This is a genomic window from Gelidibacter salicanalis (assembly GCF_007997285.1).
In the GTDB taxonomy this organism is placed as follows: Bacteria; Bacteroidota; Bacteroidia; order Flavobacteriales; family Flavobacteriaceae; genus Gelidibacter; species Gelidibacter salicanalis.
In genome coordinates this window covers 57,672-115,342 of sequence record NZ_VORX01000009.1, presented here as the reverse complement: position 1 = coordinate 115,342, position 57,671 = coordinate 57,672, and the positions used below count along the sequence as shown (strand labels likewise).

44 protein-coding genes (2 of these 44 cut by a window edge) are annotated in these 57,671 nt (G+C 38.3%); 11 read left to right on the top strand and 33 right to left on the bottom strand.

The features are described 5' to 3' along the window. The 29 genes from ES711_RS16640 to ES711_RS14800 all read right to left on the bottom strand — a co-directional run. Positions 1-75, bottom strand: the 5' portion of a protein-coding gene (locus ES711_RS16640; RefSeq protein ID WP_146894106.1) for a GtrA family protein. The gene continues 324 nt to the left of window position 1, outside the view; 75 of the gene's 399 nt are visible here — the first part of the coding sequence; the start codon lies at positions 73-75; the stop codon falls past the left edge of the window. A gap of 43 nt (positions 76-118) precedes the next feature. Further along, on the bottom strand, positions 119-751 hold the full coding sequence (locus tag ES711_RS14935; RefSeq protein ID WP_146894105.1) for a class I SAM-dependent methyltransferase: 633 nt from the start codon (positions 749-751) through the stop codon (positions 119-121). Then, the gene (locus ES711_RS14930; RefSeq protein ID WP_170245280.1) at positions 738-1,670 is read right to left on the bottom strand and encodes a glycosyltransferase family 2 protein; all 933 of its coding nucleotides are present in this window, start codon (positions 1,668-1,670) and stop codon (positions 738-740) included. The genes ES711_RS14935 and ES711_RS14930 overlap by 14 nt, the downstream gene beginning before the upstream one ends. 77 nt (positions 1,671-1,747) lie before the next feature. Further along, positions 1,748-2,914 carry a hypothetical protein gene (locus ES711_RS14925; RefSeq protein ID WP_146894103.1) on the bottom strand — a complete coding sequence of 389 codons (1,167 nt, stop codon included), beginning with the start codon at positions 2,912-2,914 and terminating at the stop codon, positions 1,748-1,750. A gap of 1 nt (position 2,915) precedes the next feature. Next, entirely contained in the window at positions 2,916-4,436 is a 1,521-nt protein-coding gene (locus ES711_RS14920) for a glycosyltransferase family 2 protein (RefSeq protein WP_146894102.1), read from the bottom strand. Further along, positions 4,433-5,572: a glycosyltransferase family 4 protein gene (locus ES711_RS14915; protein ID WP_146894101.1), complete on the bottom strand. Its 1,140-nt coding sequence runs from the start codon at positions 5,570-5,572 to the stop codon at positions 4,433-4,435. Before ES711_RS14915 ends, ES711_RS14920 begins: the two co-directional genes overlap by 4 nt. 17 nt (positions 5,573-5,589) lie before the next feature. After that, on the bottom strand, positions 5,590-6,993 hold the full coding sequence (locus ES711_RS14910) for a UDP-glycosyltransferase (protein WP_146894100.1): 1,404 nt from the start codon (positions 6,991-6,993) through the stop codon (positions 5,590-5,592). A gap of 1 nt (position 6,994) precedes the next feature. After that, complete coding sequence (gene asnB, locus ES711_RS14905) at positions 6,995-8,719, bottom strand: asparagine synthase (glutamine-hydrolyzing) (RefSeq protein WP_146894099.1); 1,725 nt, start codon at positions 8,717-8,719, stop codon at positions 6,995-6,997. Further along, positions 8,719-9,417 carry an acylneuraminate cytidylyltransferase family protein gene (locus ES711_RS14900; RefSeq protein WP_146894124.1) on the bottom strand — a complete coding sequence of 233 codons (699 nt, stop codon included), beginning with the start codon at positions 9,415-9,417 and terminating at the stop codon, positions 8,719-8,721. Before ES711_RS14900 ends, asnB begins: the two co-directional genes overlap by 1 nt. Continuing rightward, a complete protein-coding gene (gene neuC, locus ES711_RS14895) occupies positions 9,417-10,577 on the bottom strand; it encodes a UDP-N-acetylglucosamine 2-epimerase (RefSeq protein ID WP_146894098.1) in 1,161 nt (386 codons plus the stop codon). The genes ES711_RS14900 and neuC overlap by 1 nt, the downstream gene beginning before the upstream one ends. Beyond that, positions 10,578-11,582 (bottom strand): N-acetylneuraminate synthase family protein, encoded by a 1,005-nt coding sequence (locus ES711_RS14890; RefSeq protein ID WP_146894097.1) that lies wholly within the window; start codon positions 11,580-11,582, stop codon positions 10,578-10,580. Between the two features lie 62 nt (positions 11,583-11,644). Beyond that, complete coding sequence (locus ES711_RS14885; protein ID WP_146894096.1) at positions 11,645-12,781, bottom strand: glycosyltransferase family 4 protein; 1,137 nt, start codon at positions 12,779-12,781, stop codon at positions 11,645-11,647. A 16-nt stretch (positions 12,782-12,797) separates the two neighbouring features. Continuing rightward, positions 12,798-13,619, bottom strand: coding sequence for a polysaccharide pyruvyl transferase family protein (locus ES711_RS14880; RefSeq protein ID WP_246139214.1), 822 nt, complete (start codon positions 13,617-13,619; stop codon positions 12,798-12,800). Beyond that, a complete protein-coding gene (locus tag ES711_RS14875; RefSeq protein ID WP_246139213.1) occupies positions 13,606-14,715 on the bottom strand; it encodes a glycosyltransferase family 2 protein in 1,110 nt (369 codons plus the stop codon). Before ES711_RS14875 ends, ES711_RS14880 begins: the two co-directional genes overlap by 14 nt. A 252-nt stretch (positions 14,716-14,967) precedes the next feature. Further along, the gene (locus ES711_RS14870; protein ID WP_146894095.1) at positions 14,968-15,963 is read right to left on the bottom strand and encodes a glycosyltransferase family 2 protein; all 996 of its coding nucleotides are present in this window, start codon (positions 15,961-15,963) and stop codon (positions 14,968-14,970) included. Further along, on the bottom strand, positions 15,947-17,206 hold the full coding sequence (locus tag ES711_RS14865; protein WP_146894094.1) for a glycosyltransferase family protein: 1,260 nt from the start codon (positions 17,204-17,206) through the stop codon (positions 15,947-15,949). The genes ES711_RS14870 and ES711_RS14865 overlap by 17 nt, the downstream gene beginning before the upstream one ends. Further along, entirely contained in the window at positions 17,203-18,321 is a 1,119-nt protein-coding gene (gene wecB / locus ES711_RS14860) for a non-hydrolyzing UDP-N-acetylglucosamine 2-epimerase (RefSeq protein WP_262713429.1), read from the bottom strand. The genes ES711_RS14865 and wecB overlap by 4 nt, the downstream gene beginning before the upstream one ends. A gap of 421 nt (positions 18,322-18,742) precedes the next feature. Then, positions 18,743-19,690, bottom strand: coding sequence for a glycosyltransferase family 2 protein (locus ES711_RS14855; RefSeq protein WP_146894093.1), 948 nt, complete (start codon positions 19,688-19,690; stop codon positions 18,743-18,745). A 2-nt stretch (positions 19,691-19,692) separates the two neighbouring features. Beyond that, positions 19,693-20,640 (bottom strand): glycosyltransferase family 2 protein, encoded by a 948-nt coding sequence (locus ES711_RS14850; RefSeq protein ID WP_146894092.1) that lies wholly within the window; start codon positions 20,638-20,640, stop codon positions 19,693-19,695. A 47-nt stretch (positions 20,641-20,687) separates the two neighbouring features. Further along, complete coding sequence (locus ES711_RS14845) at positions 20,688-21,410, bottom strand: class I SAM-dependent methyltransferase (protein ID WP_146894091.1); 723 nt, start codon at positions 21,408-21,410, stop codon at positions 20,688-20,690. Then, on the bottom strand, positions 21,407-22,666 hold the full coding sequence (locus ES711_RS14840; RefSeq protein ID WP_146894090.1) for an ABC transporter ATP-binding protein: 1,260 nt from the start codon (positions 22,664-22,666) through the stop codon (positions 21,407-21,409). The genes ES711_RS14845 and ES711_RS14840 overlap by 4 nt, the downstream gene beginning before the upstream one ends. Before the next feature lie 402 nt (positions 22,667-23,068). Further along, complete coding sequence (locus ES711_RS14835; RefSeq protein WP_146894089.1) at positions 23,069-23,929, bottom strand: ABC transporter permease; 861 nt, start codon at positions 23,927-23,929, stop codon at positions 23,069-23,071. A gap of 63 nt (positions 23,930-23,992) precedes the next feature. After that, positions 23,993-24,913, bottom strand: a complete 921-nt coding sequence (locus tag ES711_RS14830; RefSeq protein ID WP_146894088.1) for an NAD-dependent epimerase/dehydratase family protein — start codon at positions 24,911-24,913, stop codon at positions 23,993-23,995. Between the two features lie 824 nt (positions 24,914-25,737). Continuing rightward, complete coding sequence (locus ES711_RS14825; protein ID WP_146894087.1) at positions 25,738-26,055, bottom strand: GIY-YIG nuclease family protein; 318 nt, start codon at positions 26,053-26,055, stop codon at positions 25,738-25,740. Between the two features lie 123 nt (positions 26,056-26,178). Further along, positions 26,179-27,159, bottom strand: coding sequence for an SDR family oxidoreductase (locus ES711_RS14820; RefSeq protein WP_146894120.1), 981 nt, complete (start codon positions 27,157-27,159; stop codon positions 26,179-26,181). Positions 27,160-27,162: 3 nt separating this feature from the next. Then, complete coding sequence (locus ES711_RS14815) at positions 27,163-28,455, bottom strand: nucleotide sugar dehydrogenase (protein ID WP_146894086.1); 1,293 nt, start codon at positions 28,453-28,455, stop codon at positions 27,163-27,165. After that, the gene (locus tag ES711_RS14810) at positions 28,455-29,045 is read right to left on the bottom strand and encodes a sugar transferase (protein ID WP_146894085.1); all 591 of its coding nucleotides are present in this window, start codon (positions 29,043-29,045) and stop codon (positions 28,455-28,457) included. Before ES711_RS14810 ends, ES711_RS14815 begins: the two co-directional genes overlap by 1 nt. Before the next feature lie 10 nt (positions 29,046-29,055). Then, positions 29,056-31,539, bottom strand: coding sequence for an exopolysaccharide transport family protein (locus ES711_RS14805; protein ID WP_146894084.1), 2,484 nt, complete (start codon positions 31,537-31,539; stop codon positions 29,056-29,058). 9 nt (positions 31,540-31,548) lie between these two features. Further along, positions 31,549-32,340, bottom strand: coding sequence for a polysaccharide biosynthesis/export family protein (locus ES711_RS14800; protein WP_146894083.1), 792 nt, complete (start codon positions 32,338-32,340; stop codon positions 31,549-31,551). Positions 32,341-33,382: 1,042 nt separating this feature from the next. On the opposite strand from ES711_RS14800, the gene ES711_RS14795 reads away from it, so the two are divergent. From ES711_RS14795 to secA, 6 genes are all read left to right on the top strand, one after another. Beyond that, complete coding sequence (locus ES711_RS14795) at positions 33,383-35,242, top strand: ABC-F family ATP-binding cassette domain-containing protein (protein ID WP_146894082.1); 1,860 nt, start codon at positions 33,383-33,385, stop codon at positions 35,240-35,242. Between the two features lie 880 nt (positions 35,243-36,122). Then, a complete protein-coding gene (locus ES711_RS14790) occupies positions 36,123-36,893 on the top strand; it encodes an O-methyltransferase (protein WP_146894081.1) in 771 nt (256 codons plus the stop codon). Between the two features lie 97 nt (positions 36,894-36,990). Next, positions 36,991-37,674 (top strand): ABC transporter ATP-binding protein, encoded by a 684-nt coding sequence (locus ES711_RS14785; protein WP_146894080.1) that lies wholly within the window; start codon positions 36,991-36,993, stop codon positions 37,672-37,674. Positions 37,675-38,015: 341 nt separating this feature from the next. Next, a complete protein-coding gene (locus ES711_RS14780) occupies positions 38,016-38,591 on the top strand; it encodes a cob(I)yrinic acid a,c-diamide adenosyltransferase (protein WP_146894079.1) in 576 nt (191 codons plus the stop codon). A 388-nt stretch (positions 38,592-38,979) separates the two neighbouring features. Next, positions 38,980-39,201: a DUF2795 domain-containing protein gene (locus ES711_RS14775; RefSeq protein ID WP_010177336.1), complete on the top strand. Its 222-nt coding sequence runs from the start codon at positions 38,980-38,982 to the stop codon at positions 39,199-39,201. 174 nt (positions 39,202-39,375) lie between these two features. Further along, positions 39,376-42,735 carry a preprotein translocase subunit SecA gene (gene secA, locus ES711_RS14770; RefSeq protein WP_146894078.1) on the top strand — a complete coding sequence of 1,120 codons (3,360 nt, stop codon included), beginning with the start codon at positions 39,376-39,378 and terminating at the stop codon, positions 42,733-42,735. On the opposite strand, the gene ES711_RS14765 is transcribed toward secA, so the two are convergent. After that, on the bottom strand, positions 42,736-43,077 hold the full coding sequence (locus ES711_RS14765; protein WP_146894077.1) for a hypothetical protein: 342 nt from the start codon (positions 43,075-43,077) through the stop codon (positions 42,736-42,738). A gap of 62 nt (positions 43,078-43,139) precedes the next feature. Further along, positions 43,140-44,345: a C40 family peptidase gene (locus tag ES711_RS14760; protein ID WP_146894076.1), complete on the bottom strand. Its 1,206-nt coding sequence runs from the start codon at positions 44,343-44,345 to the stop codon at positions 43,140-43,142. A gap of 300 nt (positions 44,346-44,645) precedes the next feature. On the opposite strand from ES711_RS14760, the gene ES711_RS14755 reads away from it, so the two are divergent. Then, positions 44,646-48,608 carry an AsmA family protein gene (locus ES711_RS14755; protein ID WP_146894075.1) on the top strand — a complete coding sequence of 1,321 codons (3,963 nt, stop codon included), beginning with the start codon at positions 44,646-44,648 and terminating at the stop codon, positions 48,606-48,608. A 123-nt stretch (positions 48,609-48,731) separates the two neighbouring features. Next, complete coding sequence (locus tag ES711_RS14750; protein ID WP_211363101.1) at positions 48,732-49,763, top strand: c-type cytochrome; 1,032 nt, start codon at positions 48,732-48,734, stop codon at positions 49,761-49,763. Between the two features lie 87 nt (positions 49,764-49,850). Here ES711_RS14750 and pncA read toward each other — a convergent pair whose 3' ends face one another. Continuing rightward, on the bottom strand, positions 49,851-50,459 hold the full coding sequence (gene pncA / locus ES711_RS14745; RefSeq protein ID WP_146894074.1) for a bifunctional nicotinamidase/pyrazinamidase: 609 nt from the start codon (positions 50,457-50,459) through the stop codon (positions 49,851-49,853). Between the two features lie 6 nt (positions 50,460-50,465). After that, complete coding sequence (locus tag ES711_RS14740; protein ID WP_246139212.1) at positions 50,466-51,863, bottom strand: nicotinate phosphoribosyltransferase; 1,398 nt, start codon at positions 51,861-51,863, stop codon at positions 50,466-50,468. A 552-nt stretch (positions 51,864-52,415) separates the two neighbouring features. Here ES711_RS14740 and nrfH point away from each other — a divergent pair. The 3 genes from nrfH to ccsA form a co-directional block, all read left to right on the top strand. Next, positions 52,416-53,015 carry a cytochrome c nitrite reductase small subunit gene (gene nrfH, locus ES711_RS14735; protein ID WP_146894073.1) on the top strand — a complete coding sequence of 200 codons (600 nt, stop codon included), beginning with the start codon at positions 52,416-52,418 and terminating at the stop codon, positions 53,013-53,015. A gap of 12 nt (positions 53,016-53,027) precedes the next feature. Beyond that, entirely contained in the window at positions 53,028-54,527 is a 1,500-nt protein-coding gene (nrfA, locus tag ES711_RS14730; protein WP_146894072.1) for an ammonia-forming cytochrome c nitrite reductase, read from the top strand. A 61-nt stretch (positions 54,528-54,588) separates the two neighbouring features. Continuing rightward, on the top strand, positions 54,589-57,671 hold the 5' portion of the coding sequence (gene ccsA / locus ES711_RS14725; RefSeq protein ID WP_246139211.1) for a cytochrome c biogenesis protein. The gene runs 70 nt beyond the window's last position; only the first 3,083 of its 3,153 coding nucleotides appear in the window; it begins with the start codon at positions 54,589-54,591; its stop codon lies beyond the right edge, outside the window.

Genomic DNA, 57,671 nt, shown 5'->3' with positions numbered 1-57,671 from the left:
AAAAACACTTAGTACAGTATATTTCTTTACTAATTTATAGTTTTCTGATATTAATATGCTCTTTATCTTCTCCATTCAAAATAAATTTTAAAATTTAATCTGGGATTTTTTACCATAATTAAATCTTACGTTTTTCTGCCAAAACAATTGTCCATGGAATAGGAGATTCAACAGCAATGACTTTTCCGAATTTATTTTCAATCAATTTAATTAAGGATGACTTCGACCAATGATTTAGATGTCCCGGCGTATTGCCTAAATTTTTTAAATACTTCAACCTACTCATGTTCAAAAGACGCCATAATGGCTCCCTAGGCACACCCAAAATCAAATAACGCTTGGAAATTCTTTTCAATTCTTCTAAAGCTATTTCAGGATGGTCTAAATGTTCAAGCACTTCTAAAAGGAATACAAGATCTACGCTATCTTTTTCATATTTTAGTTGGTACACATTCTCCTGAAAAACATTCAAATTAGGGTTATTAACCTTTGCCAATACTACTTGTTGTGCTACAAACTCTGATGCAGTAAGATTTGGCACCATTTTCCCTAAACGCATGGTCGATCTTCCTTCACCAGCACCTATCTCGTGTGCGTAAGTAACTTCATATGTTTTAGACAATAATTTTTTAACGGATTTAAAATAGTTACTCACCAAATATTCTGAAATAAAACTTGTGTCTTCATATTTTCCAGAAAAATCTTCTAATTCCGGACGAGCCTTTAGCTTTGAAATCTCAATCTTTTTCATAAGTCTGTCCCTTTATTAATGCTAATATTTTTTCCTGATTATGCCTTATTCGTCCAAGCATATCCGCAAGAAGGGCCAATACTAGAAAGAGGATCGACACCAAAAACAAGATCAGACTAATAATACCAAAAGATTTATAGGGTGTAATACTCTCCGTAAAAATCCAATGAGCGGCTACAAAAGCTCCTAAAAAAAACGAGACTAAAAAAAAACCGAGCGCAACAATCCCAAAAAAGTAAAAAGGCTTATAGTCTCTTAAACATTTTAAACTGATTTTAGAAGTCTTAACGGCATAACTAATTAAATTACTAGCTACCCTTGATTCTCTATCCTCAAAATAGGTGACATTTACTGGAACCTGACTTACACTATAACCTTTATTTAATAAATCTAAAATTACTTCATGGGTATAAGTAAAACTACCATGTAAATTTAAGTTCATTAATGCCTCTCTGGAATAAGCTCTGAAGCCACAGGACGCATCTTGTATCTTTTCTTCTGAGATAAATCCAACAAGTTTATTTACTTGCTTGTTGCCCCAGTATTTTATTAAAGGCATATTTTCTGGCCGTCTATCAAGAAACCTATTGCCGATACAAAAATCGGCTTTACTTTCATTTATTGGAGCAATCATTTCTGCAATTTGATTGACATCAAATTGACCGTCAGCATCAATACTGACCAATATATCAGCCTTTGTTTTTAATGCGTAATCTACGGCCGTAACAAATGCGCTTCCAACGCCTTTATTATGTTTATGACTTAAAACCGTCGCATTTGCCCGCATCGCCTCTCGTTCAGTATGATCTGAACTGCCGTCATCAACCACTAACAAACTAATCTTATCAAAACCAAAAAATTCTTTCGGAATGGAACTTAGAACATTATAAATGGTCTTTGCTTCATTTAAAGCAGGCATGTATATTAATAAATGAGACATAGGATTATTGGTTGGTTAATTGAAATTAGGTAAATGAATCAAAATAAAATACACAGTCAAAGATATTTCCCGATAATTAAATAATCTAATCGTATTTCGTTAATAACATAAACGATGGCAATAATTTTTGAAATTCTCAAAAACCAGGCATCATTAAATTTAAAATCTTTATAAACATAGTAGTATCCTAAATAGAAACACGGTAATAGGACAAGCCAATAACGACTAAAACCAGTTCCTGCAAAAACCAACCCCAGCATTACTAGAATGGTCGCATAAAACATAAACTTTATTCCCTCTGGCTTTTGAGTCTTTATATAACCTAATAAAAATAATCCAATTAGTATAAGACTGGACAGATAATGTCGAAATCCCGTAATAGGCACAAACAAAGAAACAAAAGCAGGAATGCCATTAATCCTACTCACCTCTGGATGTTTTTCCAAGCCTAATCCAGATAAAATATTGGTCATCAATCCTGAATCTTCTTTAAACCGATCAAAATAACTGATCTCACTTAAATTATTTTGCTCAATCAAATACACATATTTAAACCAAAATAGCACTGGCAAGGCGTAAATAACACTATAAAATAAAATCTTTTTTATATGGTTCTTAGTGAAATCATCCGATTTAAAGCAACGGTAATAATAAACAATTACAGCGACTCCCAATACAGTATACAAATAACGTGTCATGGTCAGCAAAAGAAAGAACAATAGCATCCTTTTAAAATTTGACACAGAAATGGCTTTACAATAATAATAGACGAATCCCCAAAAACTAAAAAACAATATGGACTCTGGATACAAACTCGAAAACCATGCAATGCTATGGGTATTCGTTAGGGTCAAAAGCAATATAGATAAAACAATAGATATATTGAGATTTTGTTCTTTTAAAAAAAGATACAAAAATCGAAAGCCTAAAAAAGCCAATAAAATATTTGTACACTTCATTAAGATAAAACCCAATACAGGGTTAGCGAATGTATAGAAAAGAGCAACCATAAAAGGTAAAACTGGAGTTACTGTTGAAGGGTGTTCAAATAGATAATATCTCCCTTCTAAAATATGTTCTCCTATTTTAACATAAGTCAATTCATCGCCATATAAAGGGACTACCAGCGACCTTAATAAAGAAAAAAGGCTTAATAAAACAAACACAATAAGAACTTTGTCCTTTTTGAGCACTTCTAAAAGTTGAATTTCTCTTATATTCATTTCACTTATTTAAAACATTTGCCCAATAGATACTCCGGTCCCACTGCTTATTGAATTTCTTAAAATAAAGCAATGGGTTTTTAACCTCTTGAACAAAGTAATAATTAATGCACAATTGTGTTTTATAACCTAATATTTGCCATTTTGTTTTATTCATTATATTGTTAAGCATCACTGTAGGCGCTGGTTTTGGCCGATCAGCATCATCTATCCAAGGTTGTTTAAAGGTGCTCCTAAATCCGCCTATGGGCGCTTTTAAATGTAAAATTGGTATATGCGGTAAATAAATAATATCCGCACCATTATTTCTTAACTGCATCCCAAAATCGACATCTTCACCGTAACCAAACTCCAGAGCCATATTAAAAGAAACACTTTCTAAATAAGAAGATTTCATAATACTGCATCCTGCACCAAAAGTAGGCCATTGCATAGGCTGCCTTAAATGTTCCACCTCATTTTTCTGTAAATAAGACATTGAAACAACTTCTAAATTAAAAGCAAGCATCTGATTTAGTGTTTGCTCAATGATATGTGCGCCAAATTTATTGTCATCGTCAGCTAAATAAACATAGTCGGAAACCACGTGTTTTAACGCTAAATTCCGGGCATTACAAGCCCCTGTCTGGTGTATAAAATGATGGTCAATCTTAAAAGGCCACGATTCGGAATAAATAAAGTCTAACGCGGTTTTGCTGCCTTCTTCTAGATTTTGCTCCACAATAATGACTTGATGAGGCAGATGGGTTTGTTGAGCTAAATCTTTCAAAACGTCATGCACATAGTTGGCACGTCCAATAGTAGGAATAATGACGTCAATAGATGGTAATCTGGTTATTGCACCTGTCGTTAATGTTTCCAGTAGAATACTGCCTCCGAACTTCCGATTTCTACAAAACAGGCTATACAGAAGGGGCAGCAATGTCAACGTCCGTTCATGCCACAAAAAATTCAAGCTGAGCAACAACACCCAACGGGTTCTGTAATGCTGTTTAACAAAACGAAATAGGGCAAACAGTCCTGCTGGTTTTTCTGTAAACGCAATGGGCTTCCATAACAATTTAGGTTCAGAATAACAAAAGAGGCCATTGGCCATCCCTAGTTTCGCAATAGAATTTAGATCATAATTAAAGTCGCTCGTGAAATTAACATTCTTGAATTTTAAGAGCGTGGATCCAAATATCGCTCCCACAGCTGAATGCATTAGCCATGATGGATATTTTACAGAAGTATTGACATTTATAAATGGGGAATTTTCAACATAGCCAATAGCATCAGGTAAATAAAATCCATTACCGTAGGAGATCATGGTGTTTTTTATTTTAAAGCTATCCGAAATTTCTTCATAATTTACTAATGCTTTACATTCTATCCTGCACCAAACCAAAATCCTGTCGCTATGTCTAGACGAAAGATGCATCAAGGTTTTCAAGATATGATTTTCTTTTACCAAAATGTTCTCTTGACGTTGATGATCAAAAATGGAATCCACTTTCTTATTATCATGGTAAACAATAATCATAGGTTGATCATGCTTTTGTAGAATTCTATATTCTGTTGTACTATAATCGTTGTTGAAAAATTATTGATGACATGCTGTCGTCCTGCTTTTCCAAACGATTCGCATAAGTTAGAATTTTTTAATAATTCACTAATTTTTTCAGCATACAACTCATGCTCCTTAGGGTCTACTGAATATCCTGTTACACCATCAATCATTAACTCATTTGCCCAACCTATGTTCGAACTTATGAGTGCTTTTCCCATGGCCAAGGTTTCCAGCCACGTCATGGGGAAGGCCTCAGCAAAACTTGGCAATACCACTACTTGAGAACTTGCAATATACTCTTGAACCTCAGCATACGGCACTTCCTCCAAATGTCGCACTCTTTTTTTGGCTTCATCAGATAACAAACTCATAAAAAGTGATAGGGTCGAAACCTTTTCAAAAACATCAATGGCATCTTTCCCAACCAGCAAGAGTGTACATTCTGGAACTTTTTTAACCACCTTATTGAATATTTCAGCCAACTCCAATACCCCTTTTTTTCTAATAATGGTTCCAAAATACAATAGTTGACCATGATTGATCGTAAGGTCCAATGGTTTAAAATCATCAGTATTGATGCCATTGGGAATGGTAGCAATTACTTTATTTAATCCAAAAATTTCTTTGGTAAGTGTCCCAGTAAACCTGCTTACTGAAACTATGGCATCAGCACTCTTAAGGGCCCGTTTTTCCAAAATACGATGTTTTGGTTTTTGTTTCCTGCCCTCCAAATGACAAAAATAGCCATCACTCCCATGAAGCCGAATAACAAGCGGTATCTTGAATTCCATAAAAGCAGAAATACCTGTCCAATCTGGAACCTCTATGAGATCTATGAAATTTTTATCAATGTATTTTTGGATGATTTTCTGAAATCGCTTTCGTTCTAAATACCAATTGAAAGCCCAGTGTTTTTGTTTAGAAATACTTATTACCCTTATACCTTTTTCTAAAAAGTCAGCATCATTTTGTTGACCTACAACAAACACAGTTACCTTAATCCCATGAGCAACCAATCCTTGGGCCAGATTTTTAATGCTGGTGCCCAAACCCCCTGTCCGATTGAAAGTTGGGTGTGGATATTCTGGTGTAAGAAAGGCAATATGCATAGTGCTGTTTAAGTCAATTAAATTTTAATAATAGTTTCTATACTGTCCCAAATACGTGTTGAGGCAAAATTGGCTGGATGCTCATTGATCTTTTCATACCATAAATTAGCGGCACTTACGGTCGGATGAGGATGTTCTAAAAGAGCTGCGATGGACGTCGCAATGTCGTTTGGATGATTCAACCATATCACAACGGCATCCGTAGGTTTTGATCTAAAGTGAACATAATCATAAACATACACCCCTTGTTCAGGAACATTCGCGTCATTAAAATAATTATAATTCATATACAAACAAGGTTTCTGATGGATGGCAAAATCAAATACCATCGAAGATCCCAAGTTAATAACTGCTGCAGTATGTAAGGCCAAATTACTTAACAAGGTCACATCCTCTGGCAGGGGCAAAATTGTGTCCCATGCGCCGCCCAATTTTTTCCAAATCGGTTGAATGGGTACAATTACATCATTGTATGCTTCAATAACCGCATCGTAACGATTCGTAAAATCTACAGGGCAACGTCTAAAGATTAAACCCAAAGTATGCCCTTTGGTATTTAAATACCGGATTGCTTTTGCGACATCTCTAAGATACAACGGATCTTTTGGAGAGGTGGTGACATCATCTCCACTATAACACAAATAAGTAACTCCTAGGTTTAAATTGTTTTCTTGATAAAACATCTCCTTTGTTTGTAATATATCAGTATTATAATGGGGTTCAAATTGTGGTGTGCCTGTAACTACAACTTGGTTGCTTTCCACAAATGGATAATAAAACAAAAGTTCTAGTTTCATGTGATTGCTCCACACATGATAATAATCAGCTGTTACATCTAAGGTTGCTTTGGGTAAATTATCCCATGAATAGACAAAACAACCAGTATGTATGCCCAAACTCTTAGCCGCCTGTAACGGTGCTATAGCCATAACTGAACGTTGACTGCAACAATACACTAGGTCTGGTTGGTGCTGTTTTAATATCGTTTTACAGGCCTTATAATAAGCCGTGCGCTGTTCCAAGATAGGAATCATTTTTCTTAACCAAGCCAATCCTTTTTCTGAATTTAAAAAAAATACAGCCAAAGAAATCAAGAAGGCTTTTAACCCGTTTTTCCAACCGCTACGCGATAGTGGAAACACATAACTTTTATAAACAGGATCTTGTGTACGCTTCCCAAAACAGTCCAATTCCACACGTAATCTTGCGGATTTCAAAATGGTAGTTAACCAATGTAACTTTGGTTTTATAATACGTTCTTGCGAAAAGCCAAATGCTTCCAAATCAAATGGTGTATTATTCCAAAAAACAACTTCATGCCCCCTGTCAATGGCAATTTTATAAAAAGAGGTATAGGCGAAGTTACGCAAGCTCACACCATCAGGAATTAAAATAAATAATTTCACTTTTCTATTATGCATTCTAACTTATATATGCTTCTTTAGGGGTCATCATCACTGAGAAATTTACCAACTGCCAGATATGAAAACTAGACTCGTTATCACCATTACAGTAGTCATTCCAAACCTTATCAATTGCATCAGCACAAAACCAGTCCTTAAACGGTCCTGACTTAATGTGAAATAAATGCGATTCAACATAACCTTTGAGTTCGTGTCCTAACCATTCTCTTTGTGGCGTTTGTAATGGTCGTTTAGGGGCATAGGCTAAAGTATCAGGAACATAATCCTTTAAAATATCACGAAGTATTTTTTTTGATTGATTCTTGTTGATTTTGTATTCTATTGGTAAAGAAAAGGCAAATTCAACCATCTTATAATCCAAAAAAGGCTCTCGTAGTTCTGTTGAAAACGCCATTGAAATCCTATCATTAAAACGTAATGCCCTAGGAATTTTTGTATAGAACAAATCTCTGTATTGCAAATTTTGAACAGCATTGTCAAAAGGTGTAGGATAAACAATAGTTTTAGTGTAGATCAACAAATGCTCTTTTAATATTTCTGGTCTAAAGGGGCTTTTTGTAACACCTTGAATGGAACTTTTAACATTATTGGTATAGTAATCATATCCCGCGAGTTGTTCGTCCATGCCCTGTCCGTCCAAAAGCACTTTAATACCTTTCTTTGAGGCACACTCAAATAATTTTGCATAGGCTAAGGTTGGGATACCTCCAAAAGGCTCATCCTGATGCTCACTTATTTTTTCTATTAAACCCGGTACCTCTACTGAGGACAGCAGCACTTTATGTAATGGATTTGGATAATGCTTGATCATGTCTTCCACCCAAGGCAATTCATCATAATCAGAATTTCCCGTGTAAAAAGTAAAAGCTTCAATTTGTGAGGAATTGGAAGTGTAAACGTTTACAAAAGCCAATAATGCAGAACTATCTAAGCCGCCACTGATATTAATTCCAATTGGTACATCTGCTCTAAAACGGAGTTTAATGCTTTCTAACAGCAATGATTTATAATGCTCTTTGGCTTGGTTATAATCATTTATTTGAGGTTGATTTTTGACGGCCAAAACAAAATCATACCATTTTGTTATTGAGGTAGTGTCACCTTGATACTCTAAATAATGTCCTGGTGGCAATTGATGTACTTCTTCCCAAAATGTTTCATTCGGCATACCGTAACTACCACTAGAAAAATAATTGATCCAAACTTTTTGGTTGGGTTCCTTGGGAGTTCCGCTATTATGAATGGCTTTAATTTCGCTAGAAAACAGGAATGCTCCTTTTACATTTGTATAAAAAAAAGGTTTTACGCCAAATCTATCCCTAGCGGCAAAAAGATGTTGATTCTGTAAATCCCAAATAGCAAAGGCAAACATTCCATTAAGTTTATGTAAACACTCTTTACCATACACCATATACGCTGCAAGCAACACCTCAGTATCAGATTCCGTCTTAAAATTATATGCTGATTTTAACTCTGACTTCAATTCAATGTAATTGTAAATCTCACCATTAAACACAATGACATATCTACTTGATCCATCCAAAAAAGGTTGATTTGCTTCAAATGAAAGATCTATAATTGCCAATCTGTTATGACCTAAAACTGCAAGATCCTTATCTTGGAAAACCTGAGTGGCATCTGGTCCTCTGTGATTTTGGCACCATAACATCCTATTGAAATCATAATTTTTATAATCTCCGATAATTCCTGCAATTCCGCACATTATACTTTGTTTTTCTTAATAAAGTCAATTGCTTTGTTCCAGTCGTTCATGCTGTCCAAATTAACATAGCCTTCAGCGGGCGATTCTATAAAACCCACTCTTTTTCCATATAGAGACCGCTGCTCCAGAAGCGTTTTGGTGGTGGTCAAGTAAATAGCCCCGTCCCGGTGGTAAGCCTCCGGCAACTCTTGTCGTCTACTAATAATTTTAGATTCACCCGTCGCTATATCCAAATAGCCTTTGTCGTTTGCTTCGAAAGTCCAATGGGGATTATAAACATGTGGCACCTTTTGAACCGAGATTAAGGCATCACAATTAGAGGAACTAAACTTGTCAATAGCCGCATCTAAAAACGCCAAGGTTCTGAAGGGATAGGTCACTTGCAATAAACAAACCGCATCAAAATGAATATTCTGATTTTTATACCAATTTAAAGCATGAAGAATCACCTCTACCGTTGGGGTATCATCTTGGGCCAATTCCGCAGGTCTTTTAAAAGGTGTTTTAATGCCTAGTTTTTTGGCGACGGACATAATTTCATCATCGTCCGTGGACACTATGACTTCTGAAAGCAGGTTTGAGCGTAAGGCAACCTCAGCGGTGTATGTCAACAACGGTTTCCCTTCTAATAATTTAATATTTTTTTTAGGAATACCTTTTGAACCGCCTCTTGCCGGAATAATGCCCAATATTCTCATCAATACATTATGGTTTTATGAAAGCGCAATTCTACGGTCGCCAAAATATCAGCAATCTTTTTACCACTATTGCCATTGCCATAAATGGTGCTGGCTTCACGTTTAGATGTTTTCAATTGCTCTAAAATTGCATTTTTAATAGCACTACCATCATAGGTCACATCTACTGTATTTTGACCGCGTTGTCTTCTGTTTTGCCGTGTGCCTATATTCACCACAGGAATTCCTAAAAAAGAACATTCCCTGATTCCCACACTGCTATTGCCGATTAAGCATTGGCTGTGGTGCAACAATTTTAAAAAATCTATAGCGTCCATATTCTTAAAAAACCGAATATGCTTCGGATTGTGTTTCTCCCTAAAGGCACGAATCCCGTTGGAAGTGCCATCAGATCCTGCATCTACATTGGGCCAAAACCAAAACGTTGGGATCTCCAATTCGTTAATCACGTGGAGGGTTGTGGTAATGTCAGACTTCGCTTTATGATATTCATTGGTGACGGGGTGTTGCAGCACTACCAAATAATTTTCAGGCATCTCCGTCAACCCACCTACCCCACCATATTTCTCTATGGGATTAAAATCTAATTCCGTTTGATCTGTTAGGCCTTGGGCAATATCTATCGATGGGCAGCCGGTATTAAAAACAAAATCAGCATCTTCTCCTAACTTGATCACCCGAGCCTTGGCATCTTCTGAAGCAACAAAATGAATATCTGCCAACTTGGTATTGGCATGACGCACTTTTTCGTCAATATTCCCGGTAACTTCACCGCCCTGTAAATGCACCAAAGGAATATTTTGATAGGCCGCAGCAATAGACGTAGCAATGGTTTCGAAACGGTCGGCAATCGTAATCACCGCATCGGGCTTTAAATTGTAAAAGACGTTGGCAAGTTCCATAACTCCAAGACCTGTGGTTTTGGCCATAGCGGTCTTGTTCTCGCCCTCTAGCACCATAAAAACACGTTCGTCAATCTTAAAGCCGTCGCGCTCTATATAATCGGCGGCATTGCCATAACGGTCCAATAAGGCTGATCCTGCCACCACCAGTTGCAACTGTAAATTAGGGTGTTCATTTATAGCAGTTAGCACCGTTTTCACCCTACTGTAAGACGGGCGGGCGGTAATCACCACACATATGTTTCTAATACTTTCCATTTAATCGATATCTTTTGTATTTAAGAACTCCCATGCGGCCAATGTCCTGTTCAATTGCTTTCCTATAACCTTTTCAAATTCACAAGCATCAATTCCAAAACCTTTTGGCTTTTTAGCCTCTAAGTCGGCAAAAGATAAATAATGTCCTTTTGGTAAGGTTTTATTGACTGCTAAGGATTTCTCAAAGATTTGTTTGAGTTCAGAAAACGGACGCGTATCGGTTTTTGTTATAGGATGCTGTAAGCTTTTATGAATATAGCGTGCATCATTAGTGAGTTGTTTTGCTTGCGCTATGGTAAGTGAAGCACTGGCATCTGGCCCCATCTCATTGGCATCCAAGATTACATGAAATTCCAAAAACTCAGCCCCCATTGCCACGGCAGCCACGCCGGTACTTATTTGAGCTGAATGATCAGAAAATCCAATAGGCACCTGATACCGGTTCTTAAGTTCTTGTATAACATTTAAACCCAATTGTTCAGCACTTGTGGGGTATGCGGTAGTGCACTGCATCATACTATAGGCCACATGTCTTTCCTTTAAAAAGGCTACCGCAGCATCCAACTCGTCATAAGAACTCATCCCTGAAGAGAGAATAACAGGTTTTTTAGTTTGGGAAAATTTTTCCAACAATAAAAAATTGCTGACTTCTCCTGATCCAATTTTATAACGCTTAACACCTACTTCTTCTAATACATCAACAGCGGCATTGCTAAACGGCGAACTCATAAACTCCAAACCAGTCGCATCACAGTGTTCCTTTAATTCTTTCCACTCCCCTATGGTAAATTCCATCGCTTTCCAATAGTCAAACCGAGTAGCATAGGCCTCAGTAAACTTGACTCTAAACGGCTCATGAATACTGCTTTCAGCATCCGCAATATGAGTTTGAAATTTAATGGCATCAACGCCTGTAGTCGCAACGGCATCAATATAGTCATGGGCTTTTTGCAAACTGCCGCCGTGGGCTTGGGCAATTTCGGCAATAAGGAAGAGATTATTCATTAAATAGACTATTTTCTTTAATCAAATATATAAAACTTAATTATACATGCCGTTTCAACGCTTCAAATGTACTGAATACTATTATAAGCTTTAAGAACCTGATTTGTAATCAAACCTATTTCCAATTGAGGTTTTAATTCGTTTTGATTGGTTATAAACGCATTTTCCCTGAGCTCAACATCAGAAAGTGCTTTTATTAAGAATGCTTTAATCATTTCAACATCCTCACAGTCTTCAATGAGTAATCCGTTTTGCCCATGGTTTATAATTTCAGCTGTAGCACCACCTGGGTTAGATTGTATAGGGAAAGCTCCCATAATAATAGCTTCCAACAATGTATTCGGCATTCCATCAGAAAAACTATTTCCAATGTAGATTAAGCTTTCTCCCATCAACTTAAGAACTTCAGAATGTTTGAGAACGCCCTTTACTTCAATAAACTCATTGTCTTTAAATAATTTATAGGCATCAAAAAATTCATCATCTGCCCCAAAAACGACCACTTTATAAGGAGTCAATATTTCTTTAATTTCTATTAAGGCTTCTATTACTTTAATGGCTTTACCAAAGCGTTGTTCATAACCTTTCACTAGAATTATATTCCGTTCTGGTAATGACTTTACATATGGATTATATGCACTTAAATTATAACCACCTCCACCGGGAAAAACACCTAAAACCTCACCTTGAAAACCCAATTCCTTCGCAATACCAATATCACGTTGACAATCAGCAAACATATAGTCAATTTCAGGTAACACTCTCATGATGTCTCTTTTATAAGAGTCAATATTTTTATAATAAAACAAATCATTTCCCCATGCAGAGTATATCCAAGCAATGTTTTTGTATTTACACATAATACTTAGTATGGGAGTACAAGATAGATATAAGACAAAACTTTGCACCACGTCAGGATTTATCTCTTTTAAGTATGCCTCAAAAACTTTGTCCACATGTCTTTCATTAAGAGGCTTAATCAGATTATATGTTTTGGGAAAATATTCTTTTAAATAATAGCGTCCAGGAAAATCCCATCTGTATTTCCAACTTTTCTTTTGACTTAGCCATGGCATATTATTATAAGTTCCAACTTTACCACTAATATCAAAATAAAACACCTCATGTCCTGAATGTTCCAATTGTTCAGTCCAACGTTTAAAATGAATGGATTTTATTGACACTAATAGAATTTTCATACCCTACAACTCATTTTTATTTAAATGGACAAACACTCATTAAATCCTCTTGTAATTTCTTTACGGCAGAGGGTTTGGGCAAACTATTTTCAGTATCAAAAAATTGTAATAATACATCCAATTCGAATAACCTTTGCAACTGATTTGGTTTGTAAGGCGCCATAGCAACCGACTCAAAATAATCCTGAAACTTAATCCCATCACCGAAAAGCTTATCAGAAAACTCTACCCAAACCGCTGGAATTTGATAGACATGAGCAATAATAAGCCCATGCAGAGACGATGAAATGATATGTTCGCATTGCAAGAACAAATCCGTGGTGGCTTCAATATCCATGGTCATTAAATCTATGACTAGAATATCTGCTGTACCATGATACATTTCATGAACCTGCTTATAATCATTGTAATGAGGTACAATACCTAAACGGTACCGTTTATCAGCCTTAGTAGGGTGGTAATATATAGGCATTAAAATAGCAGGATCACCATAAACTTCGGGCACTTCATGCCCTTGGGCTATAAGGTTCTGTCTGGTTTGCGGACCTCTTACTGCTAAAAATGATGCAGCTTTTACCACTTGTTTTTTTTGGATAATACCACTACCCCAAACCACGCATTTTTTATTGACGTGTGCCAAGACACTCCCGGCTGTTACGTAAATGGGCTGAAAATAATCTTTTATATGCCAATGTTTGGGATGTACCCAAACCACCTTTCTATTGGATATTTTTGTTGCTAAATAGGCACCAATCAAATCGCCATAATTTTCTTTGGCTTTACCCATTAAATAGGGTTCGCTCCACCAAAATAAACGAATGGATTTAGATCTTGCCATGAGTAGCTGTTTTAAAATCGATGGTAAAACGGATCTGTTTTAAATCGTCCGAAATACTATAATTATAATTCCTGTCACGATATTGAAAGAGTATGTTTTTTAAAATAAGATCATTTACGGCTTTCATGGACATATAAAGTTGTGTCTGTTTACCCAAACTTTGCTTAATTTTATATTTTAAGGTATTATAATAGGCCGCTTCACTTATAATAACTTGAACAACCTTCTTGGGATGTTTCTTTAGATCTTCACCAAAACAATGCTCTAGATGAGCCAAAATATTATCAAGCTGGATAACAACATCTGGTTGCTCTAAGGTTTTTAAATCTGATTTAGTAAAACAGTTTCCCCAAGTTTTAGGGTTTGGGTGCAGCATCTGTTGAGATTCATTCCATAAAAAATGACGCTGATTTAACCGCAACACATTAGTAAGTCTGGGTTGAATTTGAAGCGATTCCTTTCTTTTTTGAGGATATCGTTCATGCCATTGATGGTAGAGCAAGAGATCATCACAGTTATTCCGTAACGTACCAGACATTAATATTCTAGAATTTAGATCTTCATCTTCAGAACCATAAAAGTGAAAAAACTCATCCAATCCACCAATGGCTTCTAAAGCAAATTTTGGAAACAAACCAATCCCAAACGTATCGCCAATATGGGTTGTTTGAATATGATTTAAATTTAGATGTTGTTGCTGTTGTTCTGTTACCTCCTTAGACAGATAGCCAATTTTAAAGAGCGAAAACGAGTTTGATTGTGATAATTTCACAGCAGTTTCTAAAAAGTGTTCTGTAAATAACACATCAACATCAGCTATAATAATAAATTCGCTATGAGCTTTTTTTATACCGAAATTCAAGGCTTTGCTCTTGTTCCATAGCAAGCCAGGGTGTCCCACATACCAATATTTAGCGAATTCAAACTCATTTACGATAATTTCTACAGCCTTAGAATAATTATCTTGACTGCCATAATCTACAAAAATAACCTCAAAGTTTTCATAGGTCTGTAAGCGTAGAGATTCTAAAGACAATCTTACGCGGGAAATGTCACGATTTCTGTATGCATAAAGAAGCTGAATATTATTTGTCAAAATAAATAAAGATACTTTTTCTGTTTTTAATTTCTATTTTTAGCAAATTATAACTTTTTCTCGTTATAATTTGATTTTAGCTCCTAATGTAACAAACAATACTTTAAGTTATCATTGTTTCAAATTAGTTAGAGAATACAATCAGATATTGTGGTTTTTATAAACCATACATTGATCAAATTTAGCCATTCCCATTAGCGAATCGCTGGAAAGTATATGCTTATATTAACTCTAATTAAAAAGTCAAAGAAATTAAGGTCTAATACATTTTAGAATTATGTCAATTGATCTTTTTTTCTCATATTTGAGAAGTAATTCTGGTTTATTTATTAGGATATAAAAGAGCATTGAAATATTTTGATTTTTTTTAAAACGTTGGATATTATAACGTAATCTTAAATCAATTTGTTTTTTTAAAATTTTGCGATTAATTTCTAAAGGCAAAGAATCGTAGATTTTATTAAACAAGTCTTGTTTTAAGAATTCTCTGACATTAATTTCTTGTGTTAAATGAAGTTTCATGACAATTTCTGAAAGTACAATATTATTCTCTATCAAAAAATATTTCCTGTAAGATTGGGTAAGTCGATCTTTGAAATTATTGCTTAATTCACTTAATGGATCATCGATCGATGAACTTAAACTATTACCGTGTTTTCGATAGTAATATAAGAATTTATCTATATGACTAAACTCATATTTTCTTGATGCTTGCAACCAAAAATCGTAATCTTCAATGCCGTGAAGTAGTTCATCATAACCTCCTAAATTTTCGTAAACTTCTTTTCTATACAAGAAACAAGCTCCGATGATATTATCCAACAGGATAGTACGTGTTTTACAATAAATGTACTTTCCTTTAATATCATTATGCTCATCAATATGATATAAATTACTATATACAATGTCTGCATTATTATTTTCTATAGAAATCACCATCTCTTCTATAGCATTTGGAGCATAAACATTGTCATCTGAGGTCCATGTCATAAGGGTCCCTTGAGCAGTCCTGTGCCCTATATTCAAGCTTGCAGGCAACTTTTTATTGGTTGCATTGTGAATTGCACGTACCCTATTATCTTTATTAGCAAATCCTTCAATTATAGAGTAACTACTATCAGTAGAAGCATCATTTACAATTATTAATTCAATATTTTTATAGGATTGGGCAAGGCAACTATTAATAGACTGCGCCAAAAATTGCTCACCATTGAATACTGGCAAAATAATGCTAACTAACTTTTTCATTATTTAAAACACTTTTCAGATGGATATAAGTACAAAAGTCACTCAAGTCAGGACGATTTAAAAAAAGATTTTTAGGGTCTGACATCCATGTCTGATATAAACTTATCATTGCTTTTGCTATTTCCTCTATCTCATTAAAATCAAATTGATATGGGTATTCTTTTCCTAATAACCTTTTAGTTTCACTATAATAGGGTCCAATATAAATAATAGGTCTATTGGCAGCCACACAGTGCGGAAACTTACCAGGTAAAAATGGACTGATTTCAGATTTAGCTTCTAATATCACATTAACACTAGCTACTTGTTGCATGGCATAAACTGCATTAAAGGCAACATAATCCTCACTGTTATATAAAGATGGCAGACTGTTTTTTTGTTTTATAAAATAAGCATCATACTGGGATGGTTTCCCTAAGAAAATAAGCGAAGATGTTTCTATTGCTTCTGGGTGTTGTTCTAAAAACAAGGCATAAGCCTCAACTATAGGCTTGGGATCTCTTAAATCTAAAAGGTTGCCAGCATGAAGTATATTAAACTTTTCAACCTTAAAATAATCTGGAAATTTCGCATCTACATTTTCAATGCTAGTAGTTATTTGATGCGGAATGATTAAACTTTTACCTTCAATAGACCCATAATAGCTTTGCATCCACTCCTTCAACAATTGACTAGGGAATATGATGCGTTTTGCTTTTTTGGTGACCTCCATAAAAAATAAGCGCTGTTGTCGATACCCATGTGGCACATAATTATAAGGTCGTGGATACAATTGTTGCGGAAATGGATCATGAACATAGGCATACCACTTTGTGTGCCATTGGGGCAATTCAAGAACCGCCTTGTGAGATCGATAACTATTACCTTTACTTAAGGTCCAAATCATGTCATATTCATTATGATTGTATTTATCAACGGCATCTTCTATACTCTTGGCGTCATTAAAAAAACCAAACGAAAAACCAAACATCTTATCAATAGCATCGCCAATATCAATCTTAAACCAACGGTTTAATAACCTATGGACTCTACTTAGCAGGTAAATGAAATTATTTTTACGTTCATTAATCGCGAGGCATTCTATTCCCTCAAGCTGTATTTCCTTTTGTGTAAAATGCAAAACGGTTAAGGCATAACCTGCTTTGGCTAAACTTTTAATTAAGGCCACGCGTCCTTTGGTGCCACTGCTGTCATCAATATTGATGGATTCTGCTACAATTAAAATACGTTTGTTAGTGCTCATTTAACTAAAGCTTTTAATCGTTGAACAATTTGAGCAGAAGCAGTTCCATCACCGTATGGATTTTTTAATATGGTTCTCTTTTTAGTGTCATCTAAAAACATGTTTGCATAGTTTATTATTTTTTCAACTGATGAACCAACCAAAATGGAACACCCTGTATCAAGTCCTTCTGGACGCTCTGTAACCTCCCGTGTCACCAATACAGGCACATTGAACGTTGGAGCTTCTTCTTGGATACCACCTGAATCAGAAATTACTAAAGCGGCTTGGTTTAACAACCAGACCATACTGGCATAATCAAGTGGTTCTATAAGCTTAATATTAGGATGATCCCCTAATGCTGCAAAAGCAGGATTGCTAACTTTAGGGTTGAGATGAACAGGGAACACCAAACAAACATCGTCCCGTTGTGCAAGGTTTAAAAGTGCTTGACAAATATGATCGAACTTGCTTCCAAAATTTTCTCGCCGATGTCCAGTAACTAAAATAATTTTCTTTTTGAAATCTAGCTTTTCTTTCAAAACACGTATTGTAGGCGTCAAAAATCCATTATCTATTTTACTCTTAGCAATATGTAAGGCATCTATAATGGTATTTCCTACAAGATATATTTGTGAGGGCAGAATGTGTTCATTTAATAAATTTTGCTGAGCTCTTTGGGTTGGCGCAAAATGAAAATCAGCGAGTCTCCCTGTTAACTGCCTATTCATTTCTTCAGGAAAGGGCGCCTGTTTAATATAGGTGCGCAAACCTGCTTCAACATGACCTACTTTTATACCATTCTGGAAAGCCGACAACGCGACCATGACTGAAGTAGTTGTATCTCCATGCACTAAGACCATATCAAAGTGCTCTCGTTTCAAAACAGCATCCATTGCCATAATTATGCGAGCACTGAGTTGATTCAAACTCTGATTAGTTTGCATCAAGTTTAAATCAAAATCAGGTATTATATCAAAAAATTGTAATACTTGATCTAACATCTCCCGATGTTGCGCCGTAACACAAACTTTAAAATCTAAACCTTCCTTTTTCAAAGCATAACATACTGGAGCCATTTTGATAGCTTCAGGACGTGTACCAAAACAGACCAGTATTCTTAAATCATTTGACACTATTCTAATTTCTTTATAATTTCAGGATTAAACTATTTATAATTTATTCTTGTAAACAAATATAGCTAAAACTGGTTCAATATAATTCTCCAGTTCCTGATTGACATAGTCCATTTTTTAGTGCTTTTTTTAACCGCCTGAAACACTAATTTCATTATGGGTTCATCCGTGGGAAAAACGGCCCTTTTCTTGATGTATTTCCTGATTTTGCCAATAAGTTTGCTTGTGTAAAAAATGGCGCTAATTTCTTTGGAAAATTCAATGATCACAGAGAGTTCATCCCACCTGTATTCCAACTATTAACGACATACCTCAATGTGGATGTATTTCGGTAAAATGCAAAATCAATAGTTTAACCTTAAATTCATTTAAACTGTTTATTAATGTAAGCTGTCCATTTGACCCACTGCTATCTTTAACATCAAATGATTCTGCTATTATTATAATTTCTAACGATTTTCGATTTAATCTTATAATAAGCTTTTAACATAGGATAAATATCATAACCTATACTATAAAAAAATGTTTGAAAAGATTTCATTCTATAATATTCCATAGTCAACATTAGAATACTCTTATCTTTCAAAATTATTGATTGGTTCAAGAAGTATTTAAATAAATCCTTATTTAAAAGCAATTTTTCCCCAAGATTTACAATAGCAAGTTTTCTTGCCCTTACTGTAGATTTATAATAGACTGAATCTTTATTTAGAAATCGTGCAGTGCTAGAATTACTATGTTTTCTCGCAAATATTAAGTCCATCTCCAATTTAATACCGGACAATCCATTAGATAATAGCCTTTGAAAATACTCCCACTCATCAGAATAAATTAAGGTTTCATTAAAGCGCTCACTTCCAATGGCTGTTCTTTTCCAAACAACGGCACATGTATTAAAAGGAAGAATATTTGCTATAATTTTATAATAATCCTCTTCGGCAATTGTAGTTATCTTGTAGGAATTATCCAATTTGAACTGTAATTCGGAGTCATTATAAAAAACCGATCTACCATAATTGCAAAAATCTATTTCTTCATACTGATCGAATGCGTTCATGGAATATTCCAATAATTTTGGATGCGCTATATCATCATCATCAAAAAACAAAATATAATCATGCAAGGCATTGTCTATACCCATATTCCTACATCCACAAGGGCCTTTCGTATATTCTTTACTACGGATAAAATACTTTATGCGGTAATCCTTAATATTTTCAATAATATGTTTTGTATTATCTGTAGAACCATCATCAATTAAAATGATTTCCCAATTCTTAAAACTTTGATTCATAAAAGATTGTAAAGTATAAAGAATAAAATGAGCTCTATTAAACGTAGGCATTATAACCGATACGGAATTATCCATAATTAAGATTTCAATAATTTTTCACCTCTTCCAAACCAACAGTAGCTATAGAAACTGAGATTTACTTTTAATGCAAAATTCCGACTAAATATATCATTTTTCACATTAACAATTTCTTTAATTCTTTTTGCATTCTCAAAATCTTTATGAACCAAAAAAGTAGAATAAGTCATTTGAATCATCCTTATACAATGATTTCTAGATTTCTTAGAAAGTTTAGATTTGTAATTTTCCAAAATCTTTAAATGTGCCATAAAGATAGAATTGGTTTTGGAACTATTATAGCCAGATAAACTAATTGATTCTACATGCACACGAATATTCGTTAAAGTGCGATTAACGCAAATATAATCCTTTGAAATATAAAGCATTTTACAAAAAAAATCATATTCCTGATATCGAAATAAAGCTTCATCAAATTTTAAATTATATTCAGATAAGTAAGTCCTCTTGACAATTAAAGATGGCGTGTAAAATTTAATCTTATCTTGAACAAAATCATTAAATGCATCATTTGAATTCAAAGGTTTATTTAATTTATACTCAACATTTAAAGAATTCTCATTAAAAAAAGCACAGTTACTTACACAGAATTTAATATCAGGATTTTCAACTAAAACCTCTACCTGAATTAGCAATTTGTTTGAATCCATTAGGTCATCACTATCAAACCAATTCACATAATCACCCTTACTCAACTCAAACCCATAATTTCTTGCGGCATTACCACCCTGTGGCCTATTCTTTGGTCGATGATGGTATTGAAATCTAAAGTCTTTAGCACAATACGTCTCCATAAGAGCAGAAGTCCCATCGGTACTTCCGTCATCCACCACGATACACTCCCAGTTGGTATAGGTTTGAGCCAATACACTATCAAGCGTTTCACCAATTAGGTGTGCGCGGTTAAAGGTGGGGATGATTATGGAGACTAAAGCCTGATTTGTCATTATTTAAGCTGGCTGATATATAAAAATTGCCTTTACAACTCCTTACTCTACATACTATTGATAAACTGATATTTTGCACTTGCGATTACAACAACGGTTTTTTGACCCTGATAAGTGCCATAATGAACTTTTATGTTTTCTGTTTTGAAATATTTCAAAATATCCTTTAAGGTATCTTGCTCCCCTTTACGGTTACAATCGTCCAGAAGTATAATAAAATCATCGGACTTTCCTAACCGTAAGATAGTCTCTATGATATCATACCGTGAATATCGCTCACTTCCATTAGGCCCATCAATAATATATAGATTATATGGTTGCGATATGACTGTTTTTAAATTCTGATAATGATTACTTTCATAACCTTTAACATCCTTCAAAATTAGCGGACATATTGCCACCTGCGTTGTAACTGGTAATTGAAATTGGCTATTAAAAACATCTAACCATTCCTGATTATGTTCTATTATCAGATAAGTTGTTTGGGGTAAATAATTATTAATATAGGTTGATACAAATTTACTCGACTCACCCAAACCAAATTCTAAAATAGACTTTGGTTTATGATCTCTTAAAATACGATGTAACAGGTAAAAAAACGCATACCCACCTGCATAACGGCCTATATTCAGTGGTAAGTTTTCTAAATAATCAACACCTCTTATACTGTCATGAAATACATGGGCCCAATTTTGTTCTTGCAACAACAAGCGCGTATTTTTATGCGAAATACGATTCTCTTGAATTAATGCCTTTATTCTTTTTATCATAAATTATAATCAACTTCAAAATCTAACAATACTCTACTTTGATTTTGAGGCACCAATTTTCCTGATCCATGGTAATCCCCCTCGATGACCTCAAATGAAAACGCATTTTGAATCCAATCAGCCACTACTTTATCTATAGATATATGCGTCGTGACATGATAAACACCTTTGTTCAAATTCAATTTTGAAACTTTAAAAGTTACCGTATTAATAATTTCTTGAGTGTCGTTTGTTAATAAAGTATTACTTATCCACGCAATCCGCTGTCCAATGCCATCATCAATACGTAAATCAAAATCCAATTGCGAATTTAATTTTTTATGCAGATTTTCTAAGGTAAAGGTGATATGAAAGGGGGACCCAGATTGTGGGTTTCGATTTCTTTGGCTACCGTATATTGCAACGTCAATTAATTTAACTAATCCAGATCCTTTACGATCACTTATTTTTGCTATATTAAAAATATCTTCTTTGGAATTTAAATAATAACTTATAGCATTATCTGTTGCTCCTTCAAAAACCGTTTTCCCGTGCTCTAATACAATCGCTCTTGAACATAAACTCTTTACCGCAGCCATATTATGACTCACAAACAGCACCGTTCGCCCGTCACCTTGGCTAATATCCTGCATTTTGCCAATGGCTTTTTTTTGAAACTCGGCATCCCCAACCGCCAACACTTCATCAATCACCAAAATATCAGGTTCTAAATGCGCGGCTACGGCAAAAGCTAATCGCACGGTCATCCCCGAGGAGTAGCGTTTTACTGGGGTGTCAATATAACGCTCACAACCAGAAAACGAAATGATTTCGTCCATTTTGGAATGAATTTCTTTTTTGGTCATCCCCAAGATAGCGCCATTCAGATATATATTTTCACGGCCGGTCATCTCTGGATGAAACCCTGTGCCCACTTCCAATAGTGAGGCAATCCGACCTTTGGTTTTGATTTCACCTGTAGTAGGGCTGGTCACACGGGATAAAATTTTCAATAAGGTGGACTTTCCTGCCCCATTTTTACCGATAATACCCAAGACTTCGCCACGTCGCACTTCAAAGTTGATGTCCTGCAACGCCCAAACGTATTCAGAAGTGCCTTTGGTGCTACGGTCATTGGAATCACCCACTTTTAAGAAGGGGTCTTCCTTACCACGTACCTTATGCCACCACCGGTTGAGATCATGACTGATGGTGCCCGTTCCCACGGTGCCTAGTCGGTATTGTTTGCTGATATTTTCGGCTTTTAGTATGATCATTAGATCTTTAATATTATTATTTAGTCGGTTATTGGGAGGGTAGCTCGGCAATCCGTTCCGTCATTGCGAGGAGCGCTGTAGGACCACGTGGCAATGGTTATTGTCATTGCGAGGAGCGACCCTAGGAGTGACGTGGCAATCTTTAGGTTGGGACTGTCCAACCTTGAGATTGCTTCGGTCGTACCTCCCTCGCAATGACGCCGGGTTGGGTTGTACCTCCCTCGCAATGACGCCGGGGTCGGGTCGTACCTCACTCGCAATGACGCTCGGGGTGGGGTCATACTAACAAACCAACTCGATTATCCCGATTTTCTCTATTCTCTTATCTCTAGTCTCATGTCTCTTCTCTCTTTTTTCTTTTCCCATTTCATCATTTTTCAACTTCAGTTTCAATTTCAACTTCTAAACCGTGTCTATAAACGTTTTCTCCGTCTTGTTAAATATAACTAATCCTATTAAAAACAACACGATGCTAATCACTAAAGTATATCCAAAGCCAAACCAACTGAACGCTCCCGTATTCAAAAGCATCACTCTAAAGCCTTCTATAATTTGGGTCAAGGGATTGTATTCGACAAGGAGGGCTACAGTACTCGGAAATTTGGCTTTTGCCTCACTTACCGGATAAGGAACCGCTGATATGTACATCAATAACTGCACGCCAAACCCCACCAATACGGTTAAATCTCTATACTTGGTGGTCATGGAGGAAATGATCATGCCCAAGCCCAAGCCCAATAAAGCCATCATAACAATGTACACGGGGAGTAAAAAAATATGGCTGTTAAAGCCAAAAGTCTGCCCATGAAAAGCGTAATAAATGTAAAACCCGATAAAAATACCCAACTGAATTCCAAACTTTAAAAGGTTGGAGATGGTCACGGACAAGGGCATAATGACTCTTGGAAAATACACTTTCCCAAATATACCCTGATTAGAGGTAAAGGTGCTGGAGGTTCCGGTGAGGCATTCCCTAAAATAGTTCCATGCTGTGATGCCTGCCAAGTTAAATAAAAACGGTGGCACACCATTGGTGGAAATCTGTCCGAGGTTATTGAAAATCAGGGTGAAAATGACTGCCGTAAACAAAGGCTGAATGATATACCATAAAGGCCCTAAAATGGTTTGCTTATAGACCGTAACTATATCCCTTTTTACAAAAAGAATCAGCAAATCTCTATAGCGCCAAATTTCCTTAAAATTAAGGTCAATGAGTTTATGTTTAGAAGAAATGGTATATAACCATTGATCTTGTGGTATCATAAAATGAAAACGGTTTATGGAGCTAATATAAAAGAAATTATAGCGTTAGAGTCAAAATTCGGATTAGGACTTATAAAAATTGACCATTAAACGCAAACCTTTATCTAAAGGCGTTAATTCCCTATTCAACACGAGTTTCATTTTTGTGACATCCGGGCACCTGCGGCGCATATCGCCTTCGGCCAAAGCTGGTAAGTGTATAATTTGAGATTTGGATCCCGTAACTTCTATAATTTTCTGCGCGAGCTCCAAAACACTGATCTCTTTGTCGTTACCTACATTTATAACCGTATTTTCACCTTCTTGCTGAAGGGTTTTAATACAGGTATCAATGGTGTCATTTATATAACAGAAGGATCTGGTCTGCAGCCCGTCACCATAGATCTTTATAGGCTGGTTATTTAAAGCTGCCCTTAAAAACTTAGGGATTACAAAATCCTCACTTTGCTGTGGTCCGTAAGTATTAAAGAAACGAAAAATGGTATAGGGCAAACCATATTCTTTTTGATAAGTCCTAAAAAAGGCTTCACCTACATTTTTTACAATGGCATAGGGCAACCGCGAATTTAATGGCGTTGTATTTTCATTTTGTGGAATTTCAAAAGGCTCTCCGTACACTTCTGAAGAACTGGAGTAAAACACCCTTTTAACATGGGATTCATTTGATAGGGTCAACACATTTTTAATTCCTTCGATATCCTCTAACACAGCAATGGGATCTTCTAAAGTCCGCTGAACGCCGACCACCGCTGCAAAGTGGAATACATAATCAAACTCAAACCGTTTGAAAACTGCCTGAATATCCGCGTAAACGTTTACATTGGTCTTAATAAAGGAAATATTGGATCTTTTTGGAAGTTTGGACAGATGTCCAGTAGACAGGTTATCAACCACAACAATATGATGCTGCTCTAATTCCGATAATCTGGAGGTTAGAGTACTTCCGATATTGCCAGCTCCGCCTGTAATTAAAATAGTTGTCATAAGATAAATTAAGTCTTCATACAAAGGCTTTACATTCCCTAAAGAAGTTGTGAATTAGAAGAACAAAATACCGTGATCTCTTTGTTTGTATCAAGAGTGAGCGAAGATAAAAAAAATTAAGAGGAGTATGGGTTTAAGAGCGTCGAAAATAATTTTAAGGACCCTATTAAATTGTGAAGGGTTAAGTTTTTTTAAAATCTTCCTTTGTATCCCACACCAATATTTCGGTTGGGTTACATGGTGAAATTTTGAACCGTTTGGTTAGGCCACTTGATGTTTGTTTTGATGTCTGGATTTGGATAAGTAGTTTGATCTTTCCCTCTGTATAGAGCTTCTGGGATTGATTTTGAGATTGCCGCGTCGCTGCGCTCCTCGCAATGACACCGGAATGGGTGTGCGCGCCTCGCGATAACATTCACACTACGTCAGTGCGAGGAGTGACAGGGGAGTGACGCATACGTATCGTCATTGCGAGGAGCGACGGAGGAGCGATGTGGCAATCTTTAGGTTGTGAGCTCCTAATCATGAGATTGCCGCGGTCGTACCTCCCTCGCAATGACGCTCGGGTTGGGGTGTGCTCCTCGCAATGACCCCTGCACCACGTCATTGCGAGGAGCGACGGAGGAGCGACGCCTACGTATCGTCATTGCGAGGAGCGACGGAGGAGCGACGCCTATGTACCGTCATTGCGAGGAGCGACGGAGGAGCGACGTGGCAATCTTTAGGTTGTGAGCTCCTAATCATGAGATTGCCGCGGTCGTACCTCCCTCGCAATGACGCTCGGGTTGGGGTGCGCTCCTCGCAATGACCCTGGAATGGAGAAATTATTCTAACTCACCATCCCCAAACTCAGCTCTAACCACATCATATAAATCAACCCATTCTGGATTTATACTATCAATCAACGCTATCTTCTTTGCTCGGCTTCCTGCCTTTAATTGTTTTTCCCGTCCTATGGCATCGCCGATCATTTGGAAGGCTTCATAATACACCAATTTGTCGAGATTATAACGCGCGGTAAATGATTTAGGATAGTATTTATCTTTGTGTTGCCTAATACGATTGACAATATTTGAAGTGACCCCGATATATAAGGTGGTGTGGTTCTTATTGGTGAGGATGTAGACGAAACTAGGTTTCATAATGAATAGAATAATAGCATTAATTGATGAGATTGCCGCGTCGCTACGCTTCTCGCATTGACCCCTGAAGGGTGTGTGCTCCTGGCAATGACGCCTGAAGGGCGTGTGCTCCTCGCAATGCCACTATTTATTAAAAGCGTCCCAAGTAATTTTTAACCCTTCGCGTACCGTATACCTTGGTTGGTAGCCTAATAAATTTTGAGCTTTTGAAATATCCGCCAAAGAATCGCGGACGTCACCTTGGCGTTCTGGACCGTATTCTGGCTCGAGCTCAGAGTGAGCAGCTGTTTTAAGTGAATCCCATAAATAATTGATGTCGATCCGCTCGCCACAGGCCACATTATACACCGTATTACCCGCATTCTTTGGCGCAAACATGCCTTTGATATTGGCCTGAATAACGTTATCTATAAAGGTGAAATCTCTCGTCTGTCCGCCATCACCATTTATGTGTGGTGCCACATTGTCTTTTAAGGCTTGCATAAATAGTGGAATCACCGCGGCATAGGCCCCATTGGGACTTTGTTTGGGTCCGAATACGTTAAAATACCGAAACCCAATCACATCCGTACCGTAAGTCTTCCCAAAGACATCAGCATACAGTTCGTTGACATATTTGGTCACCGCGTAAGGCGATAAAGGCTTGCCAATGATGTCTTCTACTTTAGGCAAGGAAGGACTATCACCATAAGTAGAACTGGAAGCCGCATACACCATACGCTTCACTTTTGGATTATCTTTTACGGCAATCATCATATTTAAAAAACCGGAGACGTTGACGTCGTTGGTGGTGGCCGGATCATTGATAGATCGTGGTACCGAGCCTAATGCCGCTTGATGTGAAACGAAGTCCATATCTTTTACGGCCTGATGGCAGGTTTCCACGTCTCTGATATCGCCCTCCACCAATTCAAAGGCGGGATGATCATTAAATTCCTGAAGATTTTCACGGTACCCATTCGAAAAATTGTCAAGGACCCTGACTTTTTTAGCGCCATGCTGCAGTAAATACTGAACCAAATTAGATCCAATAAATCCTGCGCCTCCAGTCACTAAAAAGCTGTATTCTGATAAATCTTCGGTATGGTGTGGGTGCGTGTACATCATCTATAATCTGCCGTCTACGGATTCTTTTGGTAATAAGGATTTCACATCAAAAATAACCCCAGTTTCAGACTTCAAGTTTTGAATGTCCAAATTCAAAAATTTGTCGTGAGACACGGCTAGTACAATGGCTTCATATTTAGAGGCCAACTTGGTATCTGTACAGATCAAATTTACACCATATTCATGCATCACTTCTTCTGCCGAAGCCCAAGGATCATACACCTCAACCTCTACATCATAACTTTCAAATTCCTTGACGATATCAATTACTCTAGAGTTTCTAATATCAGGACAGTTTTCCTTAAATGTGATTCCTAAAACTAACACTTTAGACCCCTTAATACGCGCCCCTTTTTTGATCATCATTTTAACCGTCTCCTGCGCGACGTAACCACCCATACTGTCATTCATCTTACGGCCAGCCAATATAATTTCAGGATTATAACCTGATTCAATAGCTTTTTGCGCTAGATAATACGGATCGACCCCAATACAATGTCCACCCACTAAACCTGGCGACATTTTGATGAAGTTCCATTTGGTGCCTGCAGCTTCCAAAACAGCTTTCGTGTCAATATCCAACAGTCTAAAGATTTTAGACAATTCATTGACAAAGGCAATATTAATATCACGTTGGGAATTTTCAATAACTTTTGCGGCTTCCGCCACCTTAATAGATGGTGCCATGTGCGTACCAGCCGTAATAATCGTTTTATATAGATTATCAACTTTTATGGCAATTTCTGGCGTAGAACCTGAAGTTACTTTTAGGATCTGAGTAACAGTATGCACTTTATCTCCCGGATTGATGCGCTCTGGCGAATAACCCGCGAAGAAATCGACGTTAAATTTAAGTCCTGAAACCTCCTCTAAAATAGGGACGCAGATGTCCTCAGTAACGCCTGGATAAACCGTTGATTCGTAAATGACGATAGCACCTTTTTTTAATACTTTGCCAATAGTTTCACTCGCTTTTACCAATGGCGTAAAGATGGGCTTGTTTAAAGCGTCTGTTGGCGTGGGAACAGTGACGATATAATAATCCGAATCTTCAATGTCCGCTAAATTATTAGAGACCAATAAGCCGGTTTGTGTAGAGGTTTCTTTAACCAATATGGATTGAAGCAGGTCATTCTCTACTTCTAATGTTCTATCTATACCTTGGTTTAGTTCATCAATTCTTTTTTGATTGATATCAAAACCGACTACGAGAAACTTTTTTGCAAATTCTACTGCCAAAGGCAATCCTACATAGCCTAAGCCAATCACAGTAATTTTTGTTTGTGTCGTCATTATGAGTTTTTTAGTGATTTTAAAAGAATGTGCAAATCTAAAGAAAAACTATAATTTTTCACGTATCTTTTATTGATTTCAACCTTATCTTTCCATATAACCGTTCTATTGTAATGTTCTGGGTTACTCTGCTGGGCTAAAATCAGCTCTTCGTTTTTATATTTAAGGGTGGCAGAACCTGTGATGCCCGGCTTAACCTCTAAGATGATCCGATCTTCACCTTCCAGCACGTCTGCAAATCCGGGCAAATCCGGTCGTGGCCCCACAAAACTCATCTCCCCCTTCAGCACATTAAAAAGCTGTGGCAGTTCGTCCAATTTATAACGGCGTATAAAACTCCCAAAGGCGGACGTATGATAATCCATATGTCCTAAACGGTGGACGCCCTGCCTCAAACTCCTGATTTTGTATATTTTAAATGGCTTGCCCCACTGTCCTATCCGTGTTTGTAAAAACAGTCCGCTTAAGCCAGTATCATAACGGGCTAGCACGATTAATAGGCAAATAGGCAGGAGGAGCACTGGTGTTAATAAAACAGCTAAAAGAATATCGAAACCACGCTTGAGACGTGCTTGGGGGCGGCTGATCAAAAGTGAATGCTTAAGTATTGGTTTGGATGAATTTCTTAAAGCGTTTTAGTAGGGTGCGTCTGCTGCTACTCTCGTGATAAGCATTGCCATAAACCCCATAGCCGTAGCCATAACCGTAGCCGTAGCCGTAACCATAACCGTAATTGTGGTTGGTTTTATGTTTGTAGAAGTTCAGGACAAAACTGATATTCTTAACTTCTCCCATCTTATGCTTGGCATTAATTAAGGCCAACATCCCTTTTTTAGTATAGTCTAAACGCACCATAAACAAGGTAGCATCCGCATATTGCGTCAACTCTAAGGCATCAGTCACCAATCCTAAGGGCGGTGTGTCCAACACAATCATGTCATAATGTTGGCGCGCATATTCCATCAGCTCCTTTAGCCTATGCCCCATTAATAATTCTGAGGGATTAGGTGGCACGGGTCCTGACGGAATCACATCAAGATTCTCAATAAAGGAAGTATACTTAACCTCATCAAATGAACTTTCGCCAATCAAATAATTCACCACGCCTTTTTCATTGGTGATTTGGAAATCCCCAAAGATTTTGGGTTTTCTCAAATCCAGTCCCAACAATAAGGTTTTTTTGCCCGTTAAAGCATATGCCGTGGCGATGTTTATGGAACAGAAAGTTTTCCCTTCACCACTCACCGAAGAGGTGATCATGATGGTCCTACCTTTGCCCACTTCCTTGTCTTGCTTCTTATAAATAAATTGCAAACTGGAACGGATGGCTCGAAAGGATTCTGAAACAGCCGATTTGGGCTTTTCAAAAACCACCAAGTTATTTTTATAATTGTATTTACCAATAAGTCCTATAATAGGAATTGTAGACAGACGTTCCACCTCATCCGACCCATGAATGGTATTGTCTAAAAGAAAAATGACAAAAATTAAAAACATCGGGATAAAAAATCCCAGCATTAAGGCCATCATATAATTGAGGTTCTTATTAGGACCTATGCGCCCACCACCAATATCTTTAGCCTCATCAATCGTACTGATATCAGACACGTTTGCTGCTTTTACAATGGCCGCTTCACCGCGTTTGGTCAAATAGATATTATAAGCCTCTTGGCTGATATCCATCTTGCGTTGAATTTTTAAATATTCCTGCTGATCTTCCGGTAAATTGCCTAATTGCCCTTCAAATCGGGCAATGTTATTGTTGATATTATTTAAATTGAGGCCTATGGTCCGCTTGGTATTCCCGACGGTTTCCAGAAGCACATTTTTTTCGGCATCAATCTGCCGGTCGATATCCTTAAAAATAAGATTGCCTTCCTTAACCGTATATTCCTTGGTTTGACGTTCAATGGCCAGCGCCGTAATTTTTGCCACACTCGATAAAATATTACCTTCATTGATGCCCACTGAGGTTGGCGCTGCAATTTTGGTGTAATCGGTTTTGGTACGCAAATAGGTTTCTAGTGAATTGAGGTAATTTAATTTGGTGCGTTCTTCTTCCCTGTTTAAATCGAGTGCTTTCAGTTTTTCAGATACAATGGCCATTTCTTCAGTGACATCAAACAGTTTGTTTTGCTTTCGGAAGCTGTTCATTTCTTCAGTGACATCCTTCAAATTGTCATTAACCGCATTTAAACTGCTGTCGATAAATTTGATGGTATTGGTAGCATACAAATTTTTACGTTGAAGCTCTGTCTTACTTAAAATGGAGGTGGTAGCATTCAAATAATCCACGATTTTAGCCTTATTGCTTCCCGCCAGGGACAAGGACAGGACGGAGGATGAACTTCCGGAGTAGGGCGCAATCATCACCCCACCTTGATATTGACTGACCACAGCATCAAAATTAAGAAATCGCACATAAAAATGCGTCTCTGGCACCAGAGTCGCGCCCGGACGCTGGGTGATTTTCCCGTTAAAGAATGGCAGATTGATGGGCTCTCCAAAACTGTAGGTTTTTGAAAACTCGCCTACTTTAAAATTGGCAGGGAATTTATCCTTATCGGTATAGCGCTGCACCGTAAAGCCGCTCGATTCAAAATCGATAACCATCTGAAATTTAGAATCGCTTATAATTCTAATCTGAATAGGTTTGTTGAGGATTTGCCCTTTCGCTTTATCGATTGCCACTACAAATGGGGCATTTTTATAAATATCTTCCATCCGGTACTTGCCTTGTTGCAAATACTGAACATAGTATTGGAGTGAATCTACCACAAGCTCATTGTGGGTACGGGTTTTTACCGTCGTGAGAACTTTCCCTACTTTCCCTGAAACCCCACCCCAGTTAAAAGAGATGCTGGTATTGGCGGTAAAAAACGGATTTTGATCACTTTCTACGGAAATCAGAGAACTCAATTTATAGATACTTTCCTTCCTAACGTTAATCAGATAAGCCACGATTAAAGCGAACGCCACACTGAGCACGACAAACTTCCAAAGATTAAGCACTTTAAACAAATAGCCCCGAAAGTCAAAATAAGTACCTCTTGGTTCTGAAAAGTCGTTTTCGTAGTCTTCCATAAGGTATGCCTATCTTGTAATTAGTAAAATGGTGGTAGTGACCAAACCTAAAACCGTAATAAAGGTACCTAAAGTTTCCCTACCTGTAATTCCAGTGCCCCAAGTTTTTTGCTTCAGGGGTTTGACATAAATCATATCATTGGGCTGAATGTAGTAATAAGGCGATTGCATTACGTTTAGATCTGTAAGGTCGAGGTGATGAATTTCCTGCCCTTGTGGATATTGCCGAATTATCATTACGTCTTTTCGATCGCCAGTAACCGGGATTTCGCCAACATTGGCTACGGCTTGAAAGATGTTCACACGCTCCTGAAATAGAATCTGGGAACCCGGAGACCCAACTTCTCCCATGGCAGTATAGCGTAGTCCTGATAATTTTACGGTTATAAAAATATTAGCCGTTTCCTTAAATTGTTCTTCTAATAGTCGTGCTTTAATCTCTTCCTCAATCTCCGTTGTGGTATATCCCAGCACCGTAATCATGCCCAACTCAGGCACCCTGATCTTCCCATGATTATCAACCGTAAAACCATCAAAATAGGCCCGTTCTGACGCGCTTGCATTAAGATTTCCTTCCCCTATCGGATTAAAAATACTCACATTATCCTGATCCAATACTTTAATCCGAATGTTTAAAATATCATTGATCTGAACCCGATACGGCGTTTGTTGCGCAATCATTACCTGCAAGCTATCTGTAGCAGTATTTTTATTCTGAAGATACACAATGTCTTTATGCGGAATACAGGATGTTAAAAAGAGGATCAAAAGCCCTCCAAGAACCACTAAATTATGTTTCATAAACAACGTTATGTATTTCAACAAATATAAGTTATCACTAACAATATCAAAACAAATCTTCTTTTTTTCGGTCAAACGCCTGCAGCCTTCAATCTCTATATTCCTTGTTCAGCGTTTCTCAGTATTCAGTTTTCAGTATTCAGTTGGCAGTATTCAGTATTCAGTATTCAGTAATCAGTATTCAGTCTACAGTTGGCAGTCTTCAGTTGGCAGTCTTCAGTTGGCAGTCTTCAGTTGGCAGTCTTCAGTTGGCAGTCTTCAGTATTCAGTATTCAGTATTCAGTATTCAGTTGGCAGTATTCAATCTACCGTTCTACGTTACAAGTTCAAAATTTCCCGTCTTCAGTCTTCCGTCTCTCGTCCTGATTCTTGATTCTTGATTCTTTTTCTCTCTCTCTGTTCTCATTTCTCAGTATTCAGTTTTCAGTCTTCAGTTGGCTGTCTTTAATCTTCAGTGCCATGTGACATGTTCAAAATTTTCCGTCTTCAGTCTTCCCTCTCCCGTCCTGATTCTTGATTCTTGATTCTTTTTCTCTATTCTCAGTCTTCAGTACTCAGTACTCAGTTGGCAGTCTTCAGTTGGCAGTATTCAGTATTCAGTATTCAGTTGGCTGTCTTCAATCTTCAGTGCTATGTGACATGTTCAAAATTTCCCGTCTTCAGTATTCCCTCTCCCGTCCTGATTCTTGATTCTTGATTCTTTTTCTCTATTCTCAGTCTTCAGTTGGCAGTATTCAGTTGGCAGTCTTCAGTTGGCAGTATTCAATCTACCTCTACGTTACAAGCTCAAAATTTCCCGTCTTCAGTCTTCCGACTCCCGTCTCCCGTCCTGATTCTTGATTCTTTATTCTTTTTTCTCTATTCTTTTTTCTCTGTTCTCTGTTCTCTGTTCTCTGTTCTTAATACTTAATACTTAATTCTAAATACTAAATACTAATCACAGAGCACACCCACCACCATCTTACCCCACTCAATTCTTTATTCCTCACCCCCTATGCAGTATTCTTGTACATATTCCCGTTATTTGTAAAAAAATTAGACTTTGAATTATTTAACTGTTGAATCCATCTCAAAAACTTATGGCGATGCTCCGCTATTTGAAGACCTTTCCTTTAGCATCCATAAGGATGATAAAATTGCTTTTGTGGCAAAAAATGGAAGTGGCAAAACCTCCATCCTTAATATTCTTGCGGGATTGGACCAGCCTGACAATGGCCAAGTGGTGATTAGAAAAGGCTTACGCTTGTCATTTTTATCACAATCGCCTCAATTTGAAGATGAACTTACGATTGAAGACACCATTTTTAAATCGGATTTACCCATTTTAAAAGTCATAGAGAGTTATGAAAAGGCGCTATTAAATTTAGATGATGCTGATGCTTATCAAAAAGCATTTGAAGGGATGGACCGTCATAATGCATGGGAATTTGAATTGCGATTTAAACAAATTTTATCGCAGCTAAAGTTGGACGACCTCACTCAAAAAATCAAAACCCTATCCGGAGGTCAGAAAAAACGTTTAGCCTTAGCAACAGCACTTATCAATAATCCTGATCTTTTGGTTTTGGATGAGCCTACCAACCACCTCGATTTAGAGATGATTGAATGGTTGGAGCAGTACTTTGCCAAAGCACAGATGACCTTGTTTATGGTAACGCACGATAGGTATTTCCTAGAGCGTGTGTGTAATGAAATCATCGAACTGGACCACGGCAAACTCTTTACGTATAAAGGAAATTACTCCTATTACCTAGAACAAAAGGAAGCCCGTATTACAAATGAAACGGTAGAGACCGGAAAAGCCAAACAATTGTTTAAAAAGGAATTGGACTGGATGCGACGTCAACCGAAAGCCCGAACTACAAAATCTAAATCGAGAATTGACGATTTTCAAGACATTAAAGCCAAAGCGAACCAACGCCGCAACGACCACAAAATTCAGTTAGAAATTAACATGGCGCGTTTGGGCAGTAAAATTGTAGAATTTCATAAAGTATCCAAGTCGTTTAAAGACAAAGTCATTTTAGACGGATTTGAATATGTGTTTAAAACAGGCGAACGCATTGGCATTATCGGTAAGAACGGCACCGGAAAATCGACTTTTTTAAATATGCTGACCCAAACCATCACGCCCGATTCTGGAAAGGTGGTTATTGGCGATACCGTAAAATTTGGATATTATACCCAAAACGGAATCAAAATTAAGGAAGGCCAGAAAGTCATTGACGTCATCAAAGAGTTTGGGGAATTTATTCCGCTTACCAAAGGACGTCAAATTAGTGCCTCCCAACTTCTGGAAAAGTTTTTGTTTGATCGAAAAAAGCAGTATGATTTTGTAGAGAAATTGAGTGGTGGTGAACAAAAGCGTTTGTATTTATGTACGGTACTGATTCAGAATCCGAACTTCCTAATTCTGGATGAGCCTACCAACGATTTAGATATTGTCACCTTAAATGTCTTGGAAGATTTCCTCTTGGATTTCCCAGGCTGTTTGTTAGTGGTGTCTCACGACAGGTACTTTATGGACAAGATTGTCGATCATTTATTTGTATTTAGAGGGAATGGTGAGGTTGAAGATTTCCCTGGGAATTATTCTGACTACCGCGATTATGAAGCGTCGACCCCTTATGTTGAACCTGTAAAGGTTGAAGCGGCACCTACCGACCAAAAAAAGAATAATGCGGAGAAATTATCCTACAATGAACAAAAGGAACTGAAATCCTTGAACAGTAAAATAAGAGCACTCGAATTGGATAAAAAAGCCTTTGAAGCCAAATTTCTCGACCCCTCATTGTCTCAAGATAAGATTAATAAGCTGTCAGATGATTTACAAAAAATAATCGATGATATTGCGGTTAAAGAAGCACGTTGGTTTGAATTGTCAGAGAAGTTGGAGTCTTAGACGTCATTATTGATGTGGAGAAGAGGATGAAGAGAAAATAGAAGATAGAAAAGAGAGGCAAAATGTTGGAGCCAAGAGCCAAGAATCAGGACAACAGACTATAAACCTTATTAAGATTCTGCGTAAATCTGTAAAATCAGCGTTATCTGCGTTCTTTTCAAATAACAAAGGTTACACAAGAGAGAAGAGAACATAGAAAAGAGAGAAGAGAGCCAAGAGCCAAGAGCCAAGATACAGGACGACAGACTGTAAACCTTAATAAGATTCTGCGTAAATCAGTAAATTCAGCGTTATCTGCGTTCTTTTCAAATAACAAAGGTTACACAAGAGAGAAGAGAACATAGAAAAGAGAGAAGAGAGCCAAGAGCCAAGATTCAGGACGACGGACTGTAAAATTGAACTTTATATTTATTAGAAAATATCGGCGTCAATCCATAAAATCAATGTCATCAGCGTTCTTTAAACTGAATACTGAGAACTGAAGACTGCCAACTGAAGACTGAGAGCTGGAGACTAGAGCCAAGATTCAGGACGACAGACTATGAAACGTCTGTGCCAATCCATAAAATCAGTGTCCTCAGCGTTCTTTTAAAATTGAGATAATAGAGAAGAGAACATAGAATAGAGAGACATGACGTTGGTGCCAAGAGCCAAGATTCAGGACGACAGAAGATATACATCAAGAAGATTCTGCGCCAATCCATTAATTCAGCGTCATCAGCGTTTTTTTGAATACTGAATACTCAATACTGAATACCGAATACTGGATACTGAGGACTGAAGACTGAAAACTGCCAACTGCCAACTGAGAACTGCCAACTGAAAACTGCCAACTGAAAACGGAATCAACTATAAAAACAAAACCCCTTACACACTCACCGTGCACCAACTGCAAGCGTATCTAAAATTCCTTTTACAATCAAGTAACCAACACGGAGTGCATTCGCCTTTTGTGTACAATTTGATTACAAAGTGTTTTTATGACCCATCACAGCATGCTGCCTATAGCAATATTGAAGCCTACCGCAACACGCTGCTTAAAAATACCGATCAAATTCAGATAACCGATTTCGGCTCGGGCTCCAAAGTTTTTAAAACCAATACACGTCGGGTCAATGCTATTGCAAAAACTTCCGGCACTAATCTTAAAAATGCTAAGTTGCTTTACCGTTTGGTCCGGTATTTTAAAGCAAGAACTATTTTAGAATTAGGCACCAACCTCGGCATCGGCACCCAAGCTATGGCGCTGGCCAATCCGAACACTAACATCATCAGCATTGAAGGCTGTCCACAATTGTCCAAGTTCGCCAGTCAAAACTTCTCGAGCCAAAAGCTGTCTAATATTGACTGCATCCAAGGTCAGTTTGAAGATAGTATTCAGCGTTTGCCACAGCCAGCATGGGATTTAATTTTCTTCGATGGCCACCATTCCAAAAAGGCTACCCTAAAGTATTTCGAGATGTTAGTACCTACCGCCCACAATGATTCGGTATTCATATTTGACGATATTTACTGGTCTAAAGGCATGACAGAAGCTTGGACCATCATCAAAAACCACCCTAAAGTCACGGTTACGGTGGATACCTATAATTGGGGCTTGGTCTTTTTTAGAAAAGAACAATTAAAAGAACATTTTAAAATTAGAGTGTAACATCTTACGCCGTTACACGTCATATGAATCGTAAATCATTTATTTTGCAGCTGCAAACGTCGCGATTGTCATAAGCATTTAATCAGGAAACCACCACATGGATAACGTCATTCACATCAGAAATATCGTCAGAAACTTTCAATTAGGCTCAGAAACAGTCTATGTTTTAAAAGACATCGATTTAGATATTGAACGTGGCGATTATGTGGCCATTATGGGACCTTCAGGCTCTGGGAAATCGACTCTGATGAATCTTTTGGGCTGTTTGGACACTCCTACTTCAGGCACCTATATCCTGAACAATCAGGATGTCAGCAAACTCAGTGATGATGAATTGGCAGAAATAAGAAATAAAGAAATCGGTTTTGTATTTCAAACTTTTAATTTATTGCCTAGAACTACCGCTTTGGACAATGTTGCTTTACCCATGATTTACGCCGGCGCCTCTAAAGCTGACCGTGAGGCGCGTGCAACGCAAGTCCTGACCGAAGTTGGCCTGGCCGATCGTGTGCATCACAAGCCAAACGAACTATCAGGAGGTCAACGTCAGCGTGTGGCGGTAGGCCGCGCCTTGGTGAACAAACCCTCCATCATTCTCGCCGATGAACCGACAGGAAACTTAGATTCTAAAACCTCTTTAGAGATTTTACATCTGTTTGATGACATTCACAAAGCGGGCAATACGGTTATTGTCGTAACCCACGAGGAAGACGTGGCCGCACGCGCCTCCCGCATTATCCGTTTACGCGATGGCGTGATTGAAAGTGATTTGAGGAATTAGTTCAGTGGGCAGTTTTCAGTCTTCAGTTGGCAGTATTCAGTTGGCAGTTTTCAGTCTTCAGTTGGCAGTATTCAGTAGGCAGTTGGCAGTAGGCAGTTTTCAGTATTCAGTTGGCAGTCCTCAGTTAGCAGTATTCAGTTTTCAGCTGGCAGGTTCCAGTCCTCTCTTAAAACTCAAACCTGAAACCTCTAACCTGAAACTTAAAACCTCAAACCTACCACCTACAACCTCACTCCCCGCCTTTTCAAAAATTTCATCCCGCCATTCGTGGTAAATATTTTCAATCTATTGTATCTTCGTAATTCACACCCTACGCGCTTTGCGTCTTTAAATTAACTAGTATGAAAATCTATACCAAAACCGGTGATAAAGGCACCACCGCCCTTTTTGGAGGCACTAGAGTCCCTAAACACCATATTCGGATTGAAAGTTATGGAACTGTCGATGAACTTAATAGCCATCTGGGTTTAATCAGAGACCAAAACATTGATCAGCACTACAAAGACATCCTGATGATCATTCAAGACCGCTTGTTTACCGTTGGCTCTACTTTAGCGACAGATCCGGCAAAAGCCATCCTCAAAAGCGGAAAGGAACGTTTAAATATCCCTAAAATTTCAGTGGGCGACATCAAGCGGTTGGAAGAGGAAATTGACAACATGAACAACGCCTTGCCAGAAATGACACATTTTGTATTGCCGGGTGGCCATCAAACGGTGTCATTCTGTCATATAGCCCGTACCGTCTGCCGTAGAGCGGAACGTTTAGCGTCAGCGCTGAATGACTTAGAACCATTTCAACCGGAAGCCTTGACCTATTTAAACCGTTTATCGGACTACCTATTTGTGTTGGCACGGAAGTTGTCTCATGACTTGAATGCCGAAGAAATTCAATGGATTCCTCAGAAAGAATCCTAGGCTAAATTTGGCTTTCCCATTTTTTTTGATTATATATTGATAGTCATAGTGTCCGATAAAAATAAATAATAATTTAACAAACTCATTTTAAGCAAGCGACATTAGAAGATTTCCGAAATGAGACCTTGCTTTTTAGAAACTATTATTACCGAGAGCGGTGGTGTAATTTTAATTTAAATGATCGTTGTTTGTCAGTTAATTGCAAGCAAATCTTTATTCTTTATTCTAAGAGCGCTGAGGTCTTGATTCTTTATCGGACCACAATGATTGATAGTTAAGAAATGCTGTAAAATTGAGACGTTCTTTGTATTATGATTAAATAATTCATTTTTTCCTTGTTTCTTACCACAAAAAAATTATTTTTGCAAAAATTTAAATTGAATAACACATGTATTGGACATTAGAATTAGCATCCTATTTAAGCGATGCGCCTTGGCCAGCCACTAAAGACGAATTAATTGACTACGCGATCCGTACTGGTGCGCCTTTAGAAGTGGTGGAAAATTTACAAGCAATTGAAGATGAAGGTGACTCTTACGACTCAATTGAAGAAATCTGGTCAGATTATCCAACCGATGAAGACTACCTCTGGAACGAGGACGAATATTAAATAAATCAGAAAAATTAGTTAAAAAGTCTCCATAAGAGACTTTTTTTGTGCGCTATTTTTTAATAAGCCTAGCACAAACCGTATCTTTGTGAGCCTTATACAGCAAATAAAAGTATACAAACACATTTATATTAATCTACACGGCGCCCGTCGGCGTGTAAACACTAAAACCGTATGAGTTTTTTAGATTCCGTATTGAAGGTTTTTGTTGGTGATAAATCCAAACAGGATGTCAAAGCCATCACGCCTATAGTAGATCAAGTCAAAACCTTTGAAAAAGCATTAGAAGCCTTGTCTCACGACGAATTGAGGGCGAAAACGGCTTATTTCAGAACCAAAATAGCAGAAGCACGTCAGCCTTTTAACGATAGCATTGATAAACTTCAAAAAGACGCTGAAGCCACTGAAGATATTGACGAACGCGAAGATATCTATCAAGAAATTGACCGCATTAAAGACGATATTTATAAAGCTACAGAAGCAGTACTCAACGACATTCTTCCGGAAGCTTTTGGTGTGGTTAAGGAAACGGCCAAACGCTTTGTGCACAACACGGCCATCACCGTTACCGCCAGCACTTTTGATCGTGAGATCTCAGGTAGTAAAGCGTATGTCACTCTAGAAGATGACAAAGCTATTTGGGCAAATTCTTGGGATGCCGCCGGGAAACCGATTACTTGGGACATGATTCATTATGATGTGCAATTGATTGGTGGTGTCGCTTTGCACCAAGGTAAAATTGCAGAGATGCATACGGGTGAAGGGAAAACGCTTGTAGCGTCACTTCCAATGTACCTTAACGCCCTTGCTGGTAATGGGGTGCACTTGGTAACTGTGAATGATTACTTGGCAAAGCGTGATAGCGCTTGGATGGCGCCATTGTTCGAATTTCACGGCATGAGCGTGGATTGTATTGACTACCATCAACCTAATTCTGCTGCTCGTAAAAAAGCTTATTTGGCCGACATTACGTATGGTACCAATAACGAATTCGGTTTTGATTACCTGCGTGATAATATGGCGCACTCACCTGACGATTTAGTACAGCGGCCGCACCATTTCGCAATTGTGGATGAGGTGGATTCCGTGTTGGTGGATGATGCACGTACCCCGTTAATTATATCCGGACCTGTTCCTCAAGGCGATCGTCATGAGTTTACAGAATTAAAACCCAAAGTGGATAGTATTGCTGCAGTACAGCGTCAGTATCTGACCCACGTGCTGTCAGATGCTAAAAAGCTGATTGCGGAAGGCGATACAAAAGAAGGTGGTTTTCAACTCTTACGTGTGTATAGAGGTATCCCTAAAAACAAAGCCTTAATCAAGTTTTTAAGTGAGGAAGGCATCAAACAACTTCTTCAAAAAACAGAAAATCAATACATGCAGGACAACAACCGCGAGATGCCTAAGGTAGATGCGGAATTGTACTATGTGATTGACGAAAAAAATAATCAAGTTGAATTAACGGATAAAGGTGTAGAATTCCTATCAGGTGATGATGATCCAAACTTCTTTGTGATGCCAGAAATTGGGATGGAAATCTCAAAAATTGAAGCACAACAACTTTCTAAGGAAGAAGAGGCGGATGCTAAAGAAGAGTTGTTCAGAGATTTCGGAATCAAGTCAGAACGCATCCATACGTTAAGCCAATTATTAAAGGCTTATGCCCTATTTGAAAAAGATATTCAATATGTGGTCATTGACAATAAAGTAATGATCGTTGATGAGCAAACGGGTCGTATCATGGACGGCCGTCGTTATAGCGATGGGTTGCACCAGGCTATTGAAGCAAAAGAGAATGTGAAAATTGAAGCGGTCACTCAAACTTTTGCAACGGTAACCCTCCAAAATTACTTCAGGATGTACCGCAAACTAGCGGGGATGACCGGTACTGCGGTTACGGAAGCTGGGGAGTTTTGGGAAATATATAAATTAGATGTGGTTGAAATTCCAACCAACCGACCAATTGCGCGTGATGACCGCGATGATTTAGTGTACAAAACTAAACGTGAAAAATATAACGCGGTGATTGACGAAGTGACCAAACTTTCTGAGGAAGGCCGTCCGGTGTTGATCGGGACCACTTCTGTTGAAATTAGTGAGTTGTTGGGTAAAATGTTAACGCTTCGTAAAGTGCCGCATAACGTACTGAACGCAAAACTGCATAAAAAAGAGGCTGATATTGTCGCAGAAGCGGGACAGCCAGGTCAGGTTACCATTGCCACCAACATGGCGGGTCGTGGTACGGATATCAAATTGAGCAACGAGGTTAAGAAAGCTGGTGGTTTGGCCATTGTAGGTACAGAACGCCATGATTCAAGACGTGTTGACCGTCAGTTACGTGGTCGTGCCGGACGTCAGGGAGATCCAGGAAGTTCACAGTTTTATGTGTCATTAGAGGATAACCTTATGCGTCTTTTTGGTAGTGAGCGTATTGCCAAGATGATGGACAGAATGGGCTTGGAGGAAGGTGAAGTGATTCAGCACTCTATGATTTCTAAATCTATTGAACGTGCACAGAAGAAAGTTGAGGAAAACAACTTCGGTGTTCGTAAGCGTTTGCTGGAATATGATGATGTGATGAACGCACAACGTGAAGTTATTTACAAGCGTCGCCGTCATGCATTACATGGGGAACGTTTACGTGTGGATTTGGCAAATATGATTTTTGATACTTCAGAAGGCATCACCCAAACCAACAAAGCGGCCAACGATTTCAAGAATTTTGAGTTTGAATTGATCCGTTATTTCTCCATGAGTTCTCCAATTACGGAGGCAGAATTTGGTAAACTCTCTGAACAGGACATTGCAGGTCGTATTTACAAGGCCGCGTTTAATCACTACAAAGATAAAATGCAGCGTAATGCGGACATGGCATTCCCTGTGATTCAGAATGTTTACGAAACCCAACGCGATAAGTTTAAGCGCATTGTAGTGCCGTTTACGGATGGTGTGAAGAGTATTCAGGTGGTTACTGATCTTGAAAAAGCTTACACCACCAACGGGAAGCAATTGATCAATGACTTTGAGAAAAACATAACCCTTGCCATTGTTGATGACGCTTGGAAAACCCATTTACGTAAAATGGACGAGTTGAAACAATCGGTTCAGTTGGCGGTACACGAGCAAAAGGATCCGTTATTGATCTATAAGTTTGAAGCGTTTGAATTGTTTAAAGTGATGATTGACCAAGTGAATAAAGATGTAATTTCATTCTTGTTCAAAGGCGAATTGCCATCAGAAACTACAGACACCATTCAGGAAGCACGTGATAAACGTTCTAAAGAAAAATTAGAGACCACCAAAGAGGAAATCCCTAATTTGGACGAACGTTCAGCGCAAAGCAGAGCGGCCGGCAACACCTCGCCACAACGTCAAGAAGTGGTAGAAACTATTGTTCGCGACAAGCCAAAGATTGGTCGTAATGACAAAGTGACCATCAAGAATGTGATGAGTGGCGAAAACAAAACGTTGAAGTACAAACAAGCAGAACCTTTATTAATGAAAGGCGACTGGGTTATTACTGAAGGATAATTAATTTCTGCGAAAGCGGAGATTCCAAAATAAAAAAATCCTGACCTCATTTGAAGTCAGGATTTTTTGTTTACTAGCTGTCCCGACTTTTAAACTTTCCTGTTTTCTTAATTCCGAAAGGCCTTTGTTGGTGTTTCCCACCAACAAGTCTTTCACCTTCACGGATGTTTTCCAAGCCCTTGTTGGTGTTTTCCACCAACAAGTTTTTTCAGGCCCTTGTTGGTGTTTTCCACCAACAAGTCTTTCACCTTCAAGGCTGTTCTCTCCGCCCTTGTCGGGGTACTTCGCCCTTGTTGGTGTTTTCCACCAACAAGATTCAAAGCGCTTGTTGGTGTTTTCCACGTCCTTGTTGAAGTTCGGACGCCCTTGTTGGTGTTTTCCACCAACAAGAATATACTTAAAACCTACTGAGCAGCAGCTTCAAAAACGTTAGTCTGGGTCAAATCAATCACCTCCCCGATCTCGCTATTCACCACACGTTTTGTACGCAAATATCTATTGAGGTTATAGGCATCAAAATTGGCGGCATTTTTATCCACGCTATTAATTTTTACTCGTCCAGCAGAATGAATAAACTCGTTATTACCAATCCACATCCCTACATGAATCACGCGTTCAGAAGACGTTTCTGTGGCTTTTTTTCCAAAAAACAACAAATCGCCAGGTTGCAGGTTTTCAAAATTCTGATGGTCGTCAATTAAATCGCCAGTATGAATTTGCTGGGAGGCATCTCTAGGTAAAATAAGTCCATTTAAGAAGAAGATGGTTTTTGTGAATCCGCTACAATCCACACCTTTAGGCGAGGTACCTCCCCATAAATAAGGTAAGCCCATCAAGCGTTTTGAAGTGGCTACCAAATTTTCGTTGGATGGATTGGTGCGTGCTAACCAAGATGCGTAAAGTTCAGCTTCTGGTTTATTAATATAGGCAAATCGTTGGTCTGGATACACCACTTTATAAAAGTCGCCAGTTTCATCTACCAATTCAAAAATACCTCCGGCAACAATATCAGAAACGACTTGAGAACTTCTAGACGGTTCAGAATAACTACTGCCAGTTATATTGGTATAGATGAGTTTTGTAGTGGTTTTCCATCGGTCAAATTCCGTCTGATTGATGTCTTGAACACCGCCACTATCTACCCAAGCCAAATATTTATCTGGCGTTTGAATCAAGGTCCAACTATCTTCTTTTTTTAAGATGTTTACAGGCGTCCCTAAAGTTGCTTGAGTAGCTAATTCTGCCGAATGTGCAGGGCGACTTCTTAAATTCGCTACTGAAATGGTCACCAAACCAAGAGTCTTACCGCCCAAATCGGAAGCGGGCAACATTTGGATTTCGTCTGTATAGGAAATGTTTGCTGCCGTCAAATTACGTTTTAGGGCGGCAACGGCATCTGGTAAATTACTTTCACCTTTTAAAACATAGGTTTTTCCGTTTTTCTCAGCATTCACAGAAAAAAGCGCCACTCTTTTATCCGGAGCAAACTCGTTTTTTACAGTTTCAATTTCTTTGGATAAAGGTACTCGTTGTTCAACCCTAGTGGCACAACTCATAACGACCGTTAATGCGAACATCAACACACCAATTTTGGAGAATTTTCTTATCATTTTAATTCATTTTTTAAAAGACAGCAAATTATAAAATAATTCCTGATTTGCTAAGTTTAAGTTCTGTAGATTTTTAGTTTGAAGTTAACAGCGCTGAAAAGTCTTAGCTCACAATGCATGCCGAAACGGTTAGTTTAGAAAAATTATAGATCTACTTTAGACCATTCGATCAAAACCAATCAGTTGAAACCTAAGGGCTTTAAAAACGACCACCCCTCTATTCTCTACCACCGCGAAAGTATTTTCTTGCTAATGTTTTCCAAGCCAATTTTTCTGCTTATTTTACCATAAATTTCAAAATTGACACCCCCAAAACCTAAACCTAGCACTAAACGGCCCAAAACCTGGTTGCGACGCATCTTAATTGTGCTTGCGGTAATTGTGCTGTTCCCCATCGGGCTCTTTACGGTAGGATGGTTTAATAGGGATAGCGTGATCGATATGGTGCAAGAGTGGTACGCGAACAACACCTCTGGCACCTTGGTTATTGGCGAAGTGAATGCGAGTTTTCTTAGCGGGTTTCCTAATCTGGGGTTTACGCTTAAAGACATTCAGCACACCAATAATGATTCTATTACAGATCACTACTCCACCCTCGCTATTGAAGAAGCCAAAGTAATCATTGGCGCGGGAAACCTGTTGAGAGGCGATTTTATTTTTAGAAAAATTAATATTAAAAATGCAATTTTCACCTCAGAGGTCATTTCTACCCGCCCCCTGGCCTACCATGAGGCTCTAAAACGCAACAAGCAAAAGGACAAGCAAGGCTTTAAACTCCCCAAGTGGTTACATCAGCAAGGTGCGACCTTGGTTTTGGAAAATTTCAGATTTACGAGCAAAGACACGATTTTAAATAAACATTTTGACCTTCATATACATCATTCAAAGACTACTTTTAAGGCAGATGAATTGCGATTAAAAGGCCATCAGGATCTGGACATTACCGTCCATCACCTGGGTTTTAACACTAAAAAAGGCAGTTTTTTAAAGAATGCCCGTGTATTTGGCCAGCCTGATTTTAATATTGAATTCGAGACAGACGCCATTCAAATTCCTAGGTTTCCATTGCATATTGATGATCAGATTTTTCAACTTTCCGCCCTTTTCGACCTTGCCGAGTCCAATGGATTTGAATTTGATTTAAAAAATGAGGCTACCGATTTTAAAACCGTTAAGCGTTTATTGAGCGATAGTATTGCCATTAAATTAAACGATTATGACATCTTAAAACCTTTTGAAAGTCAGATCAAAATCGCGGGTAAATTTGCCTTCGGGAACAATCCGGATGTGAATGCCCATTTTTCGACCATCAATAATGAGATCATCATATTTGATAAAATTCATTTAAAAAATGCTGCCTTTGCCGGAACTTTAACTACGGATATTTACAGCACAGACAGTATCAAGCGCTTGAAGAAATCGCCCCAAGACATCAAAGTGACTTTTGATATGCTGAATGGGGAGTTTGAAGATATTAAAATGACCACGGTCAATTCCTATTATCAAAGCACACCCGAAGCAGCGAATTTCGTAGAGGCCACTGTAAGTTTAAATGGTAAAAACGAAACCTTAGCCAAGCTTATAGAAACCGATAATTTCGATTTTATTGGTGGAAATTTTCAGTTGCAGACAAACATCTCTGGCGATATTCCCAATCTTTACCAAATTTTAAACAAGGCTACTGGACGCTTTGATTTACAAAACACCCGAGTTGTACTCAAAAAGAATGGTCTTCAACTCCCTATCCAATCCATTTCAGTAGATCTTCAAAAAGAGAATTCTATTTTACGTGAATTGATCGTTAACTTGCCCAACGGCGAAAATTTAGTTTTTAGAGGCACCTTAAAAAGCATCGCTGGACTCTTGTCAAAGTCGCCCGTTGCACCCACTACGAGTCATATTGTGTTAAGTTCAGACAACCTCAACATTTCAGAAGTGATCGTAATGGCTCAGGAATTTGTACCTGAGAGCAATTCCAAAAATTCTGATAGACAAAACCTACACGAAACCTTAGAGGCGGTATACAGTCAATTCCACCCACAGTTTAGATTAGACATTAAAGCGTTAACCTTTAATGAGGTGATGATCACTGATGTAAAATCGAACATTCAACTCGCCGATCCTGAAACTATTGTATTACGCAATTTTAGTTTTAATTACGATGACGCGGTGACGAATTTAAAAGGCAGTGTTAAGGTATATCCTCCAGAAAGTCGCCTTAAGGAAGCTATTTTCATGAATGCGGAGGCCACTTCCGAAGGGTCTTTAGAGGTGTTTAAGGAGTTGTTTAATATCGAATTGTTCCGGATAGACTCCGGACGTTACCAGTTTAATGGCAAGGTGAACGGCAATGTTCGTGCCTTTAGTGAACTTTTACAAAATGCTCAAGGCGACTTGACACTGACCAATACCAAACTGCATTATCCACCCGCCGATATGGCTATTGTAATCGATTCTTTAGCGCTGTTGGTAGACCGTTCCGATATCGTTTTAAAGCAGTTTAACTTAGAAATAGACGATTTTCAGCCTATCCAACTCAATGGACACATTAAGGAATTTCCTAATTTCCTGTTGGATGACATTACAGAAGAAGGTTCTATATTCTTAGAAATTTCCGCACCATTTTTTGATGGTGATCAACTTTTATCAACCATTAATTCCCTGACCACAGAAGACACTGTATCATCTGCCAATAAACGGGCCTTACACGCCATTTTTAAGGATGTCAATAAATTCAATCCTGAAATTAAATTGGCTATTGATTCTCTAAAATTCAGAGATCTCATCACGGAGAAGATTGCTGCGCAAGTGTATTTTGAAAATGATTCCATTCTTAAATTGGACCATCTCAATTTAAAATACAAATCCACTACGGCCAACGTACAAGGTGAAATCAACGCCCATAACAGTCAAATAAACTTAAAGAATGATAATCCTTTTAATCTCGATTTTTCAGTTCAAGTGAAAGGCAAATCGGAAGATTTAAATGATTATCTTAAAACTACCAATTTTGTGTTTAAATCGGGCGAATTTGAATTTTACGGGAACTACCAAGGACAATCAAAAGACTTACAACTGCTCAATTCTGAAGCTTCCGGTGATCTAAAAATCAGCGGAACTTTAGTCGATTTTAAAGCGGCTGATCTTCAAATTCCGGTGGATAGTCTGCACTTGCAAATACACAATGATTTAGCCACTTTAAAGACGTTGGATATCCAACTCCCTGGCAAGAGTTCCGTGTTTTTTTCGGGAGCAATTGATAATTTTTCAGAATTCATCAATGGTTCCGCGACACAGCGCCAGCACAATTCCGACTTTTCTATTTACGCACCTTATCTGGACACTGCCAACATTCAGGAGTTTTTGGAAGGCTCTGAATCAAAAATTCAAAAAGACACCATAAAAAAAGCTTTAAACCTTAAAAAATGGAAAGAAGTGTTGACTAAAATCAATAGCTCTTTTTATCCAGGCATCGCCATTAAAGTCGACACCTTAAAACACGAAGAATTCCGAATCACGGATTATCAATCGCAACTCGAATTTGACAACCAAGGACACTTTAGTTTAAAGGATACCCAACTCGATTTTTATGGGGGTAAAATTGCCCTGAACGTGGATGTTGGAATCATGGCCGGGGAGAACACTCCGGTCCGTATTGACATGAACGTTCAGGACATGGACCTCCACGAACTGGTGACCCGCTTCGACTATTTTAAGGATGAGGGTTTGCGAGAAGCGGATCAGATTGGAGGCATCATCAATTACCGACTTATTGCTGACGGCACTGCTAACAATGAAGGCCACGTTAATATGAACTCCTTAAATGGTCGTCTCGAACTGAAAATCGACAGCCTTTTGCTCTATAATTATAAACCGCTCATGGAAAGTATTCCGTTGCTGAGTTCTGAAAGATTCAAAAACCTAAGATTCAGGCCTATTGCCCAAACTTTTGAAATTAAAAATGGCGAAATCATTATTCCTAGAACCCAAATTCAATCTTCAGCAATTCACTTATTTTTTGAAGGCCGCTTAAAACTGAATTCTTATACTAATATTTGGTTGTCCTTACCGTGGAAAAATTTAAAACGTAACGATGGGTTAAATTTTCCGGAAAAGACCACATTTGAAGAGGCAGGATCAAAATTTTATCTGCAATTTATACAAGATCAAAACAATGCAAAGGCTAGAAAGCAAAAGTTAAAGGTCAAATTCAGATTGGGCAATCGTAAATTGAAACGCATGCGTGATTCATCTTTTGACTAAATCATAGTACAAATCCTTCTTGCCGGACGTTGTCGTATTTTAATCTCATTATCATTCAACTTAAATGAGTTAAACTTCTGTGATATATTTCTTAATTTTAAAATTAATAAACCACACAATCATATGTTTAACTATAAAATATTAACAAAACGCGTAGCGGTAATCATTGCAGGACTGATCGGTTTAATGGCCGTAGTGTTTCTTGGATTATATTATTTTCAAAAGCACCCTGAAGCGCTTAAAAAGTCAGAGCGTACCATAACCATTTGGCAACCTCGGAACGTTGACGAAGATATGGCCAATGCCTTTATCATGCCTGACGTAAAGTATGGTTACGACTTACTTACCCAAACCCAAAAATATTTGGGGCCACAAGCAGAAAACCCACAAATGCGTTTATCAGGTAATAATCTGAAATGCACAAGTTGCCATTTGGATTCCGGTAATCGGCCGGGTTCTGGTTCATGGGCTGGTGTTACACAGCGTTATCCTTCGTTTCGCGGGCGCTCCAATGCTATGGGAAGCATTCAAGACCGGATAAACGGCTGTATGGAACGCAGCATGAACGGTGAGAAACTTGATATAGATTCCAGAGAAATGAAAGCTATGGTCGCGTATATGGATTGGTTGAGTGAAGGCATTCCGGAAGATGAAGTTGAAAACGTTTCCGGCTACACTAATTTAGAGCCACCAAATATGGCGGTCGATTTGGGCAAAGGACAACAAATATTTACAACGCATTGTATTGAATGTCATCAAGAAGATGGTCAAGGCTTGAAACATGCAGATTTTAAGGATGGGTATGTGTATCCACCGCTATGGGGTGATGATACTTTTAATGACGGTGCGGGGATGAACCGAGTGCTGACTGCAGCACAATTTATCAAAGCGAATATGCCCTATTTATTAGCCACTAGAGATAATCCTGTGCTTACAGATGAAGAAGCTTATCATGTGGCTGGCTATATCAATAGTTTTAAGCGTCCAGAAAAGGCAAATAAGGATAAAGATTATCCGGATTTAAAATTAAAACCGGTCTCTACACCTTACGGACCATGGGAAGATAATTTTACGGCGGAGCAACACAAATTTGGTCCCTTCCCTCCGATTATAGCTTACTATAAAGAGAAGTATGACATTAAAAAGTCTAAATAACTGAAATTTCACCTTTACTAATAAGAATGTAAAACCCCATAATGCACAAGGCAGTATGGGGTTTTACTTATTTAGATAAAAGTATAATTACTGAATATCTGCGGAAGAAATTATTTGAATTCCTAAATAGTCCATCTTCTTTTTTAAGGTTATAAAACCTTCAACATCCAAAGGTTGGGAAGCATCTTCTACAAAAAAGCAGGCAAAGCCTTCCTTAAAAGCATCATGCGTGGAAAAGTACACACAAATATCTGCGGCAAGTCCGCACAAATACAATTGTGATACGCCTTTTTCTCTTAAATAACCCGCTAATCCGGTCGATTTAAGGTGCCCATTGTCATAAAAGCCACTATAGCTGTCAATTTCTCTATCGGTACCCTTACGGAATATAGCTTCCCATTGGGTAGTATGTAAATCTGGATGAAAATCAGCACCTTTTGTACCCTGTACGCAGTGATCAGGCCATAAAGTTTGTGGTTTTCCATGGAGTTCTATCTCATCAAAAATAGCTTTACCTTGGTGATTGGAAGCAAAACTAATGTGATCCTGCGGATGCCAATCTTGGCTAGCCACCACCAAATCAAACTTAGGTTGCATGGCATTAATTATCGGAACAATCTTATCGCCATCAGGTACTGGGAGTGATCCACTGGGCATAAAATCATTTTGCACATCAATTATGAGAAGGGTTTTCATCGGTGTTTAGAATTTATGTTTTAAGACTAATATATCACGTTCTTTTTTCAGTTGTGGGGTAAGCCCAATTTTATAAATATGCGGATTTTGAAATCGTTTATATTCTTCAGGCAGTTTCTCTAAACGCGATTTAGAATAGGCGGCAATTTCAGTCACCGTGCGTGACATGCTGATGCGCTTTCCATCCGTCATCACCTCTTGTAGTAAGGCTTCATACTCAAAACCTTTTAAGCTCATATGTTTTGTAGCATCAAACGGGTGCTCCATTTGTTCTATCGTATCTTCAGTAAACATAGCCACAGCATCAGCCCCGTAAAACATGCCGGCTTTATCCAACATGCGATACACCTGTTTTTTATAGGGCAAAGACACTTTTATAATATTTTCGGACAATTTTATCCGCGGATCGTCATTAAATTCAGACAATTTATATACACCGCCTAAGGCAGCGTCAGGTTTGCCTGTGACCAAATTGGTGCCTACGCCATAAATATCAATAGGCGCCCCTTGATCTTTTAAACTTTTTATCACAAATTCATCCAATTGATTAGAGGCCACAATTTTCACATAACCCAAATTAGCATCATCTAAAATTTTCCGGGTTTGTTTGGCCAAATAAGCCAAATCGCCACTGTCCAAACGTACCCCCATCAGTTGTTCCCCCTCCTGCTCCATCTCTTTAGCCACCGTAATGGCATTCTGCAATCCACTGCGCAGTGTATTATAGGTATCAATAAGCAGGACACAATTTTTTGGTCGCACTTTAGCGAAGTCTCGGAAGGCCTGCAACTCGTCACCATAACTTTGGATAAAGGAATGCGCCATTGTACCCGAAGCTGTAATATTAAAATCTTCCGCGGCTTTTACGTTACTGGTCCCGTCAAATCCACCAATTACTGCTGCTCTAGAAGCATAGTACCCCCCAGTAGCGTGCGCACGTCTTAGACCCATATCTAATAAGGTGGCGTCTTTAGCACTGTGCCTGATTCTGTTTGCCTTGGTGGCGATCAGGGATTGGAAATTGAGAAGGTTTAAAAGCATGGTTTCAATAACTTGGGCTTCTATAATATTTGCTTCCACCTGTAGTATTGGTCGGTTAGGAAATACGACATCCCCTTCTTGACTGGAACGGATCGTGCCATGAAATCGAAAATCCTTTAAATAATCCAAAAATTCCTGCTCAAAACCATGTTGTTCCAAAAACTCCAGATCAGAGTCAACAAACTTTAAATTTTCCAGAATATCAAGTACATTTTCCAATCCGGCAAAAATGACGTAGCCTCCATTAAACGGATTGCTTCGGTAATAATAATCGAAAACTGCCCGCCCATCTGGTTTGGTTTTAAAATACACTTGGGCCATGGTAAGTTGATATAGATCGGTGTAAGCTGCTGTAATCTTCAAGAGTGTCTCAGTTTTAGTTAATACTATCGAATTGTAAATATATCCAAAAATAAATTGTGAACATGGGCTCAGGCGTTCCAATACGTTGTCCGGAATCAGGAATGTCTGCTATTATGAATTGGTAGTATATTCAGCATCGAATGCCATAAGGCTCCGAAATATAGAAGTTTCTTTAGAGCTTCATTTCAAGTTTAACAAAAGTTTTTCAATCAAGGTATGTAGCTCTAAAATTGGTTTTAAAAATCTAAAAGCAGACCGTAAAGTGCTTCCTTTCTGCGGAACTCCGTATTTTAGAATCATTCTAAATGATGACATGGTGTTCATTTAAAATGCTCCAATTCTCCGTTCCCACCAAGGCCTTCACACCATACCCATTGATTTTTAAACACTTAGAACTCCTTATAATTGGCGCTGGGTAGAGACTCTTAAATATTTCTTAATATTCATCACAACGAATTAGTTTTTAAAGCCTTATCTTTTATTAAAATATGACAATTATCAGTTCTAATCACTGATCTGTGTGCTATTTTTAACCTACAATTCACAAGGTATATGAAGTTTAACTATAAAATACTTCCAGAAAAAGGCTCGTCGTGGCGCACATTTGCCGTTTTTGCGATTGCCGCTATTATTGGTATGGGATTTTTTATAATACGAGAAGCTGAAGTAGTATCTTATTTATCAGATAATCCGCAAGCCTGTGTAAATTGTCATGTTATGACGCCCGTGTATAATAGTTGGATGCATAGCTCTCACAGAGAATGGGTGTCTTGCAATGGCTGTCATGTACCTCAGGACAATGTGTTTAATTCCTATTATTTTAAGGCTAAAGACGGCTTATACCACTCGGCAGTCTTTACGGCCCGACTTGAACCTGATGTAATTACTATGCGGGAAGCCTCAGAAGAAGTTGTTCAGAACAATTGTATCAGATGCCACGTACAACAGGTTACAGAAGTAAAATATGATGGTTGGATTGACAACCATAAAGAAAACCGAACGGACAGAGCCTGTTGGTCCTGTCATAAAGAGGTCCCGCATGGTCGCATACACGGCTTGTCAACCGTAAAGTATAATATTGCCCCATTACCAACTGATCAGGATGAAACGGTAATCCCGGAATGGCTAGCCAAAGAAATTGAAGCACAATAAACCGCAACAACTATGAAAAATAAAGTTCTCTTCGTCGTCACAATTATAGTCGTCTTTTTATTAGGACTACTGGCATCAAGTATTATTAATCGAAAAAGTGAGGCCAAATACAAGTATGTGCCTAACGTTTTAATTGGTGAAAATGAGCCAAGAAATGCTGAATGGGGCAAAAACTACCCAAGGGAATACCAATCGTATTTACAAACTGCTGACACTTCGGTTACCACTTACCAAGGCGGCTCTTCCATGCGCGATATGTTAGAGGAAGACCCCAGATTAGTCGTGCTCTGGGCAGGTTATGGTTTTTCCAAAGACTATTCGCAAGGACGTGGACATTATTATGCCATCGATGATATTCACAATACATTACGAACTGGTGGACCGGAAGATAAAGAGGACGGTCCAATGCCGGCCACCTGCTGGACCTGTAAAGGACCAGATGTACCACGGCTAATGGAAGAAAAAGGTGTTGCCGAATTTTATAGCGGTACCTGGGCAGAAAACGTTTCTGAGGTGGTTAATCCAATAGGTTGTGCAGATTGCCATGATCCTAATAATATGAAGCTACGTATTACCAGACCAGCTTTAGTTGAAGCTTTTCAGGCCATGGGAAAAGACATTACTCAAGCCACACATCAAGAAATGCGCTCTTTAGTTTGCGCACAATGCCATGTGGAGTATTATTTTGACAAGAACAAACCAGGTAGCGAAGGCACACAGTACCTCACCTTTCCTTGGGAAAATGGATTCACCTCTGAAGCCATGGAAAAATATTATGACGATATTGAATTTTCAGATTGGACCCACTCTATCAGTAAAGCACCCATGCTTAAAGCACAGCATCCAGATTACGAAACCTACCTGACCGGCGTGCATGCCGATCGCGGGGTGTCTTGTGCAGATTGCCATATGCCTTATAAAAGTGAAGGCGGACAAAAATTTACAGATCACCACTTACAATCGCCTTTAAATAATGTAGCCAATTCTTGTCAGGTATGCCACAGAGAGGAATCTGATAAGCTTATCGAGAATGTCTATGACAGACAGCGTAAAGCCACCGAAAACCGGATTAAGTTGGAGGATCTTTTGGTAAAAGCCCATATTGAAGCCGGAAAAGCTTGGGAATTGGGTGCTACCGATGCGCAAATGAAAGACATTTTAATGAGCATCAGACATGCCCAATGGCGTTGGGATTACACAGCAGCATCTCATGGCGCTTCATTCCACTCTCCAGTAGAAGTGGGTAGAGTGTTGGGTAGTGGACTTGCAGAAGCGCAAGACGCCCGTGTAAAGTTGGTACGTTTGTTAGCGAACTTGGGCTATACTGATCCGGTACCAATGCCAGACATTTCTTCTAAAGAAAAAGCTCAAAAATTCATTGGTCTCGACATGGAGAAATTGATAAATGAAAAAGAGAAGTTTAAAACCAATGCCTTGCCAAAATGGCTTGAAGAGGCAAAAGCCCGAGAAGCTAAAATGGACTCCAAAAAAGTAGTTAGCAACAACAACTAATAGTGTGTATCGAACACAGTTAAAATCCAATTAACGGCCTACTTAAGCCGGATTACACCCTATGAAATCTATTTACCGCTTATTTTCGTCATCTGTATTAGCCCTAATTTTACTTTTAATCTTTGCGGTAGCCATGGCTACCGCAACTTTTGTGGAAAATGATTTTGGCACAGATACCGCTTGGATAAAAATATATGATGCCCTCTGGTTTGAATTGGTCATGGTTGGCCTGGCGCTTTCATTTTTAGCAAATACCTTTAAGTACAATTTATGGCGCAAAGAAAAATGGGCTGTACTACTCTTTCATCTCTCCTTTATCATCATCATAATTGGTGCAGGAATTACAAGATATGATTCCTACGGAGGGATCATGCGTATTAGGGAAGGCGAAAGTTCAAATACTATAATTTCAGATAAGAACTATCTACAAGTTCATATTTCCAACGGTTCAAAAACGAGGCACCTAGAAAAGAAAAAGGAATTTTCCCCTTTAAACGATAATAATTTCTCTATAGAAACAGATTTAGAAGGTACGCCCATTACCATTTCCTTAAAAGATTTTGTGGCGGACGCCTTACCTGAAATTGTTGATGATGGCAAGAAAGGCACACCGTTATTACAAATGGTCACTACCTCGGGCAACGGTAGAGAAACCCTTTTTTTAAGTAAAGGTGAAATAGAAGCTATTGGCCCGCACAAACACAAAATAGGATTTGAAGCCCAAGAAGAAGGGATCATCAATATTATTGAAGATAATGGCGAGTTTAAAATAATCTCTCCCCATCCTCTTGATTTCTTTGTGATGGCTGATCAGAAAGCGGGTGTTTTGAAGGGAGATTCGCTCCAACCAATGACGCTTAAAACCTTATATAGACAAGGCGACTTATCTTTTGTGCCCATCTCATTCCACAAGAATGGCAGCATGAAATTAGTCAGTACGTCTGAAAAACCCCATGATAATGATCCTACAAAAGATGATGCTGTGGTGCTTAATGTGACCGTTGGCGATAAAACAGAAGAAGTAATGCTACTCTATCGGAAAGGGTTTTTACCAACTTCACATGCCATTACCGTAGACAACATCAATCTTAGTTTTTCTTATGGCGCCATGCCTATAGAAATTCCGTTTGCGGTAAAGTTGAATGATTTTCAACTGGAACGCTATCCCGGATCTGAGAGTCCCTCTTCCTATGCCAGCGAAGTCATAGTTTTAGATGGCGAAACTCAGATGCCATTTCGTATCTATATGAACAATGTATTGGATTATGGCGGCTTCAGATTCTACCAGGCGAGCTATGACACGGACGAAAAAGGCACCCTACTGGCCGTTAATCACGATGTATTAGGCACTGTTACAACCTATATTGGTTATTTTCTTTTGATGATTGGGATGTTTTTTACCCTCTTCGGAAAAAGTACGCGCTTTACCATAATCAGTAAAAAGCTAAAGAAAATTAAGCAGTACGCTCCGTTATTTATTTTGGGCGTATTGAGTTCTTTTGGAACGTTTGCCCAACGACCAATGCAAAATGATTCGATTCCTTCAGTAACTGAATTGGTGATCAATCAACACATAGACAAACAACACTCTGACTTGTTTGGTCGTATTTTAGTTCAGGATATTGATGGAAGGATCAAGCCCATCAACACCCTAGCTTCTGAGTTTTTAAGAAAAATTTACGGCAAAACCACCTATAGCTATCCATCAGAAGAAGGAAACATAAGTATGGATGCCAATCAGGCATTTTTAGCCATGCATGTGTCTCCAGGAGCTTGGCAGAAAATACCGGTCATTAAAATAGACGCTAAAAAGGGTGGCAACTATTTTAAACCTCTCAAAATCACAGATGATGGCTATATTTCTTTCGATCATTTAATAAATCCTGATGGCGATTATGTATTGGCAAAATTAGCTGAGGATGCCCACGCTAAAAAACCGGCGGAGCAAAATGAATTTGATAAAGAAGTCATCAAAGTTGATGAGCGCTTTAATATTTTATTCAATATTTTCTCTGGTAATTATTTGAAAATTTTTCCAAACAGTTTAGATGAAAAAGACACTTGGTTTAGCTATACCCATCACTTTGATGATTTTCCCCCAGAGGATGGTCTCTTTGTACAGAATATTACCCGGACGTATTTTAATGATATCGCTTCCAAAAACTGGGCCAGTGCCAATGACAAATTGAGTTACATTGACACCTACCAAAGCACACTGGGCAAAGATATTATTCCAACAGAAAGGCGCGTGGAAGCGGAATTATGGTATAACCAAATGAATCTTAATTTCTGGTTGTTCCAAACCTTTTTCACCATTGGTCTCATCATGTTGGTCTTGGCGCTTTCAAAAATTTTCGTGCAGAAGAAATTTATAGATATCCTATGGAATATACTCGTAGTGGTGGCATTGATCAGTTTCTTGATTTTTACAGGAAATATTTTACTCCGTTGGTATATTGCTCAGCATCCACCTTGGAGCAACGGTTACGAAATGATGGTTTTTGTGGCTTGGGTGCTCATGCTCTGTGGATTATTAACGTTCCGTAAATCTGATTTTTCTTTACCCTTAGCTACGCTGTTTACCGGGTCGCTCCTCTTTGTAAGTTATTTAGATTGGTTAAATCCGGAAATCACCAACCTTATGCCCGTATTAAAGTCGTCATTTTGGCTAAAGGTACATGTGGCCACCATTGTGAGCAGTTATGCACCCTTGGCCTTATCTGCAGTATTGGGATTTATGGCTTTGGTACTAATGATTATAAAAACAAAAAGCACAGCCTATAAAATTGATATTCGGATAAAAGAACTCACGTATATCAATGAGATTTCAATGACGATAGGATTGTTTGTGTTAACCATAGGCACCTTTTTGGGCGGGGTCTGGGCCAACGAATCTTGGGGTCGCTATTGGGCATGGGATCCTAAAGAAACTTGGGCATTAATTTCGATTATTGTATATGCTATTGTGTTGCATTTAAGGCTTGTGCCCGCACTTAACAGTCGCTTTACACTCAACGTGGCCAGTGTGTTTGCGTTTGCTTCCATCATTATGACGTCTTTTGGAGTGAACTATTACCTCACGGGTTTACACAGTTATGCCGCTGGAGATCCTGTACCGGTACCGAATTTTATTTACATCCTCAC

Coding starts and splice junctions, on each gene's coding strand:
- ES711_RS14935 (WP_146894105.1), bottom strand. CDS start 751: ATGAAAAAGATTGAGATTTCAAAGCTAAAGGCTCGTCCGGAATTAGAA.
- ES711_RS14930 (WP_170245280.1), bottom strand. CDS start 1,670: ATGCCTGCTTTAAATGAAGCAAAGACCATTTATAATGTTCTAAGTTCC.
- ES711_RS14925 (WP_146894103.1), bottom strand. CDS start 2,914: ATGAATATAAGAGAAATTCAACTTTTAGAAGTGCTCAAAAAGGACAAA.
- ES711_RS14920 (WP_146894102.1), bottom strand. CDS start 4,436: ATGATTATTGTTTACCATGATAATAAGAAAGTGGATTCCATTTTTGAT.
- ES711_RS14915 (WP_146894101.1), bottom strand. CDS start 5,572: ATGCATATTGCCTTTCTTACACCAGAATATCCACACCCAACTTTCAAT.
- ES711_RS14910 (WP_146894100.1), bottom strand. CDS start 6,993: ATGCATAATAGAAAAGTGAAATTATTTATTTTAATTCCTGATGGTGTG.
- asnB (WP_146894099.1), bottom strand. CDS start 8,719: ATGTGCGGAATTGCAGGAATTATCGGAGATTATAAAAATTATGATTTC.
- ES711_RS14900 (WP_146894124.1), bottom strand. CDS start 9,417: ATGAGAATATTGGGCATTATTCCGGCAAGAGGCGGTTCAAAAGGTATT.
- neuC (WP_146894098.1), bottom strand. CDS start 10,577: ATGGAAAGTATTAGAAACATATGTGTGGTGATTACCGCCCGCCCGTCT.
- ES711_RS14890 (WP_146894097.1), bottom strand. CDS start 11,582: ATGAATAATCTCTTCCTTATTGCCGAAATTGCCCAAGCCCACGGCGGC.
- ES711_RS14885 (WP_146894096.1), bottom strand. CDS start 12,781: ATGAAAATTCTATTAGTGTCAATAAAATCCATTCATTTTAAACGTTGG.
- ES711_RS14880 (WP_246139214.1), bottom strand. CDS start 13,619: ATGGCAAGATCTAAATCCATTCGTTTATTTTGGTGGAGCGAACCCTAT.
- ES711_RS14870 (WP_146894095.1), bottom strand. CDS start 15,963: ATGAAAAAGTTAGTTAGCATTATTTTGCCAGTATTCAATGGTGAGCAA.
- ES711_RS14865 (WP_146894094.1), bottom strand. CDS start 17,206: ATGAGCACTAACAAACGTATTTTAATTGTAGCAGAATCCATCAATATT.
- ES711_RS14855 (WP_146894093.1), bottom strand. CDS start 19,690: ATGGATAATTCCGTATCGGTTATAATGCCTACGTTTAATAGAGCTCAT.
- ES711_RS14850 (WP_146894092.1), bottom strand. CDS start 20,640: ATGACAAATCAGGCTTTAGTCTCCATAATCATCCCCACCTTTAACCGC.
- ES711_RS14845 (WP_146894091.1), bottom strand. CDS start 21,410: ATGATAAAAAGAATAAAGGCATTAATTCAAGAGAATCGTATTTCGCAT.
- ES711_RS14840 (WP_146894090.1), bottom strand. CDS start 22,666: ATGATCATACTAAAAGCCGAAAATATCAGCAAACAATACCGACTAGGC.
- ES711_RS14835 (WP_146894089.1), bottom strand. CDS start 23,929: ATGATACCACAAGATCAATGGTTATATACCATTTCTTCTAAACATAAA.
- ES711_RS14830 (WP_146894088.1), bottom strand. CDS start 24,913: ATGACAACTATTTTAATTACAGGCGGAGCTGGCAATATCGGAAGTACT.
- ES711_RS14825 (WP_146894087.1), bottom strand. CDS start 26,055: ATGAAACCTAGTTTCGTCTACATCCTCACCAATAAGAACCACACCACC.
- ES711_RS14820 (WP_146894120.1), bottom strand. CDS start 27,159: ATGTACACGCACCCACACCATACCGAAGATTTATCAGAATACAGCTTT.
- ES711_RS14815 (WP_146894086.1), bottom strand. CDS start 28,455: ATGACGACACAAACAAAAATTACTGTGATTGGCTTAGGCTATGTAGGA.
- ES711_RS14805 (WP_146894084.1), bottom strand. CDS start 31,539: ATGGAAGACTACGAAAACGACTTTTCAGAACCAAGAGGTACTTATTTT.
- ES711_RS14800 (WP_146894083.1), bottom strand. CDS start 32,340: ATGAAACATAATTTAGTGGTTCTTGGAGGGCTTTTGATCCTCTTTTTA.
- ES711_RS14785 (WP_146894080.1), top strand. CDS start 36,991: ATGGATAACGTCATTCACATCAGAAATATCGTCAGAAACTTTCAATTA.
- ES711_RS14780 (WP_146894079.1), top strand. CDS start 38,016: ATGAAAATCTATACCAAAACCGGTGATAAAGGCACCACCGCCCTTTTT.
- ES711_RS14775 (WP_010177336.1), top strand. CDS start 38,980: ATGTATTGGACATTAGAATTAGCATCCTATTTAAGCGATGCGCCTTGG.
- secA (WP_146894078.1), top strand. CDS start 39,376: ATGAGTTTTTTAGATTCCGTATTGAAGGTTTTTGTTGGTGATAAATCC.
- ES711_RS14760 (WP_146894076.1), bottom strand. CDS start 44,345: ATGATAAGAAAATTCTCCAAAATTGGTGTGTTGATGTTCGCATTAACG.
- ES711_RS14750 (WP_211363101.1), top strand. CDS start 48,732: ATGTTTAACTATAAAATATTAACAAAACGCGTAGCGGTAATCATTGCA.
- pncA (WP_146894074.1), bottom strand. CDS start 50,459: ATGAAAACCCTTCTCATAATTGATGTGCAAAATGATTTTATGCCCAGT.
- nrfH (WP_146894073.1), top strand. CDS start 52,416: ATGAAGTTTAACTATAAAATACTTCCAGAAAAAGGCTCGTCGTGGCGC.
- nrfA (WP_146894072.1), top strand. CDS start 53,028: ATGAAAAATAAAGTTCTCTTCGTCGTCACAATTATAGTCGTCTTTTTA.